The organism is Thalassotalea sp. HSM 43, assembly GCF_004752005.1.
Lineage (GTDB): Bacteria > Pseudomonadota > Gammaproteobacteria > Enterobacterales > Alteromonadaceae > Thalassotalea_A.
In genome coordinates this window covers 2,362,725-2,420,395 of the sequence record NZ_CP038493.1, presented here as the reverse complement: position 1 = coordinate 2,420,395, position 57,671 = coordinate 2,362,725, and the positions used below count along the sequence as shown (strand labels likewise).

The 57,671-nt window shown below is 43.7% G+C and carries 51 protein-coding genes (1 of these 51 only partly in view); 18 read left to right on the top strand and 33 right to left on the bottom strand.

The window, feature by feature from the left end; genetic code table 11:
• The 6 genes in view from E2K93_RS10390 to E2K93_RS10365 are tightly spaced (at most 56 nt apart) and all read right to left on the bottom strand, a layout consistent with a single transcriptional unit that may run on beyond the window.
• Positions 1 to 2,662 carry the 5' portion of a YhdP family protein gene (locus E2K93_RS10390; RefSeq protein ID WP_135439030.1) on the bottom strand. The gene continues 1,415 nt to the left of window position 1, outside the view, so only the first 2,662 of its 4,077 coding nucleotides appear in the window; it begins with the start codon at positions 2,660 to 2,662; the stop codon falls past the left edge of the window.
• Complete coding sequence (gene rng, locus E2K93_RS10385; RefSeq protein ID WP_135439029.1) at positions 2,662 to 4,131, bottom strand: ribonuclease G; 1,470 nt, start codon at positions 4,129 to 4,131, stop codon at positions 2,662 to 2,664. The genes E2K93_RS10390 and rng overlap by 1 nt, the downstream gene beginning before the upstream one ends.
• Positions 4,131 to 4,712, bottom strand: a complete 582-nt coding sequence (locus tag E2K93_RS10380; RefSeq protein ID WP_135439028.1) for a Maf family protein — start codon at positions 4,710 to 4,712, stop codon at positions 4,131 to 4,133. The genes rng and E2K93_RS10380 overlap by 1 nt, the downstream gene beginning before the upstream one ends.
• Complete coding sequence (gene mreD, locus E2K93_RS10375; RefSeq protein ID WP_135439027.1) at positions 4,712 to 5,194, bottom strand: rod shape-determining protein MreD; 483 nt, start codon at positions 5,192 to 5,194, stop codon at positions 4,712 to 4,714. The genes E2K93_RS10380 and mreD overlap by 1 nt, the downstream gene beginning before the upstream one ends.
• Positions 5,175 to 6,068: a rod shape-determining protein MreC gene (mreC, locus tag E2K93_RS10370; protein WP_135439026.1), complete on the bottom strand. Its 894-nt coding sequence runs from the start codon at positions 6,066 to 6,068 to the stop codon at positions 5,175 to 5,177. Before mreC ends, mreD begins: the two co-directional genes overlap by 20 nt.
• 56 nt (positions 6,069 to 6,124) lie before the next feature.
• Positions 6,125 to 7,165, bottom strand: a complete 1,041-nt coding sequence (locus tag E2K93_RS10365; RefSeq protein ID WP_135439025.1) for a rod shape-determining protein — start codon at positions 7,163 to 7,165, stop codon at positions 6,125 to 6,127.
• 477 nt (positions 7,166 to 7,642) lie between these two features.
• Here E2K93_RS10365 and E2K93_RS10360 point away from each other — a divergent pair, with 477 nt between their 5' ends.
• Positions 7,643 to 8,605, top strand: a complete 963-nt coding sequence (locus E2K93_RS10360) for a 1-aminocyclopropane-1-carboxylate deaminase/D-cysteine desulfhydrase (protein ID WP_135439024.1) — start codon at positions 7,643 to 7,645, stop codon at positions 8,603 to 8,605.
• Between the two features lie 51 nt (positions 8,606 to 8,656).
• On the opposite strand, the gene E2K93_RS10355 is transcribed toward E2K93_RS10360, so the two are convergent.
• The 8 genes from E2K93_RS10355 to rnr all read right to left on the bottom strand — a co-directional run bounded on the left by E2K93_RS10355 (position 8,657) and on the right by rnr (position 15,168).
• Positions 8,657 to 9,385, bottom strand: coding sequence for a complement resistance protein TraT (locus E2K93_RS10355; RefSeq protein ID WP_135439023.1), 729 nt, complete (start codon positions 9,383 to 9,385; stop codon positions 8,657 to 8,659).
• A 12-nt stretch (positions 9,386 to 9,397) separates the two neighbouring features.
• Positions 9,398 to 10,108, bottom strand: a complete 711-nt coding sequence (locus E2K93_RS10350; protein ID WP_135439022.1) for a complement resistance protein TraT — start codon at positions 10,106 to 10,108, stop codon at positions 9,398 to 9,400.
• A 201-nt stretch (positions 10,109 to 10,309) separates the two neighbouring features.
• Entirely contained in the window at positions 10,310 to 10,762 is a 453-nt protein-coding gene (gene rplI / locus E2K93_RS10345; protein ID WP_135439021.1) for a 50S ribosomal protein L9, read from the bottom strand.
• An 18-nt stretch (positions 10,763 to 10,780) separates the two neighbouring features.
• Complete coding sequence (rpsR, locus tag E2K93_RS10340; RefSeq protein WP_135439020.1) at positions 10,781 to 11,008, bottom strand: 30S ribosomal protein S18; 228 nt, start codon at positions 11,006 to 11,008, stop codon at positions 10,781 to 10,783.
• Positions 11,009 to 11,017: 9 nt separating this feature from the next.
• A complete protein-coding gene (priB, locus tag E2K93_RS10335) occupies positions 11,018 to 11,326 on the bottom strand; it encodes a primosomal replication protein N (protein ID WP_135439019.1) in 309 nt (102 codons plus the stop codon).
• Between the two features lie 6 nt (positions 11,327 to 11,332).
• Positions 11,333 to 11,743, bottom strand: a complete 411-nt coding sequence (gene rpsF / locus E2K93_RS10330; protein ID WP_135439018.1) for a 30S ribosomal protein S6 — start codon at positions 11,741 to 11,743, stop codon at positions 11,333 to 11,335.
• A gap of 218 nt (positions 11,744 to 11,961) precedes the next feature.
• Positions 11,962 to 12,720: a 23S rRNA (guanosine(2251)-2'-O)-methyltransferase RlmB gene (rlmB, locus tag E2K93_RS10325; RefSeq protein ID WP_135439017.1), complete on the bottom strand. Its 759-nt coding sequence runs from the start codon at positions 12,718 to 12,720 to the stop codon at positions 11,962 to 11,964.
• A gap of 39 nt (positions 12,721 to 12,759) precedes the next feature.
• The gene (rnr, locus tag E2K93_RS10320) at positions 12,760 to 15,168 is read right to left on the bottom strand and encodes a ribonuclease R (protein WP_135439016.1); all 2,409 of its coding nucleotides are present in this window, start codon (positions 15,166 to 15,168) and stop codon (positions 12,760 to 12,762) included.
• Positions 15,169 to 15,304: 136 nt separating this feature from the next.
• Between rnr and E2K93_RS10315 the strand changes: the two genes are divergently transcribed.
• Both E2K93_RS10315 and E2K93_RS10310 read left to right on the top strand, forming a co-directional pair.
• Positions 15,305 to 15,736, top strand: a complete 432-nt coding sequence (locus E2K93_RS10315) for a cytochrome c (protein ID WP_135439015.1) — start codon at positions 15,305 to 15,307, stop codon at positions 15,734 to 15,736.
• 20 nt (positions 15,737 to 15,756) lie between these two features.
• The gene (locus E2K93_RS10310) at positions 15,757 to 16,413 is read left to right on the top strand and encodes a cytochrome b/b6 domain-containing protein (protein ID WP_135439014.1); all 657 of its coding nucleotides are present in this window, start codon (positions 15,757 to 15,759) and stop codon (positions 16,411 to 16,413) included.
• Positions 16,414 to 16,497: 84 nt separating this feature from the next.
• Here E2K93_RS10310 and E2K93_RS10305 read toward each other — a convergent pair whose 3' ends face one another.
• The 6 genes from E2K93_RS10305 to E2K93_RS10280 form a co-directional block, all read right to left on the bottom strand.
• Complete coding sequence (locus E2K93_RS10305) at positions 16,498 to 17,364, bottom strand: TraB/GumN family protein (RefSeq protein ID WP_135439013.1); 867 nt, start codon at positions 17,362 to 17,364, stop codon at positions 16,498 to 16,500.
• Between the two features lie 103 nt (positions 17,365 to 17,467).
• The gene (locus tag E2K93_RS10300; RefSeq protein WP_189637746.1) at positions 17,468 to 18,892 is read right to left on the bottom strand and encodes a M20/M25/M40 family metallo-hydrolase; all 1,425 of its coding nucleotides are present in this window, start codon (positions 18,890 to 18,892) and stop codon (positions 17,468 to 17,470) included.
• 51 nt (positions 18,893 to 18,943) lie between these two features.
• Positions 18,944 to 22,072, bottom strand: coding sequence for an efflux RND transporter permease subunit (locus E2K93_RS10295; protein ID WP_135439011.1), 3,129 nt, complete (start codon positions 22,070 to 22,072; stop codon positions 18,944 to 18,946).
• On the bottom strand, positions 22,073 to 23,173 hold the full coding sequence (locus E2K93_RS10290) for an efflux RND transporter periplasmic adaptor subunit (RefSeq protein WP_135439010.1): 1,101 nt from the start codon (positions 23,171 to 23,173) through the stop codon (positions 22,073 to 22,075).
• Between the two features lie 203 nt (positions 23,174 to 23,376).
• Positions 23,377 to 23,718: an iron-sulfur cluster insertion protein ErpA gene (erpA, locus tag E2K93_RS10285; protein WP_135439009.1), complete on the bottom strand. Its 342-nt coding sequence runs from the start codon at positions 23,716 to 23,718 to the stop codon at positions 23,377 to 23,379.
• 128 nt (positions 23,719 to 23,846) lie between these two features.
• Complete coding sequence (locus E2K93_RS10280) at positions 23,847 to 24,566, bottom strand: DUF6776 family protein (RefSeq protein ID WP_135439008.1); 720 nt, start codon at positions 24,564 to 24,566, stop codon at positions 23,847 to 23,849.
• Positions 24,567 to 24,630: 64 nt separating this feature from the next.
• Between E2K93_RS10280 and E2K93_RS10275 the strand changes: the two genes are divergently transcribed.
• The 4 genes from E2K93_RS10275 (at position 24,631) to hemL (ending at position 29,196) form a co-directional block, all read left to right on the top strand.
• On the top strand, positions 24,631 to 26,313 hold the full coding sequence (locus tag E2K93_RS10275; protein ID WP_228445262.1) for a chloride channel protein: 1,683 nt from the start codon (positions 24,631 to 24,633) through the stop codon (positions 26,311 to 26,313).
• Positions 26,314 to 26,748 (top strand): CopD family protein, encoded by a 435-nt coding sequence (locus E2K93_RS10270; protein WP_135439007.1) that lies wholly within the window; start codon positions 26,314 to 26,316, stop codon positions 26,746 to 26,748.
• Between the two features lie 140 nt (positions 26,749 to 26,888).
• Positions 26,889 to 27,902 (top strand): aspartate carbamoyltransferase, encoded by a 1,014-nt coding sequence (locus E2K93_RS10265; protein ID WP_189637745.1) that lies wholly within the window; start codon positions 26,889 to 26,891, stop codon positions 27,900 to 27,902.
• 13 nt (positions 27,903 to 27,915) lie between these two features.
• Positions 27,916 to 29,196: a glutamate-1-semialdehyde 2,1-aminomutase gene (gene hemL, locus E2K93_RS10260; protein WP_135439006.1), complete on the top strand. Its 1,281-nt coding sequence runs from the start codon at positions 27,916 to 27,918 to the stop codon at positions 29,194 to 29,196.
• A 70-nt stretch (positions 29,197 to 29,266) separates the two neighbouring features.
• Here the strand turns inward: hemL and mrcB are convergent, their stop codons facing one another.
• Together mrcB and hrpB are read right to left on the bottom strand one after the other, a co-directional pair.
• Positions 29,267 to 31,615, bottom strand: a complete 2,349-nt coding sequence (gene mrcB, locus E2K93_RS10255) for a penicillin-binding protein 1B (RefSeq protein WP_135439005.1) — start codon at positions 31,613 to 31,615, stop codon at positions 29,267 to 29,269.
• The gene (gene hrpB, locus E2K93_RS10250) at positions 31,605 to 34,148 is read right to left on the bottom strand and encodes an ATP-dependent helicase HrpB (protein ID WP_189637744.1); all 2,544 of its coding nucleotides are present in this window, start codon (positions 34,146 to 34,148) and stop codon (positions 31,605 to 31,607) included. Before hrpB ends, mrcB begins: the two co-directional genes overlap by 11 nt.
• Before the next feature lie 115 nt (positions 34,149 to 34,263).
• Here hrpB and thpR point away from each other — a divergent pair, with 115 nt between their 5' ends.
• The gene (gene thpR / locus E2K93_RS10245; protein ID WP_135439003.1) at positions 34,264 to 34,800 is read left to right on the top strand and encodes an RNA 2',3'-cyclic phosphodiesterase; all 537 of its coding nucleotides are present in this window, start codon (positions 34,264 to 34,266) and stop codon (positions 34,798 to 34,800) included.
• A 21-nt stretch (positions 34,801 to 34,821) separates the two neighbouring features.
• Positions 34,822 to 35,700: a hypothetical protein gene (locus tag E2K93_RS10240; protein ID WP_135439002.1), complete on the top strand. Its 879-nt coding sequence runs from the start codon at positions 34,822 to 34,824 to the stop codon at positions 35,698 to 35,700.
• A 14-nt stretch (positions 35,701 to 35,714) separates the two neighbouring features.
• On the opposite strand, the gene E2K93_RS10235 is transcribed toward E2K93_RS10240, so the two are convergent.
• The gene (locus E2K93_RS10235; RefSeq protein ID WP_189637743.1) at positions 35,715 to 37,292 is read right to left on the bottom strand and encodes a mechanosensitive ion channel family protein; all 1,578 of its coding nucleotides are present in this window, start codon (positions 37,290 to 37,292) and stop codon (positions 35,715 to 35,717) included.
• Positions 37,293 to 37,483: 191 nt separating this feature from the next.
• On the bottom strand, positions 37,484 to 38,773 hold the full coding sequence (pepB, locus tag E2K93_RS10230; protein ID WP_135439000.1) for an aminopeptidase PepB: 1,290 nt from the start codon (positions 38,771 to 38,773) through the stop codon (positions 37,484 to 37,486).
• Positions 38,774 to 38,992: 219 nt separating this feature from the next.
• Here pepB and sfsA point away from each other — a divergent pair, with 219 nt between their 5' ends.
• From sfsA to panC, 7 genes are all read left to right on the top strand, one after another.
• Positions 38,993 to 39,700, top strand: coding sequence for a DNA/RNA nuclease SfsA (gene sfsA / locus E2K93_RS10225; RefSeq protein ID WP_135438999.1), 708 nt, complete (start codon positions 38,993 to 38,995; stop codon positions 39,698 to 39,700).
• A gap of 173 nt (positions 39,701 to 39,873) precedes the next feature.
• Complete coding sequence (dksA, locus tag E2K93_RS10220) at positions 39,874 to 40,320, top strand: RNA polymerase-binding protein DksA (protein WP_135438998.1); 447 nt, start codon at positions 39,874 to 39,876, stop codon at positions 40,318 to 40,320.
• Between the two features lie 2 nt (positions 40,321 to 40,322).
• Positions 40,323 to 41,234: a tRNA glutamyl-Q(34) synthetase GluQRS gene (gluQRS, locus tag E2K93_RS10215; protein WP_228445260.1), complete on the top strand. Its 912-nt coding sequence runs from the start codon at positions 40,323 to 40,325 to the stop codon at positions 41,232 to 41,234.
• Positions 41,235 to 41,401: 167 nt separating this feature from the next.
• Positions 41,402 to 42,745, top strand: coding sequence for a polynucleotide adenylyltransferase PcnB (gene pcnB / locus E2K93_RS10210; protein ID WP_135438997.1), 1,344 nt, complete (start codon positions 41,402 to 41,404; stop codon positions 42,743 to 42,745).
• Positions 42,745 to 43,242 (top strand): 2-amino-4-hydroxy-6-hydroxymethyldihydropteridine diphosphokinase, encoded by a 498-nt coding sequence (gene folK, locus E2K93_RS10205; RefSeq protein WP_135438996.1) that lies wholly within the window; start codon positions 42,745 to 42,747, stop codon positions 43,240 to 43,242. The genes pcnB and folK overlap by 1 nt, the downstream gene beginning before the upstream one ends.
• Positions 43,243 to 43,308: 66 nt before the next feature.
• Positions 43,309 to 44,103 (top strand): 3-methyl-2-oxobutanoate hydroxymethyltransferase, encoded by a 795-nt coding sequence (gene panB, locus E2K93_RS10200; protein WP_135438995.1) that lies wholly within the window; start codon positions 43,309 to 43,311, stop codon positions 44,101 to 44,103.
• A gap of 8 nt (positions 44,104 to 44,111) precedes the next feature.
• A complete protein-coding gene (gene panC, locus E2K93_RS10195) occupies positions 44,112 to 44,960 on the top strand; it encodes a pantoate--beta-alanine ligase (protein ID WP_135438994.1) in 849 nt (282 codons plus the stop codon).
• A gap of 92 nt (positions 44,961 to 45,052) precedes the next feature.
• On the opposite strand, the gene panP is transcribed toward panC, so the two are convergent.
• From panP to E2K93_RS10165, 6 genes are all read right to left on the bottom strand, one after another.
• Complete coding sequence (gene panP, locus E2K93_RS10190; protein ID WP_135438993.1) at positions 45,053 to 46,690, bottom strand: pyridoxal-dependent aspartate 1-decarboxylase PanP; 1,638 nt, start codon at positions 46,688 to 46,690, stop codon at positions 45,053 to 45,055.
• Positions 46,691 to 46,841: 151 nt separating this feature from the next.
• Entirely contained in the window at positions 46,842 to 49,076 is a 2,235-nt protein-coding gene (locus E2K93_RS10185) for a cation:dicarboxylate symporter family transporter (RefSeq protein ID WP_135438992.1), read from the bottom strand.
• On the bottom strand, positions 49,073 to 50,239 hold the full coding sequence (gene bshA / locus E2K93_RS10180; protein ID WP_135438991.1) for an N-acetyl-alpha-D-glucosaminyl L-malate synthase BshA: 1,167 nt from the start codon (positions 50,237 to 50,239) through the stop codon (positions 49,073 to 49,075). Before bshA ends, E2K93_RS10185 begins: the two co-directional genes overlap by 4 nt.
• A gap of 112 nt (positions 50,240 to 50,351) precedes the next feature.
• Positions 50,352 to 51,017, bottom strand: coding sequence for a tRNA (guanine(46)-N(7))-methyltransferase TrmB (trmB, locus tag E2K93_RS10175; RefSeq protein ID WP_135438990.1), 666 nt, complete (start codon positions 51,015 to 51,017; stop codon positions 50,352 to 50,354).
• Complete coding sequence (locus tag E2K93_RS10170; protein WP_135438989.1) at positions 51,017 to 51,790, bottom strand: ABC transporter permease; 774 nt, start codon at positions 51,788 to 51,790, stop codon at positions 51,017 to 51,019. Before E2K93_RS10170 ends, trmB begins: the two co-directional genes overlap by 1 nt.
• Positions 51,787 to 52,713, bottom strand: coding sequence for an ABC transporter ATP-binding protein (locus E2K93_RS10165; protein ID WP_135438988.1), 927 nt, complete (start codon positions 52,711 to 52,713; stop codon positions 51,787 to 51,789). The genes E2K93_RS10170 and E2K93_RS10165 overlap by 4 nt, the downstream gene beginning before the upstream one ends.
• A gap of 112 nt (positions 52,714 to 52,825) precedes the next feature.
• Here E2K93_RS10165 and E2K93_RS10160 point away from each other — a divergent pair, with 112 nt between their 5' ends.
• Positions 52,826 to 53,314, top strand: coding sequence for a transcription elongation factor GreAB (locus E2K93_RS10160; RefSeq protein ID WP_135438987.1), 489 nt, complete (start codon positions 52,826 to 52,828; stop codon positions 53,312 to 53,314).
• On the opposite strand, the gene E2K93_RS10155 is transcribed toward E2K93_RS10160, so the two are convergent.
• Together E2K93_RS10155 and E2K93_RS10150 are read right to left on the bottom strand one after the other, a co-directional pair.
• Complete coding sequence (locus tag E2K93_RS10155; protein ID WP_135438986.1) at positions 53,306 to 54,667, bottom strand: MFS transporter; 1,362 nt, start codon at positions 54,665 to 54,667, stop codon at positions 53,306 to 53,308. The genes E2K93_RS10160 and E2K93_RS10155 overlap by 9 nt on opposite strands.
• Before the next feature lie 82 nt (positions 54,668 to 54,749).
• A complete protein-coding gene (locus E2K93_RS10150; protein WP_135438985.1) occupies positions 54,750 to 55,148 on the bottom strand; it encodes an acyl-CoA thioesterase in 399 nt (132 codons plus the stop codon).
• A gap of 80 nt (positions 55,149 to 55,228) precedes the next feature.
• Here E2K93_RS10150 and E2K93_RS10145 point away from each other — a divergent pair, with 80 nt between their 5' ends.
• On the top strand, positions 55,229 to 55,924 hold the full coding sequence (locus E2K93_RS10145) for a 2OG-Fe(II) oxygenase (protein ID WP_135438984.1): 696 nt from the start codon (positions 55,229 to 55,231) through the stop codon (positions 55,922 to 55,924).
• A gap of 55 nt (positions 55,925 to 55,979) precedes the next feature.
• Here the strand turns inward: E2K93_RS10145 and pssA are convergent, their stop codons facing one another.
• Positions 55,980 to 57,323 carry a CDP-diacylglycerol--serine O-phosphatidyltransferase gene (gene pssA, locus E2K93_RS10140; RefSeq protein WP_135438983.1) on the bottom strand — a complete coding sequence of 448 codons (1,344 nt, stop codon included), beginning with the start codon at positions 57,321 to 57,323 and terminating at the stop codon, positions 55,980 to 55,982.
• Positions 57,324 to 57,671 lie beyond the last annotated feature (348 nt).

Here is a 57,671-nt window from a genome sequence, read left to right as displayed (position 1 = left end):
CAATAATGGCAAAAATAAACTTATGCCAAGGATCGTATTCAATACGTTTTAAGCTGGTGGTGATGTGGAAACCATCCATTGGCAACACCATCTTTTGTGTGCCCAGCACCAGTTGCGCGCGTTTAAAGGAAACCTTTTGATGATCAAGCTCGCCGGAGAAGCTCAAGTTGTCACCTAAACTTGCCTCTATAGACGACTTATTAGCATCACCCCTTACCTTTACAGAAAGTGAGCGCTTACTTTTAGCTTTTTTCAAATACGGCTTTGGTAAATTTAACTGCGCTTTTTCGAGGTTCGAGTCCAAGTCCAATCGATAGGAGATATCTCCCTCACTTGGAATAAATAACGTTAGTTTGCCTTGCCAATCGGCTTGCCCTTGTACATAGGTTTGCAGTGGTTTGGGGATTTGCGCATTGTAGTGCTCTGGCTGCCAAGCGGCATCTAAGTCAATATCAACACGATAAAAGTCATCCTTAGTCTGGCCTTTAACATTCAACTTCATTGGCATACCACGCCAGTAAACATTTATATCTTTGGTGGTAATGTAATCATTCACAAAGGTAAGTTGACCATTGACGCGATCAAAGTCCATTTCCGGTGCGGCTAAGTTGATCTTGTTATCAGCGAAATTTATCACACCTTTGGCAACGGCGTTGTCGGTGTCAGACAAAGGCAAATCCAGGCTAAACGTGCCGCTAATAAACCCTTCCGGGCCAATATGCTGCAATGTACTACCAACGCTTTCTGCTAATGGGCTGTTATTCATAACATGAGCCACATCTTTGGCTTTGCCTTCGACTGGCGTTCTTACGGTCAATATTGAATCGCCACTCAGGGTCGCAATACCAACCTCAACGCCCTTCGTTTCTATCCCTGCTAACGTGCCGTCGTAAGCCGTAATAAACATAGCATCATTGGTAAAATTTAAGTTGAGCTCTGCATCCGTGATGGCAGGCCAAGATGACTCAAATGTATACTTGGCTTTGTGCAAATCCGCATCAACGATAAACGCGCCAGAGCGGTCTAAATAGGGAAAGGTATTAACCGGTCCATTAACCAGCACACCAGCTTGCGTTATTTCACCATAGCCAATCGCTTCGGTTAGATACTCAACGAGTCCTGGGTCCATAATAGGTAACGGCAGATAATATTGTGCTTTAGATGCATCACCTTCGGTAACGTATGCATATAAACTTAACCAACCCGGATTATCTGCTTGTTGCTGATATTGCACATCAGCCTCAACGGTTAACTCATCTGAACTGACCTTGATGTCTTCTACCTGCAGACGCCATGCGTCTTGCTGCCAGCTTACATTGGCTTTGGCGTGCAATTCATTAAATGGTATTGGTCTTGAGAAACCGTCAGCAAAGTCTAGTGCACTATCACGGGCAGTGACATTGAGTTGTACTTGCGAGTTGGTCAGTAGTAATTGACCATCTAGGTTAGCGATTCCAGGAATGCCGTTAGCGTGATCAACACCAAATTCATTAATATCGGTTGTTAAGCGAAATTTTGTGCCTTTGCTATGCAGTGAAATATCGGTCAACTCGCCGCGCAAATTCAAACCGGCAAAGGCCTTGGCTTGCTCACTTTCTTGCTCTACCACAGAAAAAACTTGCCACAGGTTTTGCAAATCAATATCAGACACATGCAATAATAACTCTGTGCCATCAACATAGCCGTTAAAACTTAGCGGTTGCCACGCTTGTTGGTCAAAAAACAACGGCAATTCAGAGCTAAATAATGTGTATGCATGGCCTGGATTATCCATTTCTCGATATAAGCTAATATGACCTTTTGGCAAGCTTAACGTGTGTTGCTCGTCAAAACTAAACCAAGAGACTTCATTTTCGCCCAAGGTTAAGTGTGCCTGGGTGAGCTTGCCCTTTTCAATATGCAGCCATGTCTCTAGATTGATGCGACTACTGAATCTATCGGCTCTTTCACCAAACTGCTCGGTAAGCCAGTCAGTGGCATCTATATCGGTACCGGAGAGATATATGTTGCCTTTAACCTTGTCGCGAGTATTACCTTCAAGGTTAATTAACAGTTTTGCGCTTTTTGCGGAGATCCCTTCGATTTCCAGCTTACCTATGCCGTGGTGTTTTTTGCCATCGTTATGCCAAGCCAATTTGCTCAGTAATAGGGTTTGTGTGCGCTGACGGTTGGTATGGTGTATTTTCGAATTAATAACCGAGAAACGGCTGACTTGTTTAAATAGCAGCTCAAAAATGGCATCGATATCGGTTTCAGCTTGGGCTCGATCAGCGCTAATTTGAGTTTGATCGAGATTGATCTGTGCACCGTCTAAGGTAAAGTTGTGAACTTTTAGTTTTTGTTGGGTTAAGGTGTACCAAAAATCAAGACGCACATCGATTTCATTGACACGAACCGACAAGGCCGCAGAGTTAAGTAAGTCGACGTCACGCAAGATCAGCGTTGGGCCAAACTTTTCCCAACCCGCTGAAAGTTCGCCAATGCTTACCTCACCGTCGTAACGGGAGTTGATAACATCTTCAAGCTCTTCTTTAAAGGCGGGTGCATGGGGTAATAATATTCGGGCAGAGGTGATCAAAACCGCAAGCAATACCAACAGTACTGCCAGAGTTTTGTATAACCTGTTTAACCAGGTATTTAAATATGCCCAAAAAGCGTCCACTACATCATCACCACGTCAAACTGCTCCTGGTTATACAAGGACTCGGTTTGTACTCTAATCTGCTTACCGATAAACATCTCTAATTCAGCTAAGTGATGCAATTCATCTTCATTAAGCGCTTCGGAAACTTTCGGTGCGGCGTAAACAATAAACTTGTCGGCATCATAGGCGCGATTAACTCGCACGATTTCACGTAATATTTCAAAACACACGGTTTCGACTGTTTTTAACTGGCCTCGACCATCACAGGTCGGACACTCGTCGCACAATACATGCTCTAAGGATTCACGGGTGCGTTTACGGGTCATTTCAACCAGACCTAATTGAGAAAAGTTACTGATACTGTATTTAACATTATCTTTAGCCATTGCCAATTCTAGGCTGTGTAATACCCTTTTCTTGTGTTCATTATCAATCATATCGATAAAATCGATAATAATAATACCACCTAAATTTCTCAGTCGCAGTTGTCGAGCAATTGCTTGAGTGGCTTCAATATTGGTATTAAAGATGGTCTCTTCGAGATTGCGATGTCCAACAAAGGCACCGGTATTAATATCTATGGTGGTCATTGCTTCAGTTTGATCAATGATCAAATAGCCACCGGATTTCAATTCAACTTTACGTTGCAAGGCACGCTGAATTTCGGTTTCGACGGAAAACAAATCGAATATTGGTTTTTCACCTGGGTAATAGGCGACAATATCTTTAAGCTCTGGCACAAACTCTTCGGTAAATTCGCTGATTTGTTCAAAGGTTAATTTTGAGTCAACTCGAATACGCTCAAGTCCGCTGCCAACAAAGTCGCGAATGATGCGACAGGCCAAATGCAAATCCTGATACAAAGCTAAGTCGGTTTGCTTACGCTGCTTACGTTCACGAACTTTGCTCCACACACGACGCAAAAATTCAGCATCATGGACCATTTCGTCTTCACCGGCACCTTCGGCGGCGGTGCGCACAATAAAGCCACCATCGTCATCGCAAAAAGGCAACACGATATTACGTAATCGATTGCGTTCTTCTTCGTCTTCAATTCGCTGGGATACACCGGCATGAGAGGAATTAGGCATCATAACCAAATAGCGCGATGCTATGGTTAAGTCGGTGGTCAGGCGCGCCCCTTTGGTGCCCAAAGGATCTTTAACCACTTGCACCATTAGATACTGACCTTCATGCACTAAGGTGCGAATATCAGCCACTTCATTATCATTGCTGTTTGATTCGCCATTGGTGATCAATCGCGTACGAATATCCGAGGCATGCAAAAATGCCGCTTTATCTAGACCGATATCAACAAACGCGGCTTGCATGCCAGGCAATACTCGAATGACTTTGCCTAAATAGATATTACCGACAATACCACGCTTAGCATTACGCTCAATATGAACTTCTTGTAATGTTCCATTTTCAATTAATGCCACTCGCGTTTCGCTTGGTGTCACATTAATCAGTAATTCACCGCTCATTATCCACCTGTTGCCCGTTGTGCTTCATTTAGCAATTCTTGAGTTTCGCATAGAGGTAGGCCAACGACTGCGGAATAGCTCCCCTCAATTCGTTTGACAAATTTCCCACCAATCCCTTGGATCCCATAACTACCCGCTTTATCTTGAGGTTCGTTGCTTTGCCAATAGGCTGTTATTTCTTGTTCTGATATTTTTCTAAATTGTACTTTGGTGATAACACAATCGATAAGTTCTTGCTCACCGTTAAAAAGGCAAACGGCGGTCATCACCTGATGTGTATTTGCAGACAGCATGCTCAGTGTCTTTTGACAATCGGCGAAATCTTTGGGTTTGCCTAAAATATGCTGTTCAAATACAACTATAGTATCTGAACCCAGTGACCAACAATGTCTATCTGCATCTTTAATATTACCCCAACCTCGAGCCGCTTTTTCTCGCGCCATGCGACAAACATATTGTTCAGCGCTTTCATCAGGTATAACCGCTTCATCAATCTCTGCCTCTACTAGGCTAAAGGATGGCTGCAACTGTGCTAACAGCTCTTTACGTCTCGGTGACTTTGAAGCGAGATATAAGCTCATTAGTGCACTCGAAAATGGCGTCGTACTTTGCGTAGCAGTAAAAACACCACAAACCACAAGGCAGATGAGGTCAATACCGGTTTTAAATAACTGATGGCGAAATCAACATCAAATAAAAATCGTTGAATCCAAAACACAATCAAGTGATACAACGCAACAAACAAGCCTATAATTAACGACTGTTGCCACAGCGAAAAGTTGCGAATCTTTTGATAATTATTGGCACTAACATAGACCACTAACGCACTGGCAAAGGCGTTCACACCAAGTACCGATCCCAATAATACGTCAATGATAAAACCAACAAACCAGCCATATAGCACGTTCACTCGGTTTGGTAACGCTAATGACCAATAAACCAAAACCATTAACGTCCAGTTTGGACGAAATGAATCTGCGCCTAACGGCATAGGGATGATGGTCAATATTAATGAGACCACCAAGGTTATGACAATAACAATATTATTGTTCTTGGCCTTCATTAACCGCTCCTGGTTCCATTGCTTGTTCCGTGTCTACCATTTGTATCGCCTGACTTTGTTGTGGCGTTAATAACAATAGATATCTTAATTTGTCCATCTCAACCAAGGGGCTGACACGGATTTTGGCAAATTCTTTATTGGGATCTTCAGACACGTAATTGACCGTAGCGACAGGATAGCCTTCTGGGAATTTACCGCCCAAGCCAGAAGTGACTAGCGTATCGCCAACGCGAATATCACTGGAATTTGGCACATGGGTGACATCCATTTGTTTGATACTACCGGTGCCACGGGCAATCACTCTAAGTCCATTGCGATGCACACGCAAAGGTATGGCATGACTGATATCGGTAATCAGCAGTACTCGGGAGTTATTCAGACCTACATGGCGGATTTGGCCAACCACGCCGGTATCATTAACAACCGGCTGACCTTCATAAAGACCGTCGTTTTGGCCTCTGTCGATGACGACTTGATGTGAATAGGGATCACTGTCTACCGATTGAATTTCGGCGACCATTTTGTCGATTTTATCGCGAACAGGAGATGACAATAAACTTCTTAGGCGATCATTCTCTTGCTTAAGAATATCCAACTCCAACAAACGCTCACGCAATAGTAGCTCGTTCATTTGCAGACGTTGGTTGTCCATTTTTAATTGCTGGCGAGTAACCAGGTTTTCGGAAGCGTAATCCATTACTTGCCTTGGGGTACTGGCGATGTACTGTAATGGGCTGACCATAGATTGGAAAACGCCGCGAACAACGTCAAAGCTAGCAAGTTTATGATCCAATAAAATCAACAGCATAGATAAAATCAATGCTGTAAACATACGTCTGTGACTGGAGTAGCCTTCAATAAATATTGGCGTCATAAATATCGCAAAGGCAGCTTAAGCTGCCTGTGTATTACAATTTAATCCGGTACGGTTTACTCGTAAGCAAACAGATCACCACCGTGCATATCAATCATTTCCAGTGCCTTACCGCCACCTCGTGCAACACACGTTAGTGGATCGTCAGCAACAATAACCGGAATGCCCGTTTCTTCGGCAAGTAATCGATCTAAGTCTTTCAACAAAGCACCACCGGTCAACACCATACCGCGTTCAGAAATATCTGACGCTAGTTCTGGTGGACATTGTTCAAGTGCCACCATAACCGCACTGACAATACCGGTAAGAGGTTCTTGCAAGGCTTCAAGAATTTCATTGCTGTTCAGCGTGAAACTTCTTGGCACACCTTCAGCAAGGTTACGACCACGAACTTCGATTTCCATCATCTCTTCGCCTGGGTAGGCACTGCCGATTTCTTGTTTGATGCGCTCTGCGGTTGCTTCACCAATCAAACTACCAAAGTTACGACGTACGTAGTTAATAATGGCGTCATCAAATTTGTCGCCACCAATTCGCACTGAAGATGAGTAAACTAGGCCATTAAGTGAGATGATACCAACTTCAGTCGTACCACCACCAATATCAACAACCATAGAACCTTCTGCTGCAGATACAGGTAAGTCAGCACCGATTGCCGCCGCCATAGGCTCATCAATTAGGTAAACATCACGTGCACCAGCACCAAGTGCTGATTCTTTAATCGCACGTCGTTCAACCTGTGTAGAACCACAAGGAACACAAACCAAAACTCTCGGGCTTGGACGCAAGAAGTTATTTGAATGAACTTGTTTGATGAAGTGCTGCAACATCTTTTCAGTAACAAAAAAGTTGGCGATAACACCATCTTTCATTGGACGAATAGCCTCAATATTACCCGGCGTACGACCCAACATTTGTTTTGCTGCAGTACCAACAGCGGCAACACTTTTATTGCCACCAGCTTTGTCTTGACGAATCGCAACTACTGACGGCTCGTCAAGAACAATCCCCTGATCTTTAACATAAATTAAAGTATTGGCTGTCCCCAAATCAATAGACAGGTCATTTGAGAACATTCCACGTAAAACTTTCAACATGTGGAGGTAATTCCTTTAGCTTGTTTGCTGGGTATAATGATGGTTTCGAAAACCAACATCGTAGCCAAGCTTTATTATCATTAGAGCGTGTTGTTTTTTGCGATGTTTAAACCAACCAAAGTTTAAGCATTACAAGGCAACACATCCTAGGTAAATTTTTCTTAAATAATACGCTTATCATAACCGACTCAGCCCTAAAAGACAGGGGTAAACATGAAAAAACAGCAAAAAAATTCACCTATGCAAAACTAAGCGTTAATTTTCAATATTTAGCCATTCGTCAATTATTAACAATCGTAGGAAAAATACGGCGAATATCGCATAATGATGACTTCAATCAGTGGTGCCAATATACAACTTCAAGCTTTACAATGATTCATTTTTGCCAAGCTGATATGATAAAATTCGGTAACTCAAAACAGTACAATGCAAGTAACCATTATTTCATTGTAAATAAGGAAGATAAAAGCGTTACAGATGAGTCCGTTACAGCCAATTTTAATTGATGAATTTAAACGCGCAGGCATCGACGTAATGATCAAGCGTGACGACTTATTGCACCCGATTATCTCCGGCAATAAATGGCGTAAACTAAAGTACAACCTGCATGAGGCGAAAAACCAAGGTATCAAAAAGGTTATTAGTTTCGGTGGTGCCTATTCAAATCACATTCACGCCCTAGCGTATGCCTGCAAATTACAGCAGTTAGATTGCCTCGGCATTATTCGTGGTGAGCCGGAATACCAAAATAACTTTACCTTAAGCTGGGCTAGGCACTGGGGAATGAATTTACAATTTGTCGATAGGCAGACCTATCGATTACGCCATCAACAAGCATTTTTGCAGCAACTAGCCAGTCAACATGAGCGCAGTATGATCATCCCGGAAGGCGGTTCAAACCATTTAGCCTTAGCCGGTGTTGCCGAGATCATTGATGAGCTTGAGCTGCAAACAAAGTATGACTACCTCGTTACCCCCGTCGGCAGTGGCGGCACCTTAGCGGGCTTGATACAGGCTGATAAAAGTCGCCATCAATTACTGGGCATATCGGTTTTAAAACAAGACGGCTATCTCGAGCAAGAAGTCGCTAATTTACTGCCACAATCGGCTCAAGCTTATCCTAACTGGCGTATTATTAATGACCATCATTGCGGCGGCTATGGGAAGTTCAAAGCAGAGCATGTCGCACAAATAGCCGATCTTATACAGCGCACTAATATTCCATTTGAACCGGTCTATTCGGGTAAGATGATGCTGGCTTTAATGGCTATGGCCAAGTCAGGTTATTTCGCACCAGGCAGTCGCGTTGTGTTGTTACATACCGGAGGATTGCAGGGCTTAGGTGGGTTGGCGCAGCGCCAGCGTATAAATCCTAGCGACTTTATTATGCCAATTTCGGCGCCTGATTCGGCGCCTGATTCTGCACAGTCAACTAAATAATATATCAGGCCAGTAAATACCGGCCCAATATAAACGGCTTAACTGGTTTTTTTAAAGCATACCAGATAGCGACGTAATCAAACCTTGGCGCAATGCCGGCTCTGCCTCTTCAAATTTAAGGTTGGCTTTATTGGCCAGTGAGACAATGCGAGTTTGATACTTTTTACGATCGACAACTTCCGACGACGTTTGTGTTTTCGAACCCGATTCACCTTGTTTTAGTACGGCTTTCTCGGATTGATTTACGCGTACACCGTCTTTGGCTTTTTCAGAAATCTGAATATCGGTGATCATGGTAAATAAATTGTCATCGACCATGGCATCAAAAATAACCCCTAGGCCTGCACCGGCAACGCCTGCGGCTATTTGCCCTGTACCATCACCAAATTGTGCGCCGGCGGCGGCACCAGCGACAGCAGAACCGAATGTACCGAACGAATCACCTGAGCGTAAATCGGTACGACCCACTTGTAATACGTTAACTTGCAACCAATAGTGTGCGGCTTCTGGATCATCAATAACTTGGTATCCTTTGGCTGCAATGGCATTTCTCACTTCATTTTCATAGGTCAAGCCAGGCTTGTCGGATGTATTGCGCAGTTGCAAAAACACCGTGCGTTTATCCGCTGATACCGGGTCTAACCAGACGGTTGAAGACATTTTCGTTTGCACATCCAAATTGCGCTTTTTAACCGATGTGTGCAAGGCACCGCAACCGGCTAGCGACAGCGTGAAGATGGCAAGTAATAGTGTGGCAAAATACTGCTTGTACTGTTTCATTATCGTTCCTCGTTACAAAATGCCAGACATTGACTGTATCAATCCCTGTAATAATTGTTGTTCAGCTTCTTCAAAGGTCAAATTAACCTGATTAGCTGTTGATGTTATGCGTGTCTGATACTTTTTGCGGCCTACTATCTCAACACTGTCTTGTTGGACGTTGCCTGATTCACCTTGTTTTAAGGTCGCCTCATTGGTTTCGGTTACCCTGACACCATCTTTGGCTTTCTCTGAAATCTGTAAATCAGTGATCATGACATAGACGATATCGCTAACCAAAGCATCAGTAAGCACACCAATTAAACCGCCGACGACGGTCGCCGCAACCTGGCCATCACCATCGCCAAACATTGAGCCTATCTGTGCGCCTTGAATCGCAGCGCCATAACCTTTGTCGCGACCATTGACGCTACGTAAATCGGAGCGACCTACTTGCAAGACATTAGCTTGAATCCAATAATGTGCCTGATCAGGATCATCAACAATGGTGTAACCTTTGGCGGCAATCGCATTGGCTACCGGTGTAGCATAATCTATTTGTTGTTTATCAGAGGTATTTCTTAATTGCAGATAAACGGTGCGTTTTTCTGCTGGGACAGGTTCAAGCATTATCGTCGCAGACATTTGAGTCTCGACCTGTAAATCCTTTTTATCGACCGCAGTATGCAAAGCCCCGCAGCCAACCATACCCCAGGACAAAATAAAAAATATTATAAGTTTCATACCTTTAAAAGGCATACATCTACATCCTGTATAAGCTTATAGTTGATATCATCATACTCCATAAGACCTCAGAAAGTCGAAAATTGCTCAATTTTTTTGTAACTGAATTTGAAACTTAGCATGTTTCACTGAATGCAAAGACAAAAAAGCCCGACTAATTAATATTAGTCGGGCTTTTTTTAAATCGAAAAATTATTTCGATTAAGCTTCCGCGATAACAACAACTTTAACAGTTGTGTCTACGTCCGCGTGTAGGTGGATAGTGATTTCATATTCACCAGTTTCACGGATAGTACCTAGAGGAAGACGAACTTCAGCTTTAGCAACTTCAACACCAGCTTCAGTTAAAGCTTCAGCGATGTCGTTAGTGCCGATTGAACCGAATAGTTTACCTTCGTCACCTGCTTTAGAAGCAATAGTTACTTCAGCAAGTTCAGTAAGCTTAACAGCGCGAGCTTCAGCAGCTGCTAATTCGTCAGCTAGTTTAGCTTCAAGTTCAGCACGACGAGCTTCAAAGTGCTCAACGTTCGCTTTAGAAGCGATTACCGCTTTACCTTGTGGAAGTAGGAAGTTACGAGCGTAACCAGATTTCACTTCTACCTGATCACCCAGGCCGCCTAACTTGGCAATTTTATCAAGAAGAATTACTTGCATGTTAATAGCCCCTTTAGGTTACTTGTGTAGATCTGTATATGGTAGCAAAGATAAGTAACGAGCACGCTTGATCGCACGACCAAGTTGACGTTGATACTTAGCTGACGTACCAGTGATACGGCTAGGAACGATTTTACCACTTTCAGTGATGTAGTTTTTTAATGTAGCGATATCTTTGTAATCGATTTCTGCTACACCGTCTGCGCTAAAGCGACAGAACTTGCGACGTCTAAATAAACGAGACATGGATTTCTCCTAATTAATCATTTCTACGTTTTGGGCATGCAGTACCAAAATCGGATTTCCGTTTCTGGATTCATGACGGTTAATAAAACCTGTCACTTTTACTTGTGTACCCAATACTAATTCACGAGATAAATTTTGTGACCAACTACCTGTTGCCACCACCTGCATTCTGACGAATGACTGGCGATTCAAGCCTGCTTCGGTTTGCATTGACTTATGGTCAATTGAAAACTTGCAGTGGGCTATGCCAGCTGGTGTTATCGACAATTGCGGGGCTCTAATAACCTCGCCTGTCAAAACAAGACAATTTTCAGTCACTAATTACTATTCTTCGCTTGCAGCTTCTTCAGCTTTTGCTTCAGCAGCTGGCGCTTCTTTAGCAACTTCTTTTTTCTCGCGACGGTCTTGACGTTCTTCTTTGGCAGCAGCCATTGGAGACGCTTCAGTTACCGCACCTTTAGTACGCATGATCATGTTACGGATAACTACATCGTTGTAACGGAAAGAAGTTTCTAATTCATCAACTACTGACTGTGGCGCTTCAACGTTCATAAGAACGTAGTGTGCTTTGTGCAGCTTGTTGATTGGGTAAGCTAGTTGACGACGACCCCAGTCTTCTAGACGGGTGATCTTGCCTTCAGCAGCTTCGATCATATCGGTATAACGTTGGATCATACCGTTAACTTGTTCACTCTGATCAGGGTGAACCATAAATACGATTTCGTAATGACGCATTACGAGCTCCTTACGGTTGTAGCCTCTTTCTGGCTCAGCCACACCAGCATAAAGGCAAGGAACGAATAAAGTGGCTGAATTAAGCTGGCGTATTGTAGGGAAAATGAACAGTAAAGGCAAGTAATTGTTTGCAACCAAATTACCGGGCCGCTTAGATTTATAAGCAACTCAGCAAAATAGTTGTAATTATTTGAATATGAAAGGGTTATCTAAACGGGTTAGCTGTGAAGACGTTGTCGAACAATTTCAAATAAACAGATGCCTGAGGCAACCGATACATTCAAACTGGAGACTGAACCTGCCATTGGCAACTTTACCAACTCATCACAGGTTTCTCGCGTCAGACGACGCATGCCCTTGCCTTCTGCGCCCATAACCAATGCCATTGGCCCGAGCAACTTACACTCATATACGCTATGTTCAGCTTCTCCAGCGGTGCCGACCACCCAAACACCAAGCTGTTGCAATTGTTTTAATGCTCTGGATAAATTAGTCACTTGCACTAATGGTACGGTTTCAGTCGCACCTACCGCCACCTTACGCACAGTTGAGGTGATGCGTGCCGCGTTATCTTTTGGCACGATGATAGCTTGCACGCCAGCGGCGTCGGCGTTACGTAAACAGGCACCAAGATTGTGCGGATCAGTTACCCCATCCAACACCAAAAAGAAAGGTACCTGACCACGCGCTGTTGCATCATTCAATATCGTATCAAGGTCTTGTTCGCTATAAACCTTACCAGGCTTAACTCTGGCAATAACGCCTTGATGTTGCTCACCGCCGCTTTTGTCATCCATCGCCTTACGATGGGTAAATTGTACGGCAACACCGTATTTACGAGCCAAATTAATGATCGGCATCATGCGCTCATCTTCCCGGCCTTTGAGACACCAAATTTCAATAAAGCGCTCAGGGGCCCGTTTGATTAGGGAATTAACGGCGTGGATACCAAATACTAATTCATCTTGCTTAGCCATGTGTCGATTGTTCTCTTTTACTGTGTTACTTGGTGAATTCTAAGATTTTGTGCGTTTGCGCGCATTCTTTCCAGGCCTTGGTTTTGCCTTGTTGCGACGGCTCGCTTTAGACTTGCTTTTGCTCTTTTTCGCTGGTTTATCATCTTGGTTTGTTTTAGCCGAACCTCGCGACCATACATCAGGGCCTTGTTCAGCCTTTTTAGCGGCCTTCTTGTTGGCATTCTTTGTCTTCTTGCGAAGGTTTTTACCGGCACGCTCTAATACCGCATTATCGCCGGCCAAAATAAGATCAATTTTCTTCTCTTCAAGATTTACCGCTGCCACTTGCACACTGACGATATCGCCAACATGGTAGGTTTGTTTGGTTTTTTCACCAACCAAGCACATCCGTACTTCATCATGTGAATAAAAGTCTTTGCCCAAAGAGCTGATGTGTACCAAGCCTTCGATATGAAAGTCTTGCAAGCGGGTGAAGAAACCAAAGTTAGTGACCGTGGCAATAACCCCGGTGAAGGTATCACCGACATGGTCTCGCATAAACTCACACTTAAGCCAGTCAGCCACTTCACGTGTTGCTTCATCTGCACGACGTTCGGTCATTGAGCAGTGCTCGCCTAATTCGGTGACTTGTTGCTCATCATAGGTGTGATAGCCGGCGTTGACGCTGTCAGTTTGCTGCTGTTCAAGTACGGCTTTAATGACCCTGTGTACCACCAAGTCCGGATAACGACGAATTGGCGAGGTAAAGTGCGCGTATTGCGGCAGGGCCAATCCAAAGTGACCGATATTCTCAGCCTGATATACTGCTTGTTTCATCGAGCGCAGCATCATTGTTTGAATCAACTCTTTATCTGGTCGCTCGGCAATACGCCCAGCTATTTCACCAAAATCCTGTGGCTCAGGCTCTTCTTTCTTGGCTAATTCAATACCAAGTTCAGCTAAATAGCTGACAAGGTTGTTGTATTTTTCTGAATTTGGCTTGTCATGAACACGAAATAAGCCCGGCTTTTGATGCTTCTCGATAAATTTAGCGGTAGATACGTTTGCCAGAATCATACATTCTTCAATGATTTTGTGTGCATCGTTGCGCACCACAGGTTCCACTGAGTCAATTTTACGATTAGCATTATAAATAAAGCGTACTTCTTCGGTTTCAAATTCTATTGCACCGCGATTGCGACGTGCATGCACTAGGGCATGATACATAGCGTGCAATTGCTCAAGATCGCTAACTTGCTCGGCATATTGTTGGCGCAGTTCTTTATCACCGTCTAATATGGCAGCGACTTTGGTGTAGGTAAAACGTGCATGCGAGCGCATTAATGCCGGATAAAACTTAGAGCCGGTTAATTTACCATTGGCACTAACCGTCATCTCACACACCATACATAGGCGGTCAACGTCAGGGTTTAATGAACACAAACCATTAGAGAGTACTTCCGGTAGCATAGGGACAACTTGATTTGGGAAGTATACTGAATTACCGCGCTTAATCGCCTCTTCATCTAATGCGGTACCAGGTCGAACGTAATAACTGACATCGGCGATAGCGACCCACAAACGCCAACCACCGGAAGGCTTACTCTGACAATAAACGGCGTCATCGAAATCGCGCGCGTCTTCACCATCTATGGTTACTAAGGGTAAATCACGCAGATCGACGCGCCCCTGCTTAGCGGCTTCATCGACTTCACTATCAAGATTGTCGATTTCTTCAAGCAAAGCCTGCGGCCAGCTATGCGGAATGTCGTGACTGTGTATTGCCACCTGCACTTCCATGCCCGGTGCCATATGCTCACCGAGCACTTCCACCACTTTACCCAAGGCGGTACTGCGCTTTGACGGGCGCTGAACCAATTCAATGATAACCATGTTGCCATGACGGGCGCCAAGGCGTTTGTCGCTAGGGATGATGATCTCATGGCATATACGCGCGTCTTCAGGCACAACCGTGATCACCGAATTCTCGACAAATATGCGGCCAATGATTTTTTCTTTACGAGGCACCAGCACATCAAGCACTTTAATTTCTTGGCGACCTTTGGCATCGTCACTTGCCGTAACGCGCGCTTCAACTACATCACCATGGATCAAGTTACGCATTTCATAGAATGGGATAAACAAATCTTTATCGCCAGTATCTGGTTTTAAGAAACCAAAGCCGTCTCGATGACCGATAACTTGACCGGTAATAATTTGTTTTTCTGTGGCAATGGCGTATTGCTTAAATTTGGTAAAAACCAATTGACCAGAATTTTCCATCGCTCTTAAACGACGTTTAATGGCAATTTTTTGCTCTTCCTCGCGATACCCCAAGGCTTTGATGATTTGCGCCAGGCTCATTGGAAAACCCTTTTGTTCGAGAAGATTTAGAATATATTCTCGACTGGCAATTGGTTTGTCATATTTGGCAGCTTCGCGCTGAAAATTGGGATCTTTAGATTTCACGATTTGATCTGTCTGGTTTTTTAGTTAGTATACCACCTTAAATTTAAATGTGGCTTGAATTTAATTTGCTAGGTGTCGGCGGGTAACGCTGCCGATAAAAGTAAAATCGAATAAAGTTAACTAAAGGAAGTATAAAATGATTAAAAAAGTATTACTCGGCGCCCTGATCAGCCTTTCAACCATGTCGACTGCATTTGCAGCTCACCCTATGTGTGGCGAAACAGAGCTTGCACGCATCATGTCTGACATGAAGAACAACATGAAGGCGATTAAAAATTCATTTAAACGTGGTGAACAAGAATTACTAGACGACGCCGCAAAAGCGTTATTGTCGAACATTCGTGAAAGCGATACTTTAGTGCCATTGTCTATTTCAGATAAAAAAGAACTAAGCGAAGAGCAAAAGAAACAGTTCAACGATTACCAAAAAGGCATGGCTGCACTTGAAGAAGCGACCATGGAACTAATCGCTGCCAAAGATGATGCTGAACGCAAAGCGGCAATCGGTAAAATTGGTAAAACCGCAAAGAAAGGTCATAAAGCCTTTAAAATGGATTGCGACGAGTAAGTTCGCCCGCGGTAACCATTATGCAGTCAATACGTGTTTGGGATAACTTTACTCGCTTATATCATATCAGCCAGCTGATACTTCTCGGTTTGCTTTGGTATAGCGGTGATAATGCTGACTTTGAATTGCACTTTCAGTGCGGATTCGCCTTGGCCGGCCTATGGATTACTCGCATTATTTGGGGGTTTTGTGGCAGCGACACATCAAGATTTGGCCACTTTATCAAATCCCCTTGGCGAGTGTTAAAAGCTTGGCGGAGTAACCTGATAGTCCAGCCGCATCAAGGTCATAACCCGGTTGGCGGTTACATGGTGTTGGCATTGTTAGGCACCTTATTTCTGCAAATCATAACCGGCCTGTTTGCCACCGATGATGTGTTGGCAGAAGGCCCGCTTTACGCATTTGTCAGCGAAAGTACGGTTGAATTCATGGACAGTCTGCATGCTAGTAATTTCGATATTTTACTGATTTTGGTAGCCATTCATGCCCTAGCCGGTATTTTGCATTTAATACGTGGTGATAATGTCATCAAAGCAATTATTACCGGTAAAAAGAATGTGCCGGTTAAACATGCGGTCACTGAGCACAATTTTAAATCGGCGTTATTGCCGACCATTATATGGTTGTTCGTTGCCGCCATGCTCTATTATTTAGGTATGTCTTACGCCAGCTATTAATTGCGTCAGTAAAATATATTGAAAACAAAAGGCTCAACGTTATCGCTAACCGTTGAGCCTTTTTAATAATGACAAGCGATTAATTTATAATTGCTTTACGGTATAACCTTTATCTTTTAAGGTTTTTAATACACCGTCACTACCGACTAAATGCAGGGCACCGACTAGAACGAATTCCACTTCATCGGTTTTGAAATAGCTTTCGATATCATCAATCCAATTATTGTTGCGAGTCACAATCAATGAATTGTATGATTTTGGAAATTTGTCTTTCCAATCTTTCGCCGCTAAATCAAACAGAGCTTGGCTGTCACCGTCGCGCCATGCAGCTTTCATTTCTGCCATCATATCCGCTAGGCGACCCATATCATCTAAGGTGTAATTGATGTATTCATCTTCATAACCTTGACCCATATTGGCCAAAAACTCTATTTGCTCTTCTGGCAGCTCTAAAAACTTAAAGGATTTATCATCATTATTGCCGCGCATGGTGTAGAACATATCAACACCGGTACCGCCAATACCAAGACGTTGCAGTTCAATCATGGTCAAGGTAATCGACAACATCGATGGCTTTAACGGTTTTAACTGAGCAATGGGCAACTGACGCTCGGTCATATAGGTATTAAGGCGTTTCACGGTTTCAGGTTTTAAAACATCTTCATAGGTTCGACCATCCTGATAGGTCATCTTCTTCATCATTTGTTGCTGAAATGCCGGCGTTTGCGTGGCACTCATGTCCATTTCAAGAACCAGTATCTGTGATTTACTATACGCGTGCTCAAACGCTTCAGGTAATGGGTAATCACTTTGCGCCAGTACATGCACGGTACCACCAAGATAAACCGTCTGACCGTCTTTACTGACTTGCCAAACTGGTGATTTCGCACTGGCGATTGTGGTAAACAAACATAGTGTCGCCGCTGCGGTGAACTTCCATAGTCGATTCATATTTTTTCCTTTTTATTGGGTTTTCACAAACTCATTTTAGGCCAAATAACAAAAAGGCCAATATCTGATATTGGCCTTTTCTTTTTCATTTGTAAATTATTTGTTACTTGCTAGCAGACTCGCTTGAACGAAACTCGGTGTCTGCTTGAGCGGCAAAATAAGCGAAAATGGTATATACCGCAGTGTTTTGCTGCAAATCTTCTGGATTAACTTTATCCAAGGTATCGTTCTCGGTATGGTGAATATCGAAATAACGAGTGCCATCTGGGGTAAAGTTCATCGCAGGAACGCCTTTGTCGGTCACCAAGCCCATATCAGACTGGCCACGACCTTGGTTGGCAGTATTGTATGCCACACCCAATGGTTTTAGATACGACGCCAGCTCATCAATAGCTGGTACCGCTGCATCGGCAACATTAGACTGCATCGCGTAAATCTTACCAAGACCAAAGTCCCACTCTGCAGCGATAACATGGTTCGCTAAGGTGTCTTTTTGATTGATGACATACTGTTTAGCACCTAATAGGCCAACTTCTTCACCGGCAAATAAAATAACACGAATAGTACGCTTTGGACGCTCGGCTAATTTACCAATATGAGCCGTAGCCGCCATAACCATAGCAACACCTAAACCATCATCAATGGCACCAGTGCCTACGTCCCAACTATCAAGGTGAGCACCAAGGGCAACGATTTGCTCTGGCAATTCTGAACCGGTGATTTCACCAATAACGTTGGCGCCTTTTACCGTAACCACTTCGTTACGCATCGCCGTCACTTTTAAAGAAAATTGCACGGGCTTATTACGTTTAAATTGATTTACCAACAGGTCCGCATCAGGGTTTGATAACGCAACCGCTGGGATACGTTTTACGCCATTTTCATAACGGGTAATACCTGTGTGTGGGGTACGATTATCGTCGGTACCGACAGAACGCATAATAAAACCAACGGCACCTTTTTGTGCAGCAACGCTGGCACCACGTACTCGCGCACCTACCGCTTTGCCATAACCTTTACCGGTCTTAAAGCGTTCCATACGGTAAGATACAAAGGCAATCTTGCCTGTTAGGCTATCTGCTTCAGCAGCTTCTAGATCAGCCAATGTATTAAAATGAATAACCTCAGCTTCAATGGCTTTATCACCGGTACCAACGCTTTCACCTAAGGCAATGGCCTTTACAGGTTGTGGGAATGGCGCCAATACTTTTGCTTCAACGTCGCCACGAATCCACTGGAAATGAGCAACCTCTTCAGTCCAGACTTTATCAAAGCCAAGACTTTGCATCTTTTCTACAGCCCACTTTATGGCACGTTTGTCACCTTCGGTACCAATCATACGCGCACCAACTTCAGTGGTTAATGACTCTTCAATTTCATAGGCTAAATCTGAGCTCAAGGCGGTCTGGCCCAATTGTGTCAATTGCGCTCGTTGTTCTTCGCTAAGAACCGAGGCTTGTTTTGCTGATACCGAACCGGTAACCAAAAGTGCTAACGAAACCGTTAGCGACAAAACTTTATTCATCATAAATGTATCCCAACATGCATGCCTGACCATACGGATTGTCAGTCAGGCTTATTAAACTTCTTCAAAGGCTGGAGCCGGTTGCCATTGTACATGCTTTTTCGGCTGATGTTTATAGTCACGTATGGCTAATAAACAAGGGGTTAAGATCAACGTCAGCAAGGTAGCAAATGCTAAGCCGCCAGCCACGGCTGTGGCCAATTGTGCCCACCACTGAGTTGACGGTGCGCCAAAGCTGATATCACGGCCAACAAAATCGATATTCATTTGTAATACCATGGGCATTAGACCCAATATGGTGGTAATTGTGGTCAATAACACCGGTCGTAAACGTTGCGCGCCGGTGCGTAAAATGGCATCTTTTGCCGCCAAGCCTTGGGCCCGTAACACATTATAAGTATCGATCAGAACGATATTGTTATTAACCACAATACCGGCCAATGAAATCACCCCCAGCCCTGACATGACAATGCCAAATGGTTTACCGGCAATGAGCAGCGCTAAGAACACACCTACGGTTGAAAATAACACCGCCGATAGAATCAAAAACGATTGATAAAAGCTATTAAATTGGGTCACCAAGATAATCGCCATAACAAACAAGGCAACGCCAAAGGCATTAAGCAAAAAGTCTTGTGACTCCTGCTGATCTTCATTTTCGCCAGTGAACTTAACGGCAACGCTATACCAATCAACATCCAGTTGCTTTAAATCTTGTTGTAATTTTGGCAATTCTTGAGATAACAAAACCCCTGGTGCCATATCCGCTTGAATGGTAATCACTCGACGTGAATCAATTCGACGAATCACATCAACTTTTTGTGCCGCCTTTTTCTCGACAAAATTAGTCACCGGCACTAAACCATCATTGGTTTTTAAACGCAGTTCATCCAAACGAGTAATGCTGCGTTTCTCAGGTGGAAAACGCACACGAATATCTAATTCATCGTCCACATCATCTGGGCGGTATTCACCGAGCTTCAAACCATTGGTAACCATTTGTACTGAGGTACCGACCAAGGTCGCATCAGCACTGAAGGTGGCCGCTAACGCACGATCGACTTTTAATTGCCACTCGATGCCAGGCTTTGAACCGCCATCTTCGACATTAATAAATTTGTCGCTGGCCATCATCGCTTGAGAAATCTTGCGCACCGCATCTTGTAACTTATCTGGATAACGAGATGATAATTCTAATGCGATATCCTTGCCCTGCTGCGGCCCCATTTTATCTTTGCGCACTTCCACTTGCACACCGGCGTAGTTGTCGACTCGACGATGAATATCCTGCACCACATCCTCGGCCGACTCACGGAACTGCCAATTCATTAAGTTAACCCGCAAACGACCGACGATATCTTCGCCGCCGACGCGCGTATAAAGCGATTTGATCGCCTCAATATCAAGTACGCGACGTTCAATTTCGCGCATGATTTCATCTTTTTCATCAATTGACAGATCGCCAAACGAACGCACAATAACGTTAATGCCGTCAGGTTCAACATCCGGGAAAAATTCACTACCTAGACCTGAGCTCCAATAATTGGTGAACACCGTCACGGCTAGCAATAAGGTAAAAGCGAGTACTTTTGCTGGATGGCGTATCGCCAGCGTTAACAGGCGCAGATACTTGCCCATAAAACCGCTTATTTTGCTTAAATCACCGCTTTCTGCCAACAGTAATTGTTGTTTTTGCTTGGCGCTTATTGGCCGTGGTTTACCCCATAGGGCGCCCATGGTTGGCACGAAAATTAACGCCATAAGCAGTGATGCCGTTAATACCGCAATGAGGGTTATTGGCATGAACTTCATGAATTCACCCATCATCCCTGGCCAGAACAATAACGGAGCAAAGGCTGCTAATGTGGTCGCGGTTGAGGCAATGATTGGCCATGCCATTCGTTTTGCTGCCAAGGCATAAGCTTGCTCTTTATTCATGCCTTCACCCATTTGCCGGTCGGCAAACTCGGTGACTACAATAGCGCCGTCAACAAGCATGCCGACCGCCATGATTAAGGCAAATAGAACCACAATATTAACGGTCAAGCCAAATACCGCCAGCACCAAAATACCGGTTAAAAATGATCCCGGTATAGACAAACCGACCAGACTGGCGGTTCGTGCGCCAAGCGCTGCGACAATGACAATAACCACCAATACGACGGCTGAGATCACGTTATTTTGCAAATCACTCAACATGCTTTTCACAAAGCGAGATTGGTCACCGGTATAGTTGACTTGAATGTGTTGCGGCCAAGCTTGGCGCTCCGTTTCAATTAACGCTTTGACATTATCGACGGTTTCAATAATGTTTTGCCCAGGGCGTTTTTTCACTTCAATAGACACCGCACGCTCGCCATTGATACGGGCGTATTCAGTAGGATCTTTATAGGAGCGGCGGACAATAGCCAAATCAGCAAAGGTGATGACTCTATCACCGTCGACTTTAATCGGCAGTTCCATTAAATCTTTTACTGTTTCAAACACCGACGGCACTTTAATGGCAAAACGGCCACGTCCGGTGTCCATGGTACCAGCAGGCACCAAACGGTTGTTGCGGGTAACCAAGTTAAAAATATCGTTTTGATCAAGCCCATAACTTTCCATAAGCAATGGGTCGACGATGATCTCCAACATATCTTCGCGATCACCACCAATATCGACTTCTAATACCTGTGGCATGCTGGCAATTTTATCTTCTAAGCTCCTTGCTAAGGTAATCAAGCCTCGCTCGGTAACCGGACCGGATAAAAACACTGTTACCGCCGGTTGTTGGTTGGCCATGGTGACTTCTCGAACCACTGGTTCTTCAGTTTCATCAGGCAATTTGGCTTTCGCTAAGGTGACTTTGTCTCGCACATCAGCAAGCGCCTCTTTGGCATCGAAACCGGGCACAAACTCAAGGGTAATACTGGCATAGCTTTCGCTGGCAACCGCGCGCATTTCTTTAATGCCTTCAATGGATTTAAGCTCATTTTCCATCGGCCTAACCAGCATGCGCTCAGCGTCTTCAGGAGAAATGCCATCATGGACCATCGACACATAGATTTGCGGTATGGTGATATCTGGGTTTGATTCCTTGGGAATGTCGATATAGGTAAGTGCGCCGCTGATCAACAGCAACGCAAATATCAATAAGATGGATCGGGTGCGGACAATCGCCGCATCTATCATCGCCAACATCTAGTCGTTTGCCTCGACCGCCTCAACTTTATCGCCTGGGCGCACAAATCCTTGTCCCAGAGTAATAATACGTTGCTGCTCTCCTAAGCCCGTTAACCAGATACCGTCTTCTTCGCTTTTAACAATTTGGATTTGGGTAAATACAACATGATCATCGACCACCGATTTAACCCCAATATTGCCGACTTCATCAAGCGCTAATAACGCTGGTGTCAGTTTGATTGCTGGCACCATAGCCATTGGCATGTCGACTTCAGAACTGATGCCTGCAAGGTATTTCAAATCAGGGTTGTCGATGGCTATTTCTGCTTTAAAGGTATTGGTGCTTTCATTGGCGACACTGGCAATGTAACGCACCTTGCCTGTTAGACGCTGTTTATTGAGCAGAGTGATATCAGCGGTTTGCCCTTCGCGAATATGCGGTATTTGGTTTTCCGTGATATGAGCACGAATTACCAATGGGTCAAGATCCGCGACCATGGCAATGTCCTCACCAATGGCAACATAATCACCGACTTCGACATAACGTTCATTTAAGATGCCATCAAACGGGGCGACGATGGTGGTATTGGCCATATCCAGTTCGATACGGGCTAAATCGGCTTTGGCTTCAGTAACATCAGCTAAGCGTTGCGCCAGCGCGGATTCGTTTTGGTAACCACCTTTAAACAGCTCTTTGGCACCATAATAATCAACGCGTCGTTGCTTTAATAAAGTGCGGAAATGTTCTAATTGTGCCGGTAAATCATTGAGGGCTATTTTGGCAATGACGTCGCCTTTGTTCACAAAACTACCACGGCTCGCCAGCACCTCGGTGATTTCACCTTTTACTTGCGCTTGCAACGTCACATGACGATCGGGTTCGGTGCGACCATACAAGGTAACACTGTTCTCGACTTGTTCGGCGTAAAACGTTTCGACTTTAACTTTGGCTGGCGGTATGTTTTTACTGATGCTGGTATCGGGGTTTTGTTTAACATTAAAAATGCCACTGACTAACCAGACGATTAACAATAGACAAATAAGAATGGCAAGAAGATAGGGACGCTCCAGCAATGAAGAGGAAGAGTTAGAACGATTATTTTGGCCATGTGCCGCCATGAGAAATCCCAAAGTCTTTATTATTGTTAGCTGCCGTTAAATTTGGTTGTTCTAGAAGAGCAGCGTGTCATTATTATTGTCGCTAGTTCTAGTATAAAACGAAATTGCTCGATTAAGCAGCAATTAAATGCAAAAAAGCAGCAATTAATTGCTGCTTTTCAACGAGATAGACTTTAAATTTATTGGCTATTGCCATTCACGGTCTAAATAGAGAACGACGCACCACAACCACATGTGGTTTCAGCATTTGGATTATTCACCAAAAAGCGCGCGCCTTCTAAGCCTTCAACATAATCGACAATACCACCGACTAAGTATTGTAAGCTCATTGGATCAACGACCATGGTGACACCATTTTTCTCAATGGTCATATCGCCATCATTAACTTTCTCGTCGAAAGTAAAGCCGTACTGAAAACCAGAACAACCACCCCCGGTAACATACACGCGCAGTTTAAGTTCAGCGTTTTCTTCTTCACTGATCAAAAACTTAACTTTGTTGGCAGCGGCATCGCTGAACTGGATTGGAATCTGGTTATCTGACATAACGACTTCTTAACACTCAAAAATGAATTCAACACATTCAAACAAGGCCTTTGATGCAACTGTAGACAGCAAAATCCAGCCACCTTGTTTGTTTCTAAGGCGAATTATCTTAAACCTGAGCGTTTAGATCAAGTATTACTTGGCCAAGCGTAGCTTTCATCGAGTCGATGGTACTTTTGCCACTTGCCAGAAGGCAGTACCGCGGAGACATCAATTTTCTCCGGAATGAAGTTTTCTGGCAGAGTAAATTCGCCTTCAATCACCTGAAAGTATTGGAAGCTGAATGACAGCGCTTTTTTATCCAAAGCTGAGACATTACTTATGTTGATGCTTGCCGGTCGGCTTTGCAGACTGCCATCAAAGCTTACTTCAATATGTCCTTTGGCGTAGCGTTTGCTTTGTTGTTGTTGCACTAGAACGACGCGAAAACGGTAATGATTGGCACTTGCAGTTGGTATTACCTCAACTTCATCTATGATTACACCATTAGCGGTTTTTTCTGGCGCCATGATTTTTTCATAGAAAGCCAACTCTTTCTTTAACGAGAAATGGTCATCTTCAACACTGCGTAAGGTTTGTTGAGCTTTGTGATTGGCAAGGCGCTCAATTTCCAACTCAACTTGCAGAGTATTAATTTGCGTACGAGCCAACTCATTCATCTCGTAGAGTTTATCAAGACGTTGTTTTTGCTCTGTGATGATGCGGTCCTGATGGTTTTTATAAGCGTGCCCAACTTTATAAGAGAGTACGGCAACCAGCAAAATGCTCGCGGCAATTATGATAAGTAGACGAAATGCACCAAACTTTTGATGAAGGTCGGAAAATGTTATTGATTTTAACCAGTTCATTTTTAACGTATTATATATTTATTCTGTAACTGTAACCGAAAACAAAAACGCTAAAAGGTTATTTATGTCGCTGGTGTCATTAAGAAAGAAATTGGCAAAACCCGAACCATCCTGGCAATTATGTTTGCTGGGTGTTTTGGGTGCAACCTTAGCGTCTGTTTTTATTATTTTGTTTCGCTATTGCGTTGAGTCTATCCAATTATTGTATTTACAAAGTGTGGATGACTACACCACTTTACCAGAATTTTACCGATTTATAACCCCATTAATTGCAGTATCTTTTATTCTTTTGATTGCCATCATCAGTCGATTTAAGTATGCACGTATGGGTATTCCCTTTGTTTTATACCGGTTGAAAAGCGCTTATGGCTATATTCCGTTTAAAAATACCTTAACCCAATTTTTTGGCGGTATCGCTGCCCTAGCCGGTGGCTTTTCCGTTGGTAGAGAAGGCCCAGCGGTACATATCGGTGCGGCCGCCAGTTCATTTTTAGGTAATAAACTGGCGTTACCATTAAATTCTGTGCGCATTTTATGCGCTTGCGGCATTGCTGCCGGTATTTCCGCCAGCTTCAACACCCCTTTAGCCGCGGTTATTTTCGTTATGGAGGTGATATTAAGGGAATATAAGTTACATATATTCATCCCCGTTATTCTTGCCTCCATTATCGGTTCATTAATGACCCACGCATTTTTTGGTCCCTATCATGAGTTTGAATTTTTCGCTTATATTGCCATCGATTTTTGGCATTATCCGATATTGATCATCTTCGGCATGATTTTAGGCACCTTGGCAAAAGCTTTTAACAGCTCGCTTATTTTTGTCTTGAGACGCACCAGCCACATCCATATGGCGCAGCGCCTATTAATCGCTGCTTTTCTAATGGGCATCATAGGCCTGCTGGTACCACATAGTATGGGCGCAAGTTTAAGTGCAATTGGTGCGTTACTCGATGATCGAACCCATGTATGGCTCATTGTCGCGGTATTTGTCGCCAAATTTGTCGCCACCATCGTCGTGCTTGGTTTTGGTATTCCTGGCGGCATCATCGGCCCAACATTAGCCATCGGAGCTGTCGCCGGTGCGCTCATGGCATTTTTCATTGGCTTTATCTTTACCGGCGCTAATTATGCCGGAGATTATGCATTGCTTGGCATGGCCGGTATGTTAGCGGCTTCATTAAGTGCGCCTTTGGCAGCGTTATTAACCATTGTTGAATTGTCGAACCAATTGCAATTGATATTACCGGCGATGGTAGTGATCACCAGCGCTTACCTTACATCGAGTCAGTTTTGGAAAAATCGCTCGATATTTTTGCAACAACTTGAGTTTCAGCAATTACCCTATCAAGTCAGCCCAGTTGAAGGCATACTGCAAAAACACGGTGTACTCTCACATATGGATGAAGGCTTTAAAGTGATAGATACTAATGACCCTGCCACGGTCAAGGCGGAATTAACCGCCATGGATTCTGGTCGTTTGATTATACGTAATGATCAGGATGACACCGATTTCAGCTTGGTGCATATCGATCTAAACCTGCATCCACTAGAAGAAGAAAGCAGCGCCGTTAAAACCACACCAATGCCTGCCATCGATTCACAAGCAACCTTGTCTGAAGCTTATTATGCCTTATACGAAAAACGTGAAGGCGCGGTATACATTTATCATAAATCAAAAGATAATATTGTCGGTGTGTTAGCATTTGAAAAAATTCGTGCGATATTAACTAAGGGAGCGATTTAGATGTCAATTTTGTGGGTAAAGGCGTTGCATATAGCCTTTATGGTGGCCTGGTTTGCTGGCATTTTTTATTTACCGCGACTGTTTGTTTATCACGCGGAATCGAATCAAAAATTGGTTCATGAACAATTGAAAACCATGGAACGTCGATTATTGTTTTTTGTCACACCATTCGCCATTCTCACTTGGGTTTTTGGTTTATGGATGATGCATTATTACGGCACCACTTGGATCTTAGTAAGCAGTTGGCTGCATATTAAATTGTTACTGGTCATTTTGCTCACTGGCTACCACATATATTGTTTTAAATTACTTGCTGATTTTAAGCATGATCGCAATACTCGCAGCGGTCGTTTTTATCGCATTTTTAATGAAATCCCAGTGTTTGTATTGTTTGCCGCTATTATCCTTGCCGTAGTTAAACCGGTGTTATACTAGCGCATCCTTTATTAACAAAACCGTGGTTTTATGCTATTGTTGCGCGCAAAATTTAGCCACATTTATGCAAGTTTCAGCAAGCAACTTACATATGGCTCTAATACAGCAATAAAAAACATTATTAATCAGGTAGTTAATCAATGATGAAGTTTCAGGGCAGCCACATATTATCGGTATCCCAATTTGACCGCGAATCTGTCGCCAGAATTCTTGAAGTCGCTAAACGCATGATTCCATACGCCAGCCGTCAAAAGCGCTGTAACGTATTGGAAGGAGCGATTTTAAACAATCTATTTTTTGAACCAAGCACTCGAACCCGCGTTTCCTTTGGTACCGCTTTTCAATTGCTTGGTGGCTTTGTTCATGAAACCGTCGGTCAAGAAAGTTCATCGCTGACCAAAGGTGAGTCGTTATTTGATACCGCGCGAGTAATCAGTGGTTACGCTGACATCGTCGCTATGCGCCACCCAGCGATGCACTCGGTGGCTGAATTTGCCGAAGGCAGCACGGTACCCGTCATTAATGGCGGCGACGGCGCGAATGAACACCCTACCCAAGCATTACTTGATTTGTTCACCATTGAAGCGGAAATGAACCGCTTTAATAAGAACATTGACGACTTGAATATCGTCTTAATGGGCGACCTTAAACATGGTCGCACCGTGCATTCACTGTCAAAACTATTGAGTTTGTATAACAACATCCACCTAACATTGGTATCACCAAAAGAGCTGCAAATGCCGGACCACGTGGTTAGTGCACTTGATAATGCTGGGCACAAGGTGACCATTACTGACTCTATAGTCGGTAATTTACAAAGCGATGTATTGTATCAAACTCGAATTCAAGAAGAGCGTTTTGCCAGCAAAGGCGAAGCCGACATGTATCGCGGTCACTTTAGTCTCAATAAGTCTGTTTACGAGCAGCACTGTAAAGACAACACCGTCATTATGCACCCATTGCCACGAGACTCGCGCCCAGAGGCGAACGAACTCGATGTCGACTTGAATGACAATAACAATTTAGCCATCTTCCGCCAGGCACAAAATGGCGTACTTGTACGCATGGCCCTGTTTGCACTTGCGTTAGGCGTTGAAGATAAGCTAAGCCAATATGAACGCGAAGTGACTTGGTTTAGCAGTAAAGGTAATTAATACAGGACCCCATATGTCTCACTCAGAACAATTATTTAATAAAGCCCAACAAACCATCCCAGGTGGTGTTAATTCACCTGTTCGAGCCTTTAAAGGTGTTGGTGGTAGCCCTCGTTTTATTGAAAAAGCCGATGGTGCCTACACCTTCGACGCTGATGGCAACAAATACATTGATTACGTTGGTTCTTGGGGTCCGATGATCCTTGGCCATAATCACCCGAAAATTTTACAAGCGGTCGTTGAAACGGCGCAAAATGGCCTGAGCTTTGGTGCACCAACCGAGCTTGAAATTGACATGGCTGAAAAAGTACGTGAACTTGTGCCAAGTATGCAAAAGCTGCGCATGGTCAGTTCAGGTACCGAAGCGACCATGAGTGCGATTCGTTTAGCACGCGGCTTTACCGGACGTGACAAGATTCTTAAGTTTGAAGGTTGCTACCATGGCCACGCCGACTCATTGTTGGTTAAAGCTGGCTCAGGCGCACTTACCTTAGGTGTACCAAATTCGCCAGGAATTCCTGCAGATTTGGCGCAACACACGCTAACGGTAAACTTCAATGACCTCGAGTCAGTGGAGCAAGCGTTCGCCAGTTATGGTGACGATATCGCCTGTATCATTGTCGAGCCAGTGGCCGGTAACATGAATTGTATTCCACCGGTTGCAGGGTTTCTTGAAGGCCTGCGCCGTATTTGTGATCAACATAAATCGGTATTGATTTTTGATGAAGTGATGACCGGTTTTCGAGTGGCCTTAGGTGGTGCACAAGCGCATTACGATATCGAACCTGATTTGACCACATTAGGTAAAGTCATTGGTGGTGGTATGCCAGTAGGTGCTTTTGGCGGTAAAGCTGAAATCATGGACTATATCGCGCCAGTCGGCCCGGTTTATCAAGCAGGTACCTTGTCAGGTAACCCAATCGCCATGGCAGCTGGTCTTGCGGCATTATCTGAATTAAGCAGTAAAGATTATCATGCTGATTTAACGGCAATGACCAAACAACTGGCAGAAGGTTTTAAAGCCGCAGCCGATAAGCATGGCGTCGCACTTAGCATTAATTATGTCGGTGCTATGTTTGGTATTTTCTTCACTGACCAGCCACAGGTCGATACCTTTGCTCAAGTAATGAAATGCGATAATGACAAGTTCAATAAGTTTTTCCACTTGATGCTAGACGAAGGCGTGTATTTAGCACCTTCTGCATTTGAAGCTGGCTTTTTATCTGCCGCTCATACTGTACAAGATATTGCCGATACCATAGCTGCTGCAGAGCGCTGTTTCGCCAAACTATAACAACGGCACAACAAGCAATAAAAAACGCCCGCTTTATGCGGGCGTTTTTATATCACAATAATGACTCATTTTAATCCGAGTCACGACCAAATAGACGCTCTAACCAGCTTGGCGGTTGCTTGCGTTTTTCCAGACATTTTGAGGTGTATTGCACACCATCACTGATGGCAGGATAATCGGCGACATTGGCACAATCTCCCAGCACAGCATTACCAGTTGCCAATTCAAATGTGGCCATCTCCACACCATCTGGCATAAAGTCATAACGATCGGAAATACCCTGACGCTTCATGTAACTCGCAAACAAAGGTAGTGCACCGGAACTGCCGGTTAATTTTGTTTGTGCATTGTCATCACGGCCAACCCAAGTGGTCACCACCGACTGTTGATCATAGCCGACAAACCAGGCATCACGACCATCATTACTGGTACCGGTTTTACCCGCCAGTTGCTGATGTGGTAAACGCCAAGATAGCGATCTAGCGGTACCTTCTTGGGTAACCCTATTGAGTGCAAAATCAAGTAAATACGCAGCTTGCTGCGGTATTCTTACATCGATAGTATCAAACCGACTCCACAGCTCTTCTCCGTCACCAGAGAGCACTTGGTTTATGGCTGAAGACTGATTATAAAGACCACCATTGGCAATGGTGTTATACCACTGGTTTACTTCTAACGGCGACATATCTATCGCCCCTAAGAATAAACTTGGCACTTGCTCTATATCGCCTTGATAGCCTAATGCCCATAGCGTGTGCGAGACATTATCTACCCCTAATTGCTGACCTAGATTGACCGTAGGTACATTAAGAGAGCTGACCAAGGCGTCAATTAACGCGACTTTACCGCGAAATTTACCGTCATAATTCTTCGGCTGCCATGATTTACCACGACCGCCTTTCATGGTGATCGGTTGATCATCAAGTGGTGTGGCAAAATTGTACTGCTCAAACCGTTGTAAGGCGGTTAAATAAACCGCCGGCTTAATCAAAGAACCAATAGGACGTTTTGCATCTAAGGCGCGATTAAAGCCCGAAAATTTGACATCTTTACCGGCAACAACCGCTTCGACGGCACCGGTTCGAACATCACTGATGACCATAGCCGCTTCTAAGTTTTTATCTTTTTGCTGGCTAGTGAGCGTGTTGAGATGAGCAATTAACGCCTGCTCAGCATTTAGTTGCTTAACCAAATCAAAGCCGGTAAATACCCGTATGCCGGATTGCATGGCACTGGCGGCGCCCATGTCTTTGATTTCGCGACGTACCAATTGCATATAGCCAGGGAAGGATTGTTTGGCCATGCGTCGTTCAGCTCGAATCTCCAGTGGCGCCATCAACAATTGCTCGTAGGTCTGACTATCAAAAAAGTGATGCTTGAACATCAAGTCCAACACCAAATCACGTCGTTCAAGTGCACGTTCGGGGCGACGCCATGGGTCAAAATAAGACGGGCCTTTTACCAAACCGACCAGCAATGCCAATTGGGCTTGGTCAAGGTTTTGAATATCTTTACCAAAGTAAAACTCTGAGGCTAAGCCAAAACCATGCACGCCGTTGGCAAAATGCTGACCGAGATACACTTCATTAATGTATGCTTCGAGCAACTGATCTTTGGAGTATCTTAACTCAAGGATAACCGACATTATCGCTTCGTTAACTTTACGCCATAGCGTTTTATCTCGGCTTAAGTACATGTTTTTCGCGAGTTGCTGAGTGAGCGTACTGCCCCCTTGAACCGTCTCGCCAGCCAATAGGTTTTTCCAAAACGCACGCATAATGCCGGTTGGCGAGATACCGTGATGCTGATAAAAGTCTCTATCTTCGACCAAAAGCAAGACATCAATTAACGCTTCAGGGATTTGCTCCATGCTAAGCACCACACGATCTTCACCATCTGAAGAGGTAATGCGATCAATCAACACGGGTTCTAGCTTGACTTGATGCACTTGTTCATTATCGATAAACAAGCGAAATACTGAACCTTCGCGGGTTTGGATGCGAATGCGACTGGGGTTTTCAATACCGTAACCAAAATCAAACGGGCGACGATATATGGTGATGCTGTTTTTGCTGAGATTATATTGGCCTGGTTCACGAACCATAGCGACCGACTTATAACCGATGTAATCCAATTCTGTTTTTAACTGACTTAGATTGAGCAGGCTATCTTTGTTTAAGTGCAAGACTCGACCATATACTTGCGCCGGCAATTGCCAACGCTGACCTTCAAAAGTCTGCCTTACCTTGCCATCAAGATAAATACTGTATAGCGAGAATGCAGCAATAAAAATAAGGGATAATTTGAATGCGGTAGATAATAAATACTGACTGATGTATTTATCACCACTGTCACCGGTTTTCACCTTTCCTTTGGTAAATCCCGGGCGTTCTTTCTTTTTTATTTTTCTACTTGCCATTGCCTATGTGTTTCTTGGTTTTGTTTGTTGGCTTTGCATTGGCCGGATCATCTGGCCAATAGTGTTTGGGGTAATTGGCTTTCATGTCTTTTTGAACTTGGCCATAACTGCCTTGCCAAAATCTGCCTAAATCTTTGGTAATCTGTATCGGTCTGCCGGCGGGTGATAATAATTCAAGCACCACATTTACCCGCCCATTGGCCACCTTAGGTGAACTATCTAAACCATACACTTGCTGCATTGGCAAGGCAACCTTAGGCTCTAAAAACTCACCATATTGATAGGCAAATTTTCGCCCTAACGGACTAATATAATATTTCGGTACCCATAACGATAACGCCTGTTGTTGCGGATAATCTAGAGTATTTAATAAAATATCATGAAAATTAAGACCTTGGAGCGCTTTAACTGAGGTTATGTTATCAATGTAAGGTGCTAACCATTGGTTCAATTGCGCTAATAATGCCGCTTCTGATACATCAGGATAACCAGAGTCCGGAAAGTGCGTATGCAGCCAGCGCAGGCGAGTCAGTAAACTTTGGCATTTGTCATCAAAACGCAGTACCGACAAGCCATTGCGACCAATATGGTCGAGCCAAACCTCGGCGTAATCAACAGCCGTGGCTTTGTCGTTAAGCTGGGTACTCGACAACAGTATTTGACCCAACCTATGCTGTGATTCACTGACGATGCGTTGCTTTTTCTGATCATAATACGTGGTCTGTTGTTTTTGCTGTAGGTGCGGAAAATAGCGCATGATATCATCTAGCTGCAAAGGAGCCGCCAATTCAACCTGTAAGCGTTGCTGACGATTAAACACCCGAGCAACCAGTAAAAATGGCTGACCTGTTAAGCTATCTACTGGGTCAAGTTCAAGCCCTTTGCCATTTGCGGTTAAATATTTTGTGTCTTGATTACGCGCTTTACTGATCCTTTCTGGATAAGCAAACGCTAACAACAGGCCGGTTTTATCAATCGGCAATTGAGCTTCTTGTAAACACATTTTATCTGGTATTAGATGCTCACCGAGGATGCGTCTTAGTGCTTGATACAGTCGTTGTGCCGATTGCAAGATACGTTTATTGATAGCGGATTTATGACGTTGTTCGGCAGACAACAACATATATAGGCGATTGCGAATATCACTGTTGGCGGCATTTCTAGAGACAATATCACGCTCTTCCAATAGCGACGCTAATATACACGCTAATGACAGCAATTGGCCATCGTTACCGTCTATTGTTGGTGCCGATAACAACATATGGCCATACCTTGGATGGGTGGCCAGTTTTGCCACATTTTGACCATGAGATGTTAAGCGTCGTTGTTGGTCGACGATTTGCAACTCCTGCAGTAATTGCCAACATTGCTTTTCGCTACTTTCTGGCGGTAACTCGACAAACTGTAGCTGCTTAAACTCATGAACGCCCCATCGGGCGACATCCAGTGTAAGCGGCAGTAAATCACTCTGGCTGATTTGACTGGCGCTGTGCTCCATACGTCGTTCAAAGTTTTCTTTAGAATAAACGCGAATACAACGTCCAGGCGCAACTCGACCAGCGCGACCACTGCGTTGAACCGCAGACGCTTTACTAATTTGTTGTAAGTTCAGTCGATTCGATAAGGTTTGCACATCATAGCTGGCGACCTTTTCCAATCCGGCATCGATTACTAGGGTTACGCCGTCAATTGTTATAGAAGTCTCGGCAATATTGGTTGCCAACACCACTTTGTGCATCCCTGCCGGACTTGGTGCGATAGCTTGGCGCTGCTCTGCTAACGATAGGTCGCCAAACAGACAATGCAGTTGATATTGTGTCGGCAGTCTGTCGGTGAGCAATTCGGCTAAGGTGTTAATCTCACCACTGCCTGGCAAAAATACTAGGCTGGAACCGGCATTTGTCTGGCATTGTTCGACAATGACTTTAGCCAGATGATCGAGTAATCGTTTGTTGCCAACAACCGGCTGATAGTGCATTTCAACGGGATAGCTTTTGCCAGCACTGGTTAAATACTTGGCATCGGGTAAGCATTGCTGCAGGTAGACATTATCGATAGTCGCCGACATCAATAACAATGTCAGGTCATCTCGCAAGCCAAGCTGCACATCACGCGCCAACGCTAAGCCAAGATCGGCGTGAATCGAGCGTTCATGAAATTCATCAAAAATTATCAGGCCAACATCGGCAAGCTCATTATCATCGAGGATCATGCGTGTCAAAATACCTTCGGTAACAACCAAAAGGCGCGTTTCTTTGCTGACTTTGCTGTCACCACGCATCTGATAGCCAACGGTTTTACCCAGAGGCTCATTAAGCATCTGCGCCAAACGCTGTGCCACCGAACGTGTTGCCAGACGTCGAGGCTGCAGCATAATGATTTTTTTGTCGGCAAATTGCGGCAATGGCAGTAACCATAACGGCAACACCGTGGATTTACCGGCACCTGGTGGTGCAGATAAGATGATGGTATTGGTCGATGTTAAGGTATTGAGCAGCTCTGTTTTAATATTGGTGACAGGATAACTGTCCAAGGCTTTTGTGCACATCAGGCAATAATTGACTAAGGTAGTTACATAATCACTGTTATAACACATATTAACAGCGCTATCTTACTGTTAAAGGCATCAACCACGAATAACACAAACTATGCGATTATTTTTTGCACTATCTCCAAGCCAAGATAAAAAACAGCAAATTGAGCAATGGCGACAACAACACATCACCAGTCTTGGCCGACCGGTGCCGTCTGCCAATTACCATGTGACGCTGGCGTTTATTGGTCAGGTTACCCCATCGCAATTGCCAAGCCTGATAGCGCTGGCGAATAACATTGATAACCCGCCAATACATATGACGCTAAACACTTTGCAATGCTGGCCAAAACCTAAGGTGTTATTTCTTGGCTGTCAGCACAGTGATACACCAATTTACCAACTTGCCGAACAGTTACAACAGGGCTGTCGTCAGCTTGGTTTTGATATCATCGAGCGCCAATATGTACCGCACCTGACCTTATGTCGAAACACCGCACATTTGCCTGATGTCGATGATACGATCATCAAGACGCTTAACCTGTCGCTGTCATTCTTCGACTTTTGTTTATACCAGTCGGTTTCCAGCAACCAGGGAGTAAGATATGATGTGCTGCATCGCTGGCCACTCACCGCGCAGCAAACACAATAACGTCGGCAATCAAGAGCATTTATGAGTATCTATTTAAAATTTATCAGCGGCGCCTTTCAGCCTCGTAGCCTATTTATTCCTATGGCCAGTATTATTCTAGGTACCGGTTTATCGGCCTTACAATGGCCCGTTGATGGCAGCTTATTCGCCAGCTGTATTGTGTTAGTCATCATTGCTCAAACCGCGCTCAATCTAGCCGGTAATTATCAAGCGGCGTATGTTAACCATGCCAATGCGACGCAGCAACAAGGCGACCGTGTTGCCTTATTACGGCTTAGCTACGCAATGGCGATGTTATTTGCGATTGGATTTATTCTGCTACTCAGCGTTAGTGTCGGTTTTGCCATGCCGTCAATATTGTTGTCATTGTCTTTGCTGATCCCGTTTGCTATTACCGTGCGCATGAAGACACTGTTTAGCAAGGCGCAACTTTACCAATACAAAAAGGTTCACATGAGCTTTTGGGCATTGGCAAACGGCTTTCTTCCCTGCGTCATTGCGTTTTATTTACATACCGCGCACATCAGCGACTACAGTGTTGCCGCTGGCGCATGTGCTGCGCTATTGGCACTGCTTATTTCGTTAAGTAAACAGGCTTTATTTATTATTGAACAACACCAATTGATTGATGCAGAGCAATTACCACAATCGTTAGCAACTAACCTTAAGTGGCAAAAGCTGGTGGTCATCACCACGTCATTGGCAACGGCAGCGACAATCTATTGGTTAAATATTCCTTATTTGGCGGGTATCTGTATTCTTGCCTTACCATCTATCGTCGCCACTATCGCCACCGTTGAGCATTTGCCAGAGGCAGACATCGCCAGCGCGCAAACCACCAAAGTGCAAATTGCCTACTTTGCCTATTGGGTGTTGTTTATTGTTGGTGTCATGTTATAGAGCTTGTGCTGATATTACTTGATGTTTTTCAAGGCAAGGTGTTGTTCAGGAAGAGCAAGTTCAACACCTAAACGGTCAATCAATTCAAGAATTTTGAAGTTAAGGTCTTCCTCATATTGCTTATAGACCACACGATTTGACGTGGTGACATAGGCATTAACCACAATGACAAAGGCATCAACATCAACATGTTCAAAACGAACATAAGTTTCCAAATCAACCACATTAGGATGGTTGACCACTAAATCGCGCATTTGCTCAACCAATGTCTGTAAGGTTTGTCTAGGCGTATTTAACCTAACGCGAAAGCGCTTATTGTAATATCGATGATCGATTTCACCGATGTTTTCTAAGTCCATTGAGGCAATCACCGAGTTCGGCACGTGCACCACCGCGCGATTAAGTTTGCGCATTTTCGTCGATCGCAAGCCGATTTCCTCAACCCGCCCCTGCGTATTGCCAAACTTACACATATCACCGGGTTTGACAGGTCGAGCAATATACAAGGTAAACGCGCCAAAGATATTTTCTAGTGATTTTTGTGCCGCAAGGGCAACGGCTAAACTGCCTATGCCGAGGCCGGTAATGATGGTGGTAATATTGAATCCGGCATCGTCAAACCAGTTCAATAAGTACACCATCACCACGAATATTTTCAGCGTAGTGACCATAGGTTTAATGATGGCAATAGCATTTTGATCGTCGTTTTCTGCGCGAGAACTGTAGAGCGCGAAACAAAACTCGATGATACCCATGCTTAAAAAAATCGCCGCGAGATAGTTCAAGGTGCCGGTATCAATCCATACCCGGGCATTTATCGACAACCCTAAATGACCACTAAGCCATTGAATCAATATAAAAAATAAGAACAGTCGTAATGGAATACTAATAAAGCGTCGCATAGTGCGGCGATAGGTATCTGAGAACTCCACCAACTTAAGTAAAATCTGCCGTATCAATGCGGTAAAGTACCACGAGAACACCAAAATAATCACAAAACTGACAAACTGCCAATTCTCCATATCGAGCAGTTGGAATTCAGGCAATATGTGAGAGATAGACTCGGCCCAAGGATGGTAACCAAACTCTTGCCATAGAGCTGGAATATTAGCGACACTGCTGCCTGATATTTTCCACATTAAGCGGCCGTCGTCAGTGGTAATTCGCTGCAAATAAATCGGCACGTCATCTTTGCTGGTTTTAATAACCCCGAGTAAATCGCGATTGGCCGGCAGTCCATCTTCAACATGCCCTTGTTCATCATCACTGAGTAAAGAGATATCCAAGGAATGATGTTGTGACCAGACAATGGTTAAGCGATGAATCAATTCAGCCTTTCTCTCATCGGACAATTGCTTATCAAGGTAACGAAAATCAAAGTACTTGGCGGCGTTTTTATAATCCCCTGATTGCAACGCTTCGCCAATACTGAGCAGACTGGATAATGGGGTTTTGCCGCGTAATGGACTATCTATCGGCAAAGATTGAGCATTGCGTATGGCTTGATTTGCCTGCTCTTGACGCTCTTTAACTTCTTTCAGGGTTAAATCCTCTTCGGCTTTAACCACAGAAGAGTTAATTAACAGCAGCACGACAATGCCTAGCAATACTCGCAATAATGAGGCAAACATATTGATGTAAATAAGAAATTCATATCAGTTTATTGTTGTTTATTGAGTATAGATGAGCAGGCTTTATTTTGCTGAAAATGGCCTTTCAATAGATTGCGGCCATAAAAAAACGAACACAGCAGTGTTCGCTTTTATTTGCTTTTGAAACCTTGTTACTGCATTAACAAGGCGGTAATTGTGGCAATACCTGAGCCTGTCGCACCGGCAGCCCATAAGCCACTGGCATGTTCGTTATAACACGCAGATAAGTCCAAATGCAGCCAACCTTTACCTTGGTTAGGAACAAAGCGGGCTAAAAAGCCAGCGGCATTGCTGGCACCACCAGCACCGCCACCTTTTTGTGTGGTGCTATTTGCCGTATCCGCGAATGATGATGGACACTTGTTTTGATGGAACGGCGCTAATGGCAACTGCCAAGCCGGATCATTATGCTCGGCAGCAACCGCTAATGTCTTATTGGCAATTTCTTGATCAAGCGCGAATACGGCGTTGTATTCGCCACCGGTAGCCATCATTGCCGCGCCAGTTAGCGTCGCAGCATCAATGATCATGTCCGATTCAAATTCACTGGCTTTAATTAAACCATCGGCCAACACCAAACGCCCTTCCGCATCTGTATTAGCAATTTCGACCGACATGCCATTTTTATAGTTAAGAATATCGCCGAGCTTATAGGCATAACCACTGATCATATTCTCTGCACAACAAAGGATAAGTTTGATGCGCTTTTTCAGGCCAGATTTGATCGCCAAGGCCATCGCAGCGGTAACCGTTGCCGCACCACCCATGTCACATTTCATCGAAAACATACCGGCGCTCGGTTTGATTGAATAGCCACCAGAATCAAATGTAATGCCTTTACCGACCAGTGTTGCGTGTACCGGTTCAGCTTCATTTTTGCTTGGGTTGTAATCGATAATAAGCATGCCAGGGTCATTGATGCTGCCCTTACCAACATTATAGATGCCGACCCAACCGTCCAGTTCAAGGTTATCACCACTGATAATCTCAGCGCTGACATCATCCGGTGCTAACTCTTTAATGTACATCAACGCACTTTGGCATAATGTTTCTGGCACCAAGTTGGACGGAGTTTGATTGATTAAATCTCTGGCCCAAGCGTAACTGGCTTGCTTGTCATTTAAACGTTTAAGTTGCGATTCATCACCGCTAAACTCAACGGCTTCGAGCTTACCGACTTTACTGAACCCTTGAGCAAATGCCCATTGGCTGCTTTCGCACCAATGTTCGCCGTCAAGCTTGGCGTTAGCAACACCTAAGGTTTCTATTTTACGACCCGCTTGTTGAATAGCGCGCAGGTCTTTATCTATCACATCAGTGATATGAATATGAATTTCATCATTATGGAAACTAATAGAGCTGGAAGCTTGCCAGTTATCTGGCGTTGCAGTGGAAAGTTTAATTATGGCTGTTTTGGTCATGAAGATTCCTATTCAATCGACATTAAGACAATGATATGTGTCACTTTTTAAAAAAGTGCGACGTTCAAGCCTTAAAATAATTGGATTATCAATTTGGCAATAGCTTGCCGAATTGGCTGCTATATAGCATAGTACACGAAAAAATGCGTAACAGCTGTCGTTACAATTTAAACAAACATTTTATCATTAAAATCAATAACAAAGTACCTGGCTATTACTATGAAATTTGACCCGCCATTGCAATCTGCGACCTTAATCAAACGCTATAAACGTTTTTTAACAGACATTAAGCTCGCAGATGATAGCATCACCACGATTCATTGCCCGAATACCGGGGCGATGACCGGCTGTGCAGAACCCGGGTATACCGTTTGGTATTCATTATCAGATAACCCAAAGCGAAAATACCCAGGGACATTCGAGCTGGCGCAAAGCTTTGATAACCATTTCATCGGCATCAATACTGGCAATGCCAATAAATTGGTGATTGAAGCGATCAACAATGGTGTGATCAAAGAGCTAAGCAATTATCAAACGGTTCGTAGCGAAGTAAAATACGGTGATGAAAACTCTCGTATTGATGTTATGCTGGAATCTGATGGGCAGCCAACCTGCTTTGTGGAAGTGAAATCAACGACCTTATTACAACAAGGTAGCGGTTACTTTCCCGATGCGGTGACCAGCCGTGGACAAAAACACATACGCGAATTAATTAGAATGCGCCAGCAAGGCCATCGAAGTGTATTGTTGTTTTGTGCGCAACATACAGGTATAAACAAGGTTAGAGTCGCAGACTTTATTGATATGGAATATGCCAAGCTAATTGGCGAAGCGATAGCTGAAGGGGTCGAAATACTCGCCTATGGTTGTGAGATAGACAGTTTTGCAATACAAATTAGCAAAAAATTGCAATTTATCGCACCTTAACGCTTGATATTGAAATTTTAACCCTTATATTCCCTGTCTAACCTATAACAAGGGGCGTTGTAACAGATAAGCAATAAATTTTTCATAAATTCTTTGCCAGTGTTGATACATTCTGTTATAGATATCCAATTAAATGAATGCTAAAGAGTTAAGTAGTACTTAGGAGATTCGGCATGCCAACAAATAAAACACAAGCTATCGGCATCCTGGCATTAGCTGGCGTTGAGCCGTATAAAGAGAAGGCAGGCGAAGAGTATATGAACCCTGCCCAGGAAGAGCACTTCAAAAAGATTCTGGAAGCATGGCGCGCGCAATTACGCGAGGAAGTTGATCGCACCGTGACTCATATGAAAGACGAAGCAGCTAACTTCCCTGATCCAGTTGATCGTGCCGCGCAAGAAGAAGAGTTCAGTTTAGAGCTTCGTACCCGTGACCGTGAACGTAAACTGATCAAAAAAATTGAGAAAACATTACAGTTTATCGAAGAAAGTGATTTCGGTTTCTGTAACTCGTGTGGTATCGAAATTGGTATCAAACGACTTGAAGCACGCCCAACAGCGGATCTGTGCATCGAATGTAAAACTCTTGCAGAAATCAAAGAGCGTCAATTAGCAGGTTAATCTTGTTTAACCCTGACCTCATTGCATCTGATATCAATCGGCCACGACAGCAATATCGTGGCCGTTTTGCTCCCTCCCCCTCAGGTTTACTGCACTTTGGCTCGTTAATCGCCGCATTAGGCAGTTATCTACAAGCTAAAAGTCAACACGGTCAATGGCTGCTTCGTATCGAAGATATTGACAAACCACGCGAAATGCCTGGTGCAGATACACAAATTCTCAACACACTTGAAGCCTACGGTCTACATTGGGACGAAGATGTGTTGTATCAAAGTAAGCAAGCGCCCTTATACGATGCGGTAATGGATGAATTGCTTGCTAATCATATGAGTTACTACTGTCGCTGTAGTCGCGCCGAAATTAAGGCATTGGGCGGGATTTACCAAGGCCACTGTAAGCACCGTAATTACGATAAGCAACAAAGCGCGCTTAGACTCATCAATCAACATCCGGTCGATGACTTTGTTGATGGTGTGCAAGGTCTGGTCAAGGTCGATAGCGGATTAAGCCACGAAGACTTTATTATTCATCGCCGTGATGGCTTATACGCCTACCAATTAGCGGTAGTTGTCGATGATATTTACCAAGGCATAACCGAGGTTGTCAGGGGCTGCGATTTGTTGGAGCCAACGGCTCGACAAATCACCTTGTATAAGACCTTTGGCAAACCGTTACCAAGTTATGTGCACTTGCCTTTAGCGGTCACTGAACAAGGCTATAAACTAAGTAAGCAAAACGCCGCGCCCGCTATCGATAATAACCGGCCACAACCAGCCTTGATTGCCGCCTTAGAATTTTTAGGGCAACAACCGGATGCACACCTTATAGATGCCACGGTAGAGCAAGTTATTGACTGGGCTTTGCAGCATTGGCAACTCAATAAAGTCCCCAAACTCAAAGAAATATCACTATAATTTACGGGTATTGCCCTATTTGTATGAAATTTATCGATAAATCATAGGCTTTTCGTTCTCTTTTTGAGCAAAAAAGAGTATGATCGCGCCTTATTTTTCGACTCTGGCAACTTAAACAATTATTTGCGATGAAGATGTTTAACGCATTCATCAGGCTAATCAAATCGATGACAAAAAACGCTGACAGTAAGCAAACACAAAATCAACAATTTCCGATCGTGTTCGGACGCGATGAACATAATGTTTCACGCAATGAACTGAGTGAAAATGCGCTGAAAGTGTTATACCGACTTAACCGAGGTGGTTATGATGCCTACCTTGTAGGTGGTGGTGTGCGCGACATCTTATTGGGTCAACACCCAAAAGATTTTGATATTGTTACCAACGCAACGCCAGAACAGATAAAGAAACTATTTAGAAATTGCCGTCTTATCGGCCGCCGGTTTCGCCTTGCTCATATTGTATTTGGTCGTGACATTATCGAAGTGGCAACCTTTCGAGGTCATCACAAAGAAGATCATTGTGATAAACAAAAGCTGTCGAAACAATCTGAACAAGGCATGCTGCTCAGAGATAATATCTATGGCAGCATAGACGAAGACGCTGAGCGCCGTGACTTCACCATCAATGCCTTGTACTACAGCATTAAAGATTTCAAAGTTTATGATTTTGCCAATGGTGTCGCCGATATCGAAAGTCGCACGATTCGTTTGATTGGCGATCCGGAAACACGATACCGAGAAGATCCAGTGCGTATGCTGCGGGCAATCCGCTTTGCGACCAAATTGGATATGGATATTGATCCTAAAACTCGTGAACCAATAAAGTCATTAGCACCACTTATGGCCAATATCCCACCGGCTCGTATGTTCGAAGAATATATGAAGTTATTTCTTGGTGGCAAAGCTCTAGAAAACTTTGACATGTTGGCGGAATATGAGCTGTTGCAGTACTTCTTCCCGCATATTAGTGAAGATATTAAGCATAATAGCGATGGCAATGCGGTGAAATTTGTACGCACCGTACTGCGCAATACCGATGCCCGCATCAATCAAGGTAAGCGGGTAACACCAGCATTTTTATTAGCGGCAGTTATCTGGCACCGGATCGAATCGCAAATACAAGTCTTTACAGCACAACATAACATGCCGTATCAAGATGCGTTCTTTAGCGCTATGCATGAAGTGATGTCAGAGCAACAACGTTGTATTGCGATTCCTAAACGCTTTCAATTACCGATGAAAGACATCTGGTTCTTACAACAAAAATTGGAACAACGCGAACCGAAGAAGGTTTTCAAAACCATAGAACACCCGCGCTTTCGTGCTGGTTATGACTTCTTGTTGATCCGTAGCGAAATTGAGCAAGGTGACTTGGTTGAGTTGGCTAATTGGTGGACCCACTTTCAAGAAGCCACGCCTGATACACAGCAACAAATGCTAAAAAGTTTTCGACCGACTCGCCAGCGTCGTCGCCGTAATCCGCGCAAACGCAAGAAGGCAGCTGAGTAATGTCAACTGAGGTATACATCGGTCTGGGCAGTAATCTTGATAATCCTGATTTACAAATACAGCACGCTGTCGATGCATTGGCTAAGATTAAGCACTGTAATGTCGTTGATGTATCTTCGCTCTATTCCAGTAAACCGATGGGACCTCAGGACCAACCGGATTATATGAACGCGGTTGCATTATTGCACACAACACTTGAACCAGAAGACTTGCTCGATCAATTGCAAACTATTGAAGCCGGTTTTGGCCGCGTCCGTAAAGATCAACGCTGGGGTGCGCGAGTGCTGGATTTAGATATCTTGTTATTCGGCGATCACGTGATTAATAGCGAACGATTAACGGTACCACATTACGGTATGAAGGTAAGGGAATTTGTCATTTACCCGTTGGCTGAAATAAACCAAGATATTGCTCTACCGGATGGAACAAGTGTAAAAAGTTTACAGGCTAAACTGGACAAAAACGGCTTGTTTGTTGTCCGTAGATTGCACATTTAATATGAATATGCCACTGTTAGGCAATTTTTTAATGCCGGCTTAGGCGCACATCAATAGCAAATTATTATGAGTAGAATAACTGTTAGTACCCTGCAAAAAATGAAGCAGGATGGTGAAAAAATTTCCACGATTACGGCCTACGATGCCAGCTTCAGTCATTTATTTGATGAAGCAGGAATACACGCCATGCTCATTGGCGACTCGCTTGGCATGGTATTGCAGGGCAAATCAGATACCCTACCTGTGACCATTGAAGAGATCAGCTATCATACCGAATGCGTTCGTGCCGGTGCGACCAAAGCGCTGATTCTTGCCGATTTACCTTTTATGACCTACGCCACGCCAGAGCAAACCTATGAGAATGCGGCTAAATTGATGCGTGCCGGTGCCAACATGGTTAAATTAGAAGGCGGCGCATGGTTGGTTGAGACCATAAAAGGCCTAGTAGAGCGCAGCGTCCCTGTCTGTGGCCACCTTGGTTTGACACCACAGTCTGTTAACGTCTTTGGCGGTTTCAAAGTGCAAGGTCGTGACAATGAAAAAGCCATGCAAATGATTGAGGATGCTAAGCAACTCGAAGCGGCTGGCATTCAATTGTTGGTACTCGAATGCATCCCTGTAGAATTAGCAAAAGCCATTACTGATGCATTAACAATCCCTGTTATTGGTATTGGCGCCGGCAATGTTACCGATGGTCAAATATTGGTAATGCATGACGCGTTTGGCATCTCTGTTGGCAAAATACCAAAGTTTTCCCGTAACTTCTTAGCGGACGCTGGTGATATACGCGCCGCGGTCGCTTTATATAAATCAGAAGTCGAAAGCGGCAACTTCCCTGGCCCAGAACACTGTTTTAATTAGGAGTTGTGATGCAGACCGTTTGTAACATAGAACAGCTGCGAACAGTTGTTAATGACTGGCGTCAACAAGGCTTGCGCGTTGGCTTTGTGCCAACCATGGGTAACCTTCATGCGGGTCATATCTCCTTGATTGAAGAAGCGCATAAGCACGCCGATAAAATCGTCGCCAGCATTTTTGTCAATCCAATGCAGTTCGGAGCCAATGAAGATATTGGTAACTACCCAAGAACTCTTAGCGATGACCAAGAAAAGTTAGCTGCTGCTAATTGTGACTTACTGTTCACGCCAACACCGGAAATCATTTACCCAAAAGGATTGGAAAATCAGACCTTTGTTGAGGTTCCAGATGTCTCTGTTGGCTACTGTGGAGAGTCTCGTCCAGGTCATTTTCGCGGTGTTGCTACCGTGGTCTGCAAGTTATTTAATCTGGTGCAGCCAGACATTGCATGTTTTGGTTTAAAGGATTACCAGCAGATTCAAGTTATTAAAACCATGGTTGAAGACTTATCCATGCCTATTGATGTCATTGCTGTCGAGACCAAGCGCGAAGCATCAGGTCTGGCGATGAGTTCGCGTAATAACTATTTGAATGACGCAGAAAAAGCCACTGCGGTAAATCTGTCGCAAACTATGCGATGGTTAGCATCGCAGCTTGCCAGTCATAACGATTATGACAAATTACTGCAACAAGCTCGCGCTAAAATTGACGCCAGCGGTATGAAAACCGATTACATACATATTGCTCACGCCCGCACCTTAGAGCCGGCAACGCAGAACGATAAATCGTTAGTAATTTTGGCGGCGGCACATTGCGGCAAGGCTCGACTTATCGATAACCTGCAAGTCGAGTTAGATTAGTGCTAAGTGCTAAGTGCTAAGTGCTATAAAAGTATAAAGAAAATAAAAAAAGGAGGTCAATTGACCTCCTTTTTTGTATCCATAGCAAACACTTAATTGGCTCGAATGGTGTCAATGATTTGAGGCAAGTATTGCAAGCTGCTGGCAGCAATTTGTTTCTGCTCTCCAAGCACATCTTTTAATATTTGTTCGGTCGTTAATGGGTTGGCCAATACCACGCGAAATACTAAGGTTTTGCGGCCATTATATTTGGCAACTTCAATACGCGTACGTGACACAAACGACTTACCGTCTTCGCGTTGACGCTTTTGAATAAACTTAGTGAGCTTATCTAACAGCGAATTAATATCCAAAGATTGCTGTGCATTGGCAGTTTGTAAGAATGATTGCACCGCCTGCGGTGCATATCGATAGGTAAGTAAACAAAGCTCCGGCTCAGAAATAAGCTCAAAATCACTGTCTTGATCAATTAACTGGGCAAAGTATTTGGCTTTTTCAATACTCTGATTGATCAATAACTCATAGCCAGGACGAGAGATTATATGCAAACTTGCGTATACCATCATCGCCATACCAGGACGCGAACCTTCCAAGGTGTGTGAGCCTAAATCCTTTGAGCCTTTACGCAGTATGTATTCTGCATGGTGCTCAATCGACGCCACAGCCGCGGGGTTTTTAAAGACCACTAGACCTGCGCCCATTGGCACATACATTTGCTTATGAGCATCTATGGTGACTGAGTCCGCCAGTTCAATACCTTTCAATACATCGCGATACTTATTCGAGAGAAGTGTCGCGCCCCCCCATGCGGCATCGACATGAAAATGGCAATTGTATTGCTCGGCAATGGCTGCCATTTCAGTCAGGGGATCAACGTTACCGGTTTCAGTTGTGCCAGCAACACCAACCAAACACATCACTTTGATTTTTTGGCTTTCCAATTCTGCACAGGTTCGTTGCAGCTGTTCAATATCAATTCTATTGTGCTCATCAGTCGCTACCGAAATAACCGACTCACGACCAATACCAAGAATATCCGCGGCTTTCTTTAATGAGTAATGGCCACGCTCGGATACCAATATTGCCACACCTTGGTAACCATAATGTTGCAACGCCTTATGCAAACCTTGTTGTGCTACACCTTTAAACTCGCCATCAGCCTTAAGTAAGTTATTACGAGCAACCCATAAAGCGGTGATATTGGCGACGGTTCCACCAGAGCAAAATGCCCCAAGAGAATGCCCTGCACTGTGCATAAATTCTTGATAGAAATCATCTTGCTCGTTATAAACCAGTCGATGCAACATACCAAGCACTTGACGCTCTAATGGCGTAAACGCTTTCGACGTTTCAATTTTTACTAGGTTTTGATTTAAACCTGTCATCAACTTAGTTAACGGCAGCAAAAAGTACGGTAGCGCTGAGGTCATATGACCAATAAAGCTTGGTGATGAGGTATGCACTGATTGTGATATCAGTTTATCCAATAGATGATGGGTATGGTCCGAAACATACTGCGGCTGCTCGGGTATCTGAGATTGGGCGAAATCTTTTTCAATTTCCGTTAATGGCTTATCAGTGGCAACAATAGATTTAGCCAAAAAGCCATTAAGGTTTTGCGAAATCTCCGCTTCGATTCGACCTAACGTAGAATCGGGAGCCTCCGGTATTGTAAATATTTGATGCAGTGATTCAGGGGTTGCCTGAGCCGCCCGTTTGTTTCTAGTCATAACCCAGTTCAGCAATATATTTTATGCTGTTTATTAAATTGGCAGTTTTGTTACGCGGACTTTAATAAAAATTTCGCCAAATGTCTTGTAACTTTTATCGAGAATGTTGCTTTTTGCCCAAAAAAACAAACGAAACAGGACTTTTTGTCGGTCATTCTTCCTTGTTTGAAACCGCATCGCCGTCTGAAGACACTTCCTCGTCCTTAGGTTTGTCATCAACCCAGTGTAATACATCCTTGATTATTGACCAGCGCGGTTTCTTAGGTACGGCGTTCTCACCCAATATCCAATAAGAGTATAGTTTCTCAACATAGCCAGAAGAGTCTTGAATGGCTAACCAACTATTCAAAAAGGTTAATAATGGCAAGTTTTCAAGTGCAACCGCATATGCTGCTGGGAATGACTTTATGTTGTCATGATTATATACAGTGGTGTAATTAGGATAAATCATAGTCCAGGTTTTACCTGCTTCAAGGCTGATGATTAAACCATCCCAGGTTTTACCATTATCGCGGAAAAACTGACGATCACTGTCGATGATTTCGATGCTTACATTCGGGTATTGGGTTTCTAACATGGGAATAATAGAATACTCACCGACGGCAGCAAGACGCAGTTTACCTGCTTTTCGAACCTTATCTGGCGTATCAAACTCATCGGCACGATGGTCTTTTACCACCACAGAATAGTGCAAGGTCAATACTTTGTTGGTGTAATTAGCTCGGCCGATTCGGTTGGTTGTCATTTGTAAGCCGGATACCGCGATATCAAATTGACCGCGATTCATCGCCCTAATAGCATTGATGTCATTATAGGGAATCAATACTAAGGTGACTTCCAACTCAGAAGCCAACTTTTCCATCATCTCAATGTCAAAACCGACTAACTGACCTTGGCTGTTATAGAATGAAAATGGCATTTGTTTAGGGTTATAGCCAACCCGTAATTCACCACTTCTCTTAATGTCTTCGATACCGCGTAACGGTTGAGGCTCAGCTAAATCATCAATCTCAGTTTTGGCCGCAATGTCTTCAGGTAATTCTTCAGCCTGCTTCATTTGCTTGACCACATCATCCATCACATATTCGGTATTGATAAAACTTTTCAGCAAAATGCCTGAGCCAAACAGCAATCCGGCAAACACGACTGGCGTTAACGCGCTATAAATTACCAATCGTTTGACGCTTAACTTAGCCAAACCAGCCAGCATCGCGGTACCACCTACAGCCAAAATGAATATGTTCATGGCGGCTAACAAGGATGTAAAGCGACTGGTAAATAAACTTGAAACCATATAAAGCTGGAATAAATCTGATGGCAACTCCATAGAATCAAGCAGCATAGGAACCGTTAGATAAACGCTACCAAACAAACTGATCAAGCCATTAATTGCCATCGGTATGTAGGTGATAAAATCGATGTCGCCGCCAGCAAACCAAGCGGCAAATAAAACAAAGACTATGGTTAATAGTTTACCGAGATTCGGGAAGCTGAAGACCACAGGAATAATGATATTGGCGTAATCATCGGTACTCTCATCGCCAATATTGTATTTATGGAATAATTCTTTGGTGCGCTCTATTAACAACGGCAAGACAATAAAAATGTTACCCGCGGCGAACGCAGTAATCATTGCGTCTTTGGCAATACCCGATATATCTCGATAAGAAAAAGGGGTAAAGCTCGCCACTAATGCCGGTAAGATCCAGTAGGTTAATATTAGGGTGAGAATAACATGGGCGACAAAATAGACCTGTAGCTTTTGGAATTCTTCCAAATCCATCGTTCCTGCCGTGGCGGCGGTCATCGCAAAAATACCCAGAGGCATCAACTTGACGATGTACTGCGTTACCTTATTAAACGCTTCGCCAAGCAACTGCAATGGCGCAAGCAGTGGCTCTTTATTATCAATCGATATCAACGCGATACCGGTTGCCACACAAAATAATACGATAGCAGGTATATAACTGTTCGATAGAGAGAAAAACGGATTTGCCGGAATATACAAATCAAGTAAGTCGACCTCTTCTGGATCGCTTAACACAGCAAGGCTAAAAAAGTCACCGGCTTGCCACTCTGGGAATGTCCATTTAATGGTGTAAATGGTTAGGATACCTAAGCCCCAAATAATCAACATCAGCTTACCGACGTTGATACCAAGGGACCTAGCCTGATGATATGACAGTTTACCAAGGCTGGAGATGAGTGAAACGATGATGTAAGGGATGATTGTCATCTGCAGTAGTTTGATAAACGCATCACCAATGATCGCCATCCACGCGATCATTTCACCAAAAAACAAACCAAATACGATTCCAATCGCAAATGACAGCAATACTACGGTCGACATACTCATTTTTTTGTTATTATTTTGGGTTTCGCTCATAGAGATTTTTTATCCTTCTCTAGGGTCAATATAGACTTTCTGTGCTCGAGCAATGCTGCCTGATAGCAACTTAAATATTGCTCGACTTTGGCATCCCAACTGAATTTTTGCATGGCACGAGCACGCCCATTTTGGCCCATACGATGTTGTAGTTTATCGTTACTCATGATGTCGATGACAAAGCCTGCCATTGAGACGACATCATCAGGGTCCGCCAAATAACCTGTCTCGCCATGTATCGCGACTTCCGGTATACCGTCAACATTACTGGAAACGGTCGGTACAGCGCTTGCCATGGCCTCTAATACGACCATAGAGAACGATTCATGATAGCTGGGTTGAATCACACAATCAGCGTTGGGCAATAAGCTCTCCACATGGGTAATGTTGCCCATAAAATTGATCTTATCGATAATCCCCAAATCTGAAGCCATCTCCTTCATTGCGTCAATATCTGGGCCACTGCCAAGCAGTACCAAGCGACTTTTGATTTTACTTTGCACCAAGTGAAAGGCGGCAATAACCGCTTTGGTATTTTTCACCTCGCGGAAATTGGAAATATGCATGAGGATTTTTTCGTCTGGTTCAGCCAATGTTTGGCGCACTGCCGAACTTTTTTTATGCGGTGTGAAAACATCCATATCGATAAAGTTATTTATGACATCAATGTGATTGGTAATATTAAAATTCGCATGGATATAATCGCGTTGAAATTTGGATACGGTGGTGACCTTAGTGCTCTTGTTAATGCTAAATTCATTTAACGGATACAGAGGACGGTCTTGACCAACAACAGTGACATCGGTGCCGTGAATCGTGGTGATGGTAGCAAATTTATATTGCGAGATTTCTTCAGCTAAGAAACAACATAATGAATGGGGAATAGAGTAATGTGCGTGCACTACATCGAGATGATGCTTTTGTGCGACTTCAACAATTTTTGCCGTCAAAGCAAAGGTATACAAAGGGTGCTCGAACAGGGGATAGTTGATTTCTTCAACCAAGTGCAGATGAATGTTAGGCTCGAGCTTATCGAGCTTAAACGGTCGTTCACGACATATAAAATGTATGTCATGACCTTTTCGTGCCAAACCAATACCCAACTGAGTTGCGATCAACCCAGAGCCACCAATACTGGGATGGCAAACTATTCCAATTCGCATAATAACCCATCACCCTTTTTTATTTATATATAGAGCGGCGACGATCGTCGACTACTCATTTAAAAAAGTATAATTGGTTATTTCAATTTAGCCTGTTTTCTTCAATATTTTCTTAGGCTTGCAGCGTTATATCAAGTTTGTAACAGGTTTGCTCACTGGCTTTATATTTGGCTTCAAAAGGGGTTAGAGGTTGCTCATCATTGACAGTAGAGAGTGCACCGCTATAGCCCGCGATGGCTGCAGCCTGTTGAAACTCCTCCAAATAGAGGCGCCAATTACTGCGTAAATGCAACGTTTTACCGACTTTAATGATATAAGGAAACACCGCACTGCCGTGCCATCGTCTTTGCAAATGCTTGGCTTTAGGCCATGGATTAGGGTACAAAATATAATGCTTGTCTACAGGCCACTTAGCCTCTACCAATAAGCGATAAAAGTCGTTTAAGTCGGCTCGAACTAGGATATAGTTTTCCGCTTGCCATATATCTTCAACATTACGATTAATACGATTGTCTGACTTATCAACGCCTATGACTAATGCTGTCGGGTTTTGTTTGGCCAGAATACGCGTGCTTTGACCAACACCACAGCAGGCATCAAGAATGACTGGACCGCCATGGTTTTGCACTTTTTCATCGACCAGAGCAAACGCCGCTCGGGTATGATCAGCAATAGGTTTTTTAAACTCGTGCCTGAGGTGCTTTTCGACAACCTCAGTAAGGCTTTCATGAATACCCGGTTGATTGGTAATGATTTGTTTCGAATCGCCAAAAGACATTAGCTGCGTAAACCTATTCCTTTACTGATTAAATACATGGCCACAGAGTATAGCACGAGCAAAAATGCGCCGATGACTGAAAACGCCACGGTTAGGCTGACATCACTGATACCAAGAAAGCCATATCGAAAAGCATTGACCATATAAACGATTGGGTTGATTTGTGACACACCTTGCCAAAAATCAGGCAGCAAGGAAATCGAATAAAATACCCCGCCCAAATAGGTTAATGGCGTTAAGATAAAGGTTGGAATAATAGAGATATCATCAAAACTACCGGCAAATATCGCATTGATTAAGCCACCTAGAGCAAATACCGCAGACGTTAGCATCACGGTGATAATTACCACGGCTATGTTATGAATCTGGATATCAGTAAACAACATGGCAATACAGGTAACAATCAAGCCAACCAGAATGCCGCGACACATACCGCCACCAACATAACCGGCAACAATAACCCAATTTGGAACTGGTGCGACGAGCATTTCTTCAACGTTTCGTTGCCATTTAGCACTAAAAAACGACGAGGCGACATTGGAATAAGAGTTGGTGATTACCGACATCATGATCAAGCCAGGCACAATAAATGCCATGTAGTCAAAGCCATCCATTTGGCCAATACGTGAGCCAATTAGTGAGCCAAAGATAACAAAATATAAACTGATGGTAATCGCTGGCGGCACCAAGGTTTGTACCCAAATACGGGTAAAGCGGTGCACTTCCTTATGTAAAATACTGCTTAATGCAACTCGATTTTGATACCGTATCATGATTCTTCCTCCGCCTGATTAGCGACCAGAGTGACAAACAACTCTTCTAAACGGTTTGCTTTATTGCGCATACTCTTCACCTCTATACCTTGCTCGGATAGCTGGCTAAAGACTGGGTTAATGGCCTTGGACTTATCGACATCGACTTCCAATGTATGTTCATCGATTTGTCGAAACTCATAGCCTTGCAAACTTGGCGGCGTGGTCATATCTGATGTATCGAGAACAAAGGTTTCTACATGCAATTTTGATAGTAGGCTTTTCATCGATGTGTTTTCAACGATACGACCTTTATCGATAATGGCGATATTACGACAAAGCATTTCAGCTTCTTCTAAATAATGGGTGGTCAGAATTATGGTGATACCTTGGCCATTCAGTTCACGCAGATAAGTCCACATATGACGACGTAATTCGATATCAACACCCGCTGTTGGCTCATCGAGAATCAACATTTTAGGCTCATGCATCAGTGCTCTAGCAATCATCAAACGACGTTTCATACCACCAGATAAATTGCGTGATGGCTGATCTTTTTTATCCCAAAGGTCTAATTGCTTAAGATACTTTTCAGCTCTAAGCGTTGCTTCTTTTCGAGCAACACCATAATAACCGGCTTGATTAACCAATATCTTCATTGGCGCTTCAAACTGATTAAAATTAAATTCTTGTGGCACTAAGCCGAGAAAGCTTTTCGCCAAATCCAACTGCTGATCAATATTATGACCAAATACTTCAATATCGCCTTCAGTTTTGTTTACCAAAGACGTCACCACACCTATGGTGGTCGACTTACCAGCACCATTTGGCCCTAGCAATGCAAAGAAGTCACCTTGTTGAACTTGCAAATCAAGCCCTTTTACCGCTTCAAAGCCGCCTTTGTAGACTTTCCTTAAACCAGTAATTTTTAATGCAGGGGTCATAATACGTTCCTATGTCCTAGTTGCCTCATAGATATGGGCGATATCCTATTATTCAAGCTAGGCTAACAGTTTATTGACATTTACCGATGATATTTCTTTATAATTGTCGGTAATGAATATTGATAAACAACATCTAAAAAATAAAATCATCAGCCAGCTTGAGGTGGAATTGCAAAATGCGATGGCCTCTGCCGATAGCGCCAGAAAAGAAGCAACCGATGATCAAAGTGTCGCTGAGACCCAATATGATACCTTAGGTCTAGAAGCATCCTATTTGGCGCATGGTCAAAGTGAACGCGCTGCGCAACTGATAGAGCAAATACAAGCATATAAAGCGTTGGAGTTTCGACAATTCGATGAAGACGACGCCATAGCCATCAGCGCGGTCATTCAATTGCAATCATTAGATGCAATGGCTACACAACATTATTTTATTGGCCCATTTGCTGGTGGTATGCAAATTAACGTTCGCGATATCACAATCACTGTCATCACCCCAAATGCACCACTTGCTCGTGAACTAATTGGATTATACCAAGACGATGAATTTACCTGGCCAAGCGATAGCGGTCATAAACGGGTGATCAGTGGCTTAATTTAGCACCGTCTTTAACTGTTCCATATCGATGACTTTGTCATCCACTTTAACGTATGCGACAGAGTCGGTAAAAACAATGCTTGATTCGATAACACCGGGCATGTTCGCCAGACGATTAGCCAGTTGTTGGGCATGACTTTCATCGGTTAAGTTGATATTAAAACTTAAGCTTTTAGATTTGACGATGGGCTTCATTCCTAATGCTAACAAGAACCACACAATCATCAGCAATGCCGATACCAGAAACACTTGCGAATTGCCCCATAGCTGGGTAATTACGCCACCTAAAGCACCACCGCAAAACGCACCAAAGAATTGACTGCTTGAAAAAATGCCCATTGCTGAGCCTTTTTGACCGGCGGGAGCGATTCGCGATAAGTTCGCTGGCATGGTTGCCTCAAGATAGTTAAAGGCAACAAAAAACAATACCACTAAGATGACAATAAGAGTGAAATCAGTACTTGCTTGCCACAAGGTAAGCAAGGTTGCGGTCATCAATAAAATAGCGCCACAAAAAGCCAGCTTCTCTTTATTCTTCTTTATCGCAATAATCATTACCGGCACCATTAACGCGAATGACACCAGCAATGCAGGTAAGTACAAGCGCCAGTGATCTGAGATGGCAAAACCTACTTCGGTCAATTGCACCGGTAATACAACGAACATTGCCGTTAACGCCATATGCAAAATAAATACACCGAGATTAAGGCGCATTAACTGCGAATCTTTAAGCATGCTTAGCAGCGCTGTAGGTGCCGCGACTAAATCGCCTTTAGGTGCTGTGGTGACCGCATTTGGCACCACGAACAAAACCAGTGCCATGCCAAACACAGCAAAAATCGCGGTTAGATAAAATAGTCCGGCAAGACCGTAGTCTTTCGCGACCACTGGCCCCAACACCATTGCAATGGCGAAGGATAAGCCAATAAACATACCAATGGTTGCCATCACTTTAGGGCGTTGCTCTTCACGAGACAGGTCGGCTGCCAGTGCTAATGTTGCGCTGGCAATTGCGCCCATACCCTGTAACGCACGACCAAATACGACACCATAAACCGACTCAGATTGAGCCGCAACGATGCTGCCGATACAAAACAACACCAAGCCGCCCAAAATGACTGGCTTGCGTCCAAACTTGTCGGACAATATTCCCATCGGAATCTGTAACAGAGCTTGGGTAAATCCATAAGCACCAATGGCAAGACCAAGCCATAAAGGGCTATAGCCTTCAAGTTCGACACCGTATATCGCAAATACTGGCAAGATCATAAAGAGACCGATCATGCGCATGCCAAATACTGCAGCTAACGAAAGCGATGCTTTTTTTTCAATGCTGTTTAAAGCGCTTGTACTCATGAATTTATTGATTATGAATTAAGATTATTAGGCCGCGAATTTTAACACGAAGTTACTGGCAAGATAAATGCAAATGCCATTATTAGCTAAGTGTCGTCAAATGTTGCTGCAATTTCTCGCGAATATCATCAGCAATAGGTTCGGATGTTTGGCTTTGGTAGTTAAAGTTAACCATGATTGCTCGTCCATCGGCGCACTTTTTTTGATTTTGATAAAGCTCGTGATAGACAGTAAATGACGCATTACCTATTTTCTCTATGGACGTTCTTACTTCAATGTCCTGTCCATAATAAATCTGAGCGAGAAAGTTCACTTCGATCTTAGCTAGGATTAGCGGCCATTTTGTAATGTCTAAACTTGGGGTAAATAACTTAAATATCGGTGTTCTGGCGTTTTCAAACCAGACCGGTAGCTTAGCATTATTAATGTGGCCAAGCGCATCAGTATCGCTAAAACCAGGTGCAACCGAGTAATGAAACATAGAAAGACTACCAATTTTTATTAAAACAACTTAATCTATCCACAATTTATTCCTTTGCGCAGCGATAAGCAATATAACTGATGACAGATTTTATCGAAGTTTACGACAACGCCCTGCCAAAACAGTTTTGTCAGGATTTTATTAAACAATTCAATAGTAGCCCGCATAAGGTCTCCGGCCGCACGGGTGGTGGTGTCGATAGCAGTAAAAAAATTAGCGAAGACATTTACTTAAACGAGCACCCAGAATTCCAAGCCTCGTTAAATACCATATTGCAAGCAACCACCCAGTCGATTGCTGACTATGTTAGTAAATACTACTTCAGCTTGATCAGTGGTATCAGCATTACCTTAAAACACCCGGTAAGCGGTGAGCCGACAAAATTGACTCATGAAAACTTTGATGAGGTTGGCCGCCCTAACGCAATGAACTTGCTGCGCTACTTATACCGCTTAGCCCCAGTTAATGCCCAGAAGTATCAAAAAGGCCTAGGCAATTACAGTTACTGGCACTCAGAAATCTACCCTCAGCCTAACGGCAATGAACCATTGCACCGAGTACTACTGTTTCTTATCTATTTAAACGATATCGATGAAGGTGGTGAGACGGACTTTTTCTATCAAGACAAAAGCATTAAACCCAAAGCAGGTAGTATTGTTATAGCGCCTTGTGGTTTTACTCACACCCACCGAGGCAATGTACCTGTCTCAGATGATAAATACGTTTTAACATCGTGGGTTATGTTTAATCGCGCCGAACAAATTTATACCGGCTAATAATACCTTAATACGAAAAAAGCCAACAAATGTTGGCTTTTTTTAGCGCTGAAATTTACAGAAAGCGTTTAAGTACGCGATCAAACTGCGTCAATTTAATACGCCGCATTAGCTCTCTTGGTTTGTCAGGATAATCGTTAATAGATTCAATATCTTCCATTGAATTAACTCTTTTCGTGTTAGCCATGATCATATCGCGCTCACGATGCCATTGAGATTGCAATTGCTGGCTCTGATCACTGACCAACAAACCATTTTCGAGGTCTAAGCTCCATGCTCGAGGGTTTAAGTTGCTGCCGGTAATAAGGTGATAAGTATCGTCGGCAACAATACCTTTAAGATGATAGCTATTATCACCGTCTTTCCATAAATGAATATTTAATTGGCCACTATCGACAAAGCTTTGATAGCGTTTGATAAAGTTTCGCAACAAAGTCTCATAGATATAAGGCACGATACAGATAGTTGAAAACTGTTCTTGATCTGCAATATAAAAATCGTTTGCGGTTTTATCACCGACGACGATGGTCACTTTGACGCCTTTTTTCAGCGCTTTACGAAGATCAGCGGTTAATGGCTTAGGGAAATTAAAATACGGTGTGAAAATAACAAGCTCGCGCTTTGCAATGCGAAATACTTTACGAGCAGTTGTATTAAGCTTATTTGCTCTAGGACCTAACCCTAACAATGGCATCACACTTAAATCTGTGGCTGCTGTCGTTGCCGAGGTTACTTGATACCCACTACCGCGTAATAACGCTTTTAAACGCTTTACGATGCCTTTGACCGCCTTTTTACCAGGCACTTTGTCGGCATTTAACTTAGGCGCTAAGTCACTGTTAACGAAACTGATGTTTAAGAAGCGAACAAAACTGTCGGCTAGATTAGCGTTATAAAATAAGTGGTATCTGTCACAACGATATTTATCACCTTGGTGTAAATAAATATTATTGATGCTTGCGCCAGTAAACAACAAGGTATCATCAATAACAAACCCTTTTAAATGCAGTACGCCTAAGAATTCGCGCTGCTTAACTGGCACACCATATATATTAATCTTATGCTCATATTGCGCAGACATGTCCAAATATAATTGGCGATTACCTAACGATTCGGCTTCACCTATTAAGCCTCGCTGAGCACGATGAAAGTCAACAAAGATATTTACATCTAATTGCGGATTGGCTTGCTTGGCATCAAAGATAGCGGTAAGAACTTCACGACCAGCTTCATCATCTTGCAGGTAAAGAGCCGTAATATAAATACGCGATTTAGCCGCAGCTATCAGCTCTAAAAGTCGCTGATGGTACTCACGGGCAGAGTATAAAAACTCTACCTGTTCTGATGCTAAAGGTATGGTGTCTTGAACCGACAGCCCTTGATTACGGGAAAATATCATTGATTAAGGAATTATATAATTTTTACCTGATTATAAACGGATTTTTGCAACGAACAATAAAAAAGCCCGCTTTTGCGGGCTTTTTTCAAAATTAAAAGATTTGTTATAGCAAACATGCTTCACATCTGATGATGATGTCGAATTAGAGCTTAGCAATAAGGTACGGATAGTGATGGCACCTCGAGACGAATCGAGGTTGCGTGCAAAAACATCACGCAATGACGTGCAGGGACGCACTAATGCCGGCAGGTTCAGGATGAACGTTTTATGCCGGTGACGTTGATCTGTTTTAGAAAATGTGCGCCGTCATTCCGGAATCGCCACCGGCGATGTCCGGAACCTCCTTAA

Excerpts from the sequence above, each read along its gene's own strand:
- E2K93_RS10350 (WP_135439022.1), bottom strand. The coding sequence starts at position 10,108 with ATGAAACTTATAATATTTTTTATTTTGTCCTGGGGTATGGTTGGCTGC.
- E2K93_RS10315 (WP_135439015.1), top strand. The coding sequence starts at position 15,305 with ATGATTAAAAAAGTATTACTCGGCGCCCTGATCAGCCTTTCAACCATG.
- panP (WP_135438993.1), bottom strand. The coding sequence starts at position 46,690 with ATGACTAGAAACAAACGGGCGGCTCAGGCAACCCCTGAATCACTGCAT.
- E2K93_RS10295 (WP_135439011.1), bottom strand. The coding sequence starts at position 22,072 with ATGTTGGCGATGATAGATGCGGCGATTGTCCGCACCCGATCCATCTTA.
- E2K93_RS10275 (WP_228445262.1), top strand. The coding sequence starts at position 24,631 with ATGTCGCTGGTGTCATTAAGAAAGAAATTGGCAAAACCCGAACCATCC.
- pssA (WP_135438983.1), bottom strand. The coding sequence starts at position 57,323 with ATGATATTTTCCCGTAATCAAGGGCTGTCGGTTCAAGACACCATACCT.
- erpA (WP_135439009.1), bottom strand. The coding sequence starts at position 23,718 with ATGTCAGATAACCAGATTCCAATCCAGTTCAGCGATGCCGCTGCCAAC.
- E2K93_RS10155 (WP_135438986.1), bottom strand. The coding sequence starts at position 54,667 with ATGAGTACAAGCGCTTTAAACAGCATTGAAAAAAAAGCATCGCTTTCG.
- E2K93_RS10185 (WP_135438992.1), bottom strand. The coding sequence starts at position 49,076 with ATGAGCGAAACCCAAAATAATAACAAAAAAATGAGTATGTCGACCGTA.
- sfsA (WP_135438999.1), top strand. The coding sequence starts at position 38,993 with ATGAAATTTGACCCGCCATTGCAATCTGCGACCTTAATCAAACGCTAT.
- folK (WP_135438996.1), top strand. The coding sequence starts at position 42,745 with ATGTCAACTGAGGTATACATCGGTCTGGGCAGTAATCTTGATAATCCT.
- pcnB (WP_135438997.1), top strand. The coding sequence starts at position 41,402 with ATGACAAAAAACGCTGACAGTAAGCAAACACAAAATCAACAATTTCCG.
- E2K93_RS10355 (WP_135439023.1), bottom strand. The coding sequence starts at position 9,385 with ATGAAACAGTACAAGCAGTATTTTGCCACACTATTACTTGCCATCTTC.
- panB (WP_135438995.1), top strand. The coding sequence starts at position 43,309 with ATGAGTAGAATAACTGTTAGTACCCTGCAAAAAATGAAGCAGGATGGT.
- panC (WP_135438994.1), top strand. The coding sequence starts at position 44,112 with ATGCAGACCGTTTGTAACATAGAACAGCTGCGAACAGTTGTTAATGAC.
- E2K93_RS10165 (WP_135438988.1), bottom strand. The coding sequence starts at position 52,713 with ATGACCCCTGCATTAAAAATTACTGGTTTAAGGAAAGTCTACAAAGGC.
- hemL (WP_135439006.1), top strand. The coding sequence starts at position 27,916 with ATGTCTCACTCAGAACAATTATTTAATAAAGCCCAACAAACCATCCCA.
- thpR (WP_135439003.1), top strand. The coding sequence starts at position 34,264 with ATGCGATTATTTTTTGCACTATCTCCAAGCCAAGATAAAAAACAGCAA.
- rlmB (WP_135439017.1), bottom strand. The coding sequence starts at position 12,720 with ATGGCTAAGCAAGATGAATTAGTATTTGGTATCCACGCCGTTAATTCC.
- mrcB (WP_135439005.1), bottom strand. The coding sequence starts at position 31,615 with ATGGCAAGTAGAAAAATAAAAAAGAAAGAACGCCCGGGATTTACCAAA.
- E2K93_RS10305 (WP_135439013.1), bottom strand. The coding sequence starts at position 17,364 with ATGAATCGACTATGGAAGTTCACCGCAGCGGCGACACTATGTTTGTTT.
- E2K93_RS10170 (WP_135438989.1), bottom strand. The coding sequence starts at position 51,790 with ATGATACGGTATCAAAATCGAGTTGCATTAAGCAGTATTTTACATAAG.
- trmB (WP_135438990.1), bottom strand. The coding sequence starts at position 51,017 with ATGTCTTTTGGCGATTCGAAACAAATCATTACCAATCAACCGGGTATT.
- E2K93_RS10240 (WP_135439002.1), top strand. The coding sequence starts at position 34,822 with ATGAGTATCTATTTAAAATTTATCAGCGGCGCCTTTCAGCCTCGTAGC.
- dksA (WP_135438998.1), top strand. The coding sequence starts at position 39,874 with ATGCCAACAAATAAAACACAAGCTATCGGCATCCTGGCATTAGCTGGC.
- E2K93_RS10310 (WP_135439014.1), top strand. The coding sequence starts at position 15,757 with ATGCAGTCAATACGTGTTTGGGATAACTTTACTCGCTTATATCATATC.
- E2K93_RS10380 (WP_135439028.1), bottom strand. The coding sequence starts at position 4,712 with ATGAGCTTATATCTCGCTTCAAAGTCACCGAGACGTAAAGAGCTGTTA.
- rpsF (WP_135439018.1), bottom strand. The coding sequence starts at position 11,743 with ATGCGTCATTACGAAATCGTATTTATGGTTCACCCTGATCAGAGTGAA.
- E2K93_RS10160 (WP_135438987.1), top strand. The coding sequence starts at position 52,826 with ATGAATATTGATAAACAACATCTAAAAAATAAAATCATCAGCCAGCTT.
- rng (WP_135439029.1), bottom strand. The coding sequence starts at position 4,131 with ATGAGCGGTGAATTACTGATTAATGTGACACCAAGCGAAACGCGAGTG.
- E2K93_RS10290 (WP_135439010.1), bottom strand. The coding sequence starts at position 23,173 with ATGGCGGCACATGGCCAAAATAATCGTTCTAACTCTTCCTCTTCATTG.
- E2K93_RS10360 (WP_135439024.1), top strand. The coding sequence starts at position 7,643 with ATGAGTCCGTTACAGCCAATTTTAATTGATGAATTTAAACGCGCAGGC.
- E2K93_RS10145 (WP_135438984.1), top strand. The coding sequence starts at position 55,229 with ATGACAGATTTTATCGAAGTTTACGACAACGCCCTGCCAAAACAGTTT.
- mreC (WP_135439026.1), bottom strand. The coding sequence starts at position 6,068 with ATGACGCCAATATTTATTGAAGGCTACTCCAGTCACAGACGTATGTTT.
- mreD (WP_135439027.1), bottom strand. The coding sequence starts at position 5,194 with ATGAAGGCCAAGAACAATAATATTGTTATTGTCATAACCTTGGTGGTC.
- E2K93_RS10270 (WP_135439007.1), top strand. The coding sequence starts at position 26,314 with ATGTCAATTTTGTGGGTAAAGGCGTTGCATATAGCCTTTATGGTGGCC.
- E2K93_RS10365 (WP_135439025.1), bottom strand. The coding sequence starts at position 7,165 with ATGTTGAAAGTTTTACGTGGAATGTTCTCAAATGACCTGTCTATTGAT.
- E2K93_RS10150 (WP_135438985.1), bottom strand. The coding sequence starts at position 55,148 with ATGTTTCATTACTCGGTTGCACCTGGTTTTAGCGATACTGATGCGCTT.
- E2K93_RS10300 (WP_189637746.1), bottom strand. The coding sequence starts at position 18,892 with ATGATGAATAAAGTTTTGTCGCTAACGGTTTCGTTAGCACTTTTGGTT.
- bshA (WP_135438991.1), bottom strand. The coding sequence starts at position 50,239 with ATGCGAATTGGAATAGTTTGCCATCCCAGTATTGGTGGCTCTGGGTTG.
- rpsR (WP_135439020.1), bottom strand. The coding sequence starts at position 11,008 with ATGTCTCGTTTATTTAGACGTCGCAAGTTCTGTCGCTTTAGCGCAGAC.
- rplI (WP_135439021.1), bottom strand. The coding sequence starts at position 10,762 with ATGCAAGTAATTCTTCTTGATAAAATTGCCAAGTTAGGCGGCCTGGGT.
- E2K93_RS10265 (WP_189637745.1), top strand. The coding sequence starts at position 26,889 with ATGATGAAGTTTCAGGGCAGCCACATATTATCGGTATCCCAATTTGAC.
- E2K93_RS10280 (WP_135439008.1), bottom strand. The coding sequence starts at position 24,566 with ATGAACTGGTTAAAATCAATAACATTTTCCGACCTTCATCAAAAGTTT.
- pepB (WP_135439000.1), bottom strand. The coding sequence starts at position 38,773 with ATGACCAAAACAGCCATAATTAAACTTTCCACTGCAACGCCAGATAAC.